Raw genomic sequence first — 56,211 nt, forward strand, 5'->3', positions numbered from 1 at the left:
TCCTTGTCGATCGCAAAGACGATGTCGAGGAAGTCCAGGCTGTCGATGCCCAGATCGTCGATCGTGTGGCTTTCCGGCGTGATCGTCTCGCGATCGATCTCGCTCGTTTCCGCGATGATGTCGGCAACCTTGTCGAATGTAGCAGTCACGCGCATACCTCTTTATTATTTTATTCCGAGTCTCGGCGATCCTATAGGTAAATGCGCCGCAAAAGCCAATGGCCTTGATAACAAGCACTGCGATTTGAAATGCGGTGTTGCTAAACGGCGACCGAATGGCGCCCGCGCCCTGACTGAAGATGAGCGTCGAAAACCGCCGCCACTGAGCGGGCAAATGGCCGGCCGCGCTCGGTCAGTCGGAAGATGCCATCCTCGATCGCCGTCAGCCCGTCCACATCCCTTGCGCGAAACAGCTTCGCCTCTTCGACGACGACACCGGCAAGGCCGGGGAACTCCGCTTTGAGCTGTGCAAAGGAAAAGGAAAAGTCGCACATGATCGCGGCGATCACCCGCGCTCGCAGTCGGTCATCCGATGTCAGCAGGTAGCCGCGCACCGCCGCCAGACCCGATTGTTCCACCTGGCGCAGATATTCGCCGGTCGCCGGCATGTTCTGGACATAACCTTGACGGAATTGACCGATCGAAGAGGCGCCGAGACCGATCAGGGTTTCGGCGCTGTCGGTGGTGTAGCCCTGGAAATTCCGGCGCAGACGCCCTTCCCGGCTGGCGACCGCCAGACTGTCACCGGGCTTGGCGAAATGGTCTATGCCAACAGCCTCGTATCCGGCGGCGACAAGCATTTCGGCTGCCCGGCGCATCTGGGCAAAGCGCTCGACGATACCGGGCAGGCTTTCGTCCGGGATCATCGACTGGTGCTTCTTCATCCACGGCACGTGGGCATAGCCGAAGAGCGCGACACGGTCGGGCGACAGCGACAGCACGGCGTCGATCGTGGCTTCGAGCGAAGACAGGCTCTGATAGGGCAAACCGTAGAGCACATCGCAATTGACCGAACGCACGCCCCGCGCCCGCGATGCCTCGATCGCGTCGCGCGTCTGCTCATAGGTCTGGATGCGATTGATCGCCTTCTGCACCACGGGGTCGAAGTCCTGGACGCCGAAGCTCGCCCTGGTCATGCCGATTGTCGCCAGCGCATCGTGGCGCGCCTCGTCGAGGTCGTTCGGGTCCATCTCGACGCTGATCTCGCAATCGCCGGAAAACTGAAAGTGACGGCTGAAAGCCTGCTTGAGCGCGATCAGATCGTCCGGCCGCAGCAACGTTGGCGATCCGCCGCCCAGATGCAGTGCCGTGACCTTCGCTTGGCCACTCACCCGCCCGCCGATTGCCGCAATCTCACGGTGCAGACCGTTCAGATAGGTCGTCACCGGGTCGTATCGCAGCGTCTGCTTGGTGTGACAGGCACAGAACCAGCACAGCCGGTCGCAATAGGGCACATGGGCATAAAGTGACAGCGCCTCACCCGGTTCAATCGCCTCGAGCCAGGATTGGTACTCAGCCTGACCGACCGCTTCGGAAAAATGTGGCGCGGTGGGGTAGCTGGTATAGCGGGGCACGGGGCTCGCATATTTCAGGATCAGAGCGTCGTCCATCGGTCTCTCCGTCAAGTTGACAAAGGCATAGGACGGATGAGAAGGCACGCCTTTGATTTTGATCAAGTTGCCGAATTAACACGTTAAATTTGACAATTCGCAATTTCGCATGAGACATTGTTTCGCGCTTCCGGAATTAGCACCTGTCAACTCTTGATTTAACCGCCCGCATCCTCTTTGGTCCCCAGAACAAACCCGATGCAGGGAAGAAAGATTTGCAGACCGTGACCGAACATCGCCGCAAGGATATCCACAATTCGGACATTCCAGCTGTCTGCTCTGCCTGCGAGGCACGCCACGGCGGCGTCTGCGGCACGCTGACCCCGGACCAACTTCTCGACCTGAGCCGGCATTCGACCCGCAGGCGTGTCGAGCCCGGTCGCGAGGTCGTCGGCCAGGGCGAGATGACCGACAGCTACGCCAACATCATCAGCGGCGTCGTCAAGCTCAGCAAGGTTCTGTCCGATGGCCGCCAGCAGATCGTCGGCCTGCAGTTCGCACCCGATTTCATGGGGCGCCCGTTCACGCGCGAAAGCGCGTTGACCGCAGAAGCGGCGATCGACACGGACATCTGTTCCTTCCCGCGCAATGTCATCGAGCGGCTCGTCTCCGAAGCGCCGGGGCTTGAACACCGCCTGCACGAACAAGCGCTGAAGGAGTTGGACGAGGCGCGCGACTGGATGCTTACGCTCGGTCGCAAGACTGCGCAGGAGAAGGTGGCAAGCTTCCTCTACATCATCGCCACCCACATCGATCCGGAAAACGGCACGGCAACGGAGTTCGACCTGCCATTGTCGCGCGCCGATATTGCCGACTATCTCGGCCTGACGATCGAGACCGTCAGCCGGCAAGTCACCAAGCTGCGCAAGGACAATGTCATTCGCATCGAAAACAGCCGCCGCGTCACCGTGCCCAGCATGGACAGGCTGATGCACGTCGCCGGCATCGACTGAACCCCGCCATCCCGCACGTCAGCGGGTGATGACGATCCGCGTGTTGCCAAGCCCGTGTTCACGCGCCAGCGCGAAGAATTCCGCCGCATTGTCGGGGTGCAGCCGCACGCAACCGTGTGAGGCGGGGCGGCCGAGCCGCTTCAGGTCATAGGTCGCGTGCACGGCATAGCCGCCGTTGAAGAATACCGCGTAAGGCATTGGCGCATTGTCATATTTCCGCGACCTATGATTTCGTGAGAGCCACTTTGCCTTCCAGCTCCCCTTGGGGGTGACATAGCCTTTGCGTGCCGTGGAAACTTTCCAGCGGTACATCACGACGCCGTCCTGCTTCACGACCATCGTCTGGGAGGAAAGACTGATCTTGGCAACGAGATTGGCAGCGCTCAGCGGCTGAGCGGGAAACTGCATCAAGGCGGCAATCAGCACAGTCAGGAATGTGTGTCGCATGCTTCGCTCTCCGCGTGCGAAACCTCAACTGCAAGATCCCAAGCTATCGGCAAGATCATGCAGCAGGCCTCAGGCGCTGCAGCGTCTCCCACGCGTCACCGGGCGCGTGTGCGCTGCAATCGGTGGAACCAAACGTTCGCAGAGAATAACTGGCTCGTCATGATACGAGTTTAATACATATGGAAAGTAAAGTCTTAACTCCAAGATCGACTTGGGGTGAATACAGGGCGATCACCAATCAAATCATGGCGATCAGAAGAACAGCCAAGGTCATCACCGAACAGGCGCCGTAGAATACGGCAATGCCTGCGTCGATATCTTCGCTTTCGGCAATCGCGCGGCCTGGACCATTGATCATCGGCTCGCTGACCCTGACACCACCATAGATCCTCGGCCCGGCAAGCTGCAGGTCCAGCGCGCCGGCCATCGCCGCCTCCGGCCAGCCGGAGTTGGGAGAGCGGTGCAGGCCGTGGTCACGCAGCGCCACGCCGATCGCATCGGCCGCGGCGACGCGACCACGGCGCAACAAGGCGCCAGCGGCAATCAAAAGGATGGACAGCCTTGCGGCCGGCAGGTTGGCGACGTCGTCGAGCCGGGCGGACGCCCAGCCGAAATGGAGATACTTCGGCGACTTGTGGCCGACCATCGAATCGGCCGTGTTCAGCATCTTGTAGGCGAGCAGACCGGGAAGGCCGGCAACCGCATACCAGAAGGCGGGAGCGACGACACCGTCGGAAAAATTCTCGGCAAGGCTTTCGATCGCGGCCCGGCAGACGCCGGGCGCATCGAGCGTCTTCGGATCGCGCCCGACGATCATCGAAACGGCGGCACGCCCACCTTCAAGGCCACCGTGCCGCAAGCCTTCGGCAACGCGCCCGACGTGGTCACCAAGGCTCTTTTGTGCGAGAAGGACTGCAACGACGACGGCTTCGAGCAGAAAACCGAGCAGTCCCATCGCGCCGAACAATGTGTGCAGGACCGCCCCGACGACTGCGCTTGCAAGCAGCAGCAGGCCGATTGCGACGACACCACGCAGCCTCAAGGCTGCGGGTTCAAGCGCATCATGCCTGTTCAGCGCACCATCCAAGACGGCAATCGCCTTGCCGAAGAAGACGACGGGATGCGGCAGACGCGACCAGAGCCAGTCGGGATCGCCGACGACACGATCGAGCAGCAGCGCGACCACCAGAATGACAAGGATCTCGCTCGACACTCAGCACTCCCCTGGGCGTGCTACGTCCCCGGGGCGTGCTACGTCCCCTTCACGCAGGGCGTTCCAGCGGCCCAAAACGTCCGCCAGCCGCTGATCACTTTCTGCGTCCGGCGCAAGCCCGATCCTGAGCCAGCGGGCATCGTAGTCGAATTTGCGTGTCAGGATCTGTGCCTCGCAGAGATGCCGGTGCAAGGCACCGGCATCAGCATGCTCCACCAGAACGAACAGGCCGGTGCCACCGATGCATTTGAGCCCGGCGCCATCAAGCACCGCATCGAGGCCGGCGCGACGCTCGAGAATACCCGCGGCGATCGTTTCCGTTTCACCGGACATCAGTGCCCTCGAGATGACCAGCGCCGGTCCGGACACCGCCCAGGGGCCGAGCCACTCGCGAAAGGCGTCGAGCACGGCATCGTTTGCCACGACGAAGCCGAGGCGCAGACCGGCGAGACCGAAGAATTTCCCGAAGGAGCGGAAGACGACGAGGTTGTCGTTGGCGCCCACATGGCCGGCGACGCTCAAATCTGGCTGAAGATCGCCAAAAGCCTCGTCAACGACCAGCACGCCGCCGTTCGCCTTCATCACCGCCGCCATTGCCAGGATGTCTTCCGGCTGAAAGGTGCGTCCGGTCGGGTTGTTGGGGTTGACCACCACCGCAAGCCCGTGGTCGGGTCCCAGTTCCTCGGCACGCTCAACCCGATCGACCGCAAAACCGGCTGCCATGAGCACACGCGTATATTCGCCATAGGTGGGGCCGAAAACGGCAACCCGGCGGCCCGCCGGAACGAGGCGCGGCAACAGCTGGATCACCGCCTGGGTGCCGGGCACCGGCAAGGGCTGGACGCCGTTGGTGCTGTAATAGCTGGCGGCAGCCGCGCGGGCGCTGTCGATCGTCAGCTTGTCAGGCAGCCTGTGCCAGGCCTGCTGCGGCACCGACGGCAGCGCCACCGGCCGCGGATTGATGCCGGTCGACAGGTCGAGCCAATCCTCGAAGCGACCACCGAAGCGGGCGGCGGCTTCCGTGATGCCGCCGCCATGCACGATCGGCGCGCTCATGGCCGATCCGCGATGTCGATGAGGTGCATGAAGGAACCGGCGACGTTGTCGCGCTTCAGGCCTGCCTGCCCGAGATCGACGCTGGCGGCATCGCTGACGGAAAACAACCGGTCGGCGTCACCTTCAGAGACGATGGTCGCGTAGTGGAATTCGTGCGCCGTCATGGGTCCATCGAAGAACGTGGTGTCGAGAGGCACGACACGGCGGTAGCCGAGGTGCCGCCTGCGCTCGGCAAAACTGGTGACGAGCGGCAGCAGGCCGAGCATCTGGTAGCGCGCGCCATCGGCGGCGACAAGCCCCTCGCCCAGCACCATGTAGCCGCCGCACTCGCCGAAGATCCGCGCGCCCCGCCTGGCAGCCGCAGCCATGCCGGATCGGAACGCTGTCGCCGCCTGCAGCCGGCCCGCATGAAGCTCCGGATAACCACCCGGCAGATAGACTGCGTCCGCCGCCGCGTCGGGGCTCTCGTCGGCAAGCGGCGAGAAGAAGGAGATGTCCGCCCCGGCGCTGCGCCAGCCGAACAGGAGGTGCTCGTAACTAAAGGCAAACGCCACATCCCGCGCCACCGCGATATGCTGCCCGAACGGCTTGAACCTGACGACTTCGGTCTGCGCCCGTTCGGAGGGCGAGAGGGCGGAGGCCGCACGGATCGCATCGAGATCGCAGGTTGCCTCGATCCGATCCGCCGCATAGTCGATAAATGTCTCGAGCGCGCCATGTTCGCCCGCTTGCACCAGGCCAAGATGCCGCTCGGGCAGCTTCAGGGCGCCATCCTGCCTGAGCACGCCGAAGACAGGCATGCCGACGCGCGTCAGCGCATCGCGCAGCATCATTTCATGCCGGTCGCTTCCGACCTTGTTGAGGATGACGCCGGCAACCCGGATATCTCCGCGGTAATCGGCATAACCGCGCACGAGTGCCGCGACCGAATGCGACATGCGGGCACAATCGACCACCAGGATGACAGCAAGATCGAGCGCTGATGCAAGATCTGCCGGCGTGCCGCTGCCGTCAGCCGCGCCGTCATGCAGGCCCATCATCGCCTCGACAACCAGCGTGCGCCCGTCGCTTGCGGCGTGCGCAGCGTTTGCTGCCAGAAGGTCGGGGCGCATGGCCCACGGGTCGTAGTTGAGGCACGGCTCGCCGCTGGCGAAGGTGTGGAACGCGGGATCGATATAGTCGGGGCCCGCCTTGCCGGGCGCGATCACCATGCCCCGCCGCCGCATGGCGCGCATCAGGCCGAGTGTCACCGTGGTCTTGCCGGAGCCCGAACAGGGTGCGGCGATCAGCAATCCGCTCATGCGGGATCCCTGAGCTCGCGGCTTGCGAAGGGGTCGGCAACAAGCTGTCGCCCGCCAAGTGCGCCGATCCAATCTAGCGATGCCCTGAGGCGCACGACCTCGCCGACGACAACAATTGCCGGCGGCTGCAGACCGGAAGCGGTGACATCGGCCTCGGCGCGCGCCAGCGTCGTTTCAAGCACCGTCTGTTGCAGTGTGGCCGCGTTGCAGACGAAGGCGACCGGCTCGTCCGGCAAACGTCCGCCGGCAATGAGATTGGCGGCAATCGTGCCGATATGCTTCATCGCCATATACATGACGATCACGGGCGAGCCCGAGGCGATGCCCTGCCAGTTGATCCTGTCCGGCACCAGGCCGGAAGAATCGTGACCGGTGAGGAAGGTGACAGCGTGGTTGACCTCGCGGTGCGTGACGGGAATGCCGGCATAGGCAAGCCCGCCGATCCCCGCGGTAATGCCCGGCACGATGCGGAACGGAATGCGGTTTTCAACAAGCGTAAGGGCCTCCTCGCCACCTCGCCCGAAGACGAAGGGATCGCCGCCCTTCAGCCGCAGCACGCGCTGGCCCGCGCGCGCCAGCTCGACAAGCCGCAACGAGATATCGCGCTGCTTCGGCGACGGCTTGCCGCCGCGCTTGCCGGCAAATTCGAGTACGGCGCCCGGCCGGGCGAGCTTCAGGCAATCCTCGTTGACCAGCGCATCGTGCACGATGACATCGGCTTGCCGCAGCGCATTGGCGGCATGAAGCGTCAAAAGGCCGGGGTCGCCGGGACCGGCACCGACGAGCCAGACACTACCGGCCTCAAGCTCAGGCAGGCCGGAAAAGATCGTATCGCTCATGCCGCTACTCCTGCCATTCGCTTGTACGCTGCCGTTGACTTGCCTTGGCAAGAAGCAGATTCAGACCGGCAAGAAATCCGCATAGCATTTTGAAATCGTTCGTACATTTCATGCAAGGCATACCCAGGAAGACAGCTCATGGCGCCACCGTTGTCGTCGCACTCACCGGCAGGCGCTCGACAGGTCCGGCGATTGCAGCCGTCGCATGCGATGCGGTGAGTTTGCCAACGAGCAGCACACTTTTCGGCCCCGCGCCGACGAGTGCCGCGCCTTCGGCAACGCCGTGGCAACCGGTGTGGGCAAAGACGATTGCCGAGGGGTTCTGCAGCCGGGGCGCCTCGGCCTCCAGCGTCGCCGCATCGAAGAACCGCGCCTCTACGGCAAAGTGTTCTGCGGCAGCATGAATTGCGGGCTCACCGCGCCTCACGTCGAGCGAGGCGACGAAGCCGATATCGGCTTTCGCGGCACCCACCTTCGCCAACGCCTTTTCGGCAAGGGCAATCACCTCATCTGCCGGCGTGCCGCGCTCGCAGCCAAGCCCAAGCACGAGTGGTCCTGGCGGTGGCGGCGCTGTGCTGGATGATATCATGCTCGACCTCGGCCCCCTCGCGGCAATCCACACGAAGCGCCGCCCGGCTCAAGTCCGGGTCGGTCTGGACAGCACCGGTTCAAGCCCCCTGCCTGGGTCGGCCGCACCGGACGCTCTTTCAGTCCGCCTGAAGCGGACGCCGTCGCACATCCCTCATTTTTACCGGAGGCAATCGCACGGGTCAAACCGGATTGCGCCATCGCCATGTCGCGTTTGGGGAAACCTGCAACCCACTTGCGGCGAGCGCAAAGCGCCAGAACCGGCAATCGACCGGAGACGGCAGAAGCCCACAAAGGCACGCAGAATACCAGAATAAGACACTGCTTTTATGTGATAATCCACCTGTCTGGGCCGGCACAAAAGATGCGCCATGACAGAAGGCTTTGCATTTCGCCGCGGCCTCTGACACAAGGCGAGAAAAGCCAGCATACTCCTCCCTCCCCAGAGTCCCTCCCGTGCAAGATCTCGCTTTCCACCTGCTCGTGTTCCTTTTCGTTGCCGCCTTCGTTGCCGGCTTTATCGATTCGATCGCCGGCGGTGGCGGCATGATCACCATTCCCGCCATGCTGATTGCCGGTATCCCGCCGCTCCAGACGCTGGGCACCAACAAGCTGCAGGGACTTTTCGGCTCCGGCTCGGCAACGCTTTCCTATGCGCGCAAGGGCCACGTGAACCTGAGAGAGCAATTGCCGATGGCGCTGATGTCGCTGTTGGGCTCGGTTTTGGGCGCGCTGCTCGCGACCATCGTTCCCGGCGACGTTCTGAAGGCGATCCTGCCCTTCCTGCTGATTGCCATCGCCCTCTATTTCGGCCTCAAGCCGAACATGGGCGATGTCGATCAGCACCGGCGCATCACGCCCTTCCTCTTCACGCTGACGCTGGTGCCGCTGATCGGCTTCTACGACGGAGTTTTCGGCCCCGGCACCGGTTCGTTCTTCATGCTCGGCTTCGTCACGCTTGCCGGCTTCGGCGTGCTCAAGGCGACGGCCCATACGAAGTTCCTGAACTTCGGCTCCAACGTCGGCGCCTTCGGTGTCTTCCTGTTCTTCGGCGCCATTCTGTGGAAAGTCGGCCTGATGATGGGCGTCGGCCAGTTCCTGGGCGCCCAGGTCGGCTCGCGCTATGCGATGGCCAAGGGCGCCAAGATCATCAAGCCGCTGCTCGTCGTGGTGTCGATCGCACTTGCGATCCGGCTGCTCGCCGACCCGACGCATCCGCTGCGGCTCTGGCTGGGGCTCTGAGCCGGAGCGGCTTTGGCGTGGTTTGACAGAGCGCGGAGACCGGTCTTGCTGTCGCTGACGATGGTCAAGCGGCAGCCAGCGAAGACGTCGCAGCCTCGCGCCTCACCTCAGGGCACTCATGGAGATTTCGTGTAACCGGGCCGATGTCCGGCTTCTTCCTTCTGGCATCGTGGGACGCCAGCGCCCGGTGTTCGCCGCGTCCGCCGATCTGATGGGCTTGCCGGTTGAGATCATCGTCAGGCAATCTTCGATTGCTAAGGGTGAAGTCTCGCACGACGATGTAACGCGACCGGGAAGCCAGGATGACCGCCGTGACGGAAGATCAGGTTCGGGCCGCTGGCCAGTCCGCAAAGTCCGCCAGCCGCCCCTTTTCCGCCTTCGAGCGCATGGTCGCCTGGCGCTATCTGCGCTCGCGGCGCAAGGAAGCCTTCATTTCGGTGATCGCCGGCTTCTCCTTCATCGGCATCATGCTCGGCGTTGCGACGCTGATCATCGTCATGGCGGTGATGAACGGCTTTCGCACCGAACTCATCTCGCGCATCCTCGGCATCAACGGTCACATGATCATTCAGCCGATCGATGGTCCGCTCAACAACTATGCCGATCTTGCCACGCGTTTTTCCGGCGTGAAGGGCGTGACGATGGCGATCCCGCTCATCGAGGGGCAGGTGCTGGCGCAGGGTGTGGGCGACAGCTCGACCGGCGCTCTCGTGCGCGGCATCCGCGCCGATGACCTCGGCAAGATGAAGTCGGTCTCCGAGCAGATCAAGTCCGGCGACCTCGTCGGCTTTGCCTCAGGCACCGGTGTCGCGATCGGTTCGCGCATGGCAGAAAAACTCGGCATCCAGGTGGGCGGCTCCATTACACTCACTTCGGCCACCGGCGACGTGACGCTGCCGCTCGTGAAAGCCTATACCGTTTCGGCGATCTACGAGATCGGCATGTGGGAATACGATTCGACCATCATCTTCATGCCGCTTGAAGAGGCGCAGCTGGTCTTCAACGCAGAAGGGCTTGCGCAATCCATCGAGATCTTCGTCGAGCACCCCGACGCCGTCGACGAAATGCGCCAGCCGGTCGAGGATGCCGCCGGGCGGCAGATCTTCATCAGCGACTGGCGCGACCGCAACCAGACCTTCTTCGCGACGATCGAGGTCCAGCGCAACGTGATGTTCATGATCCTGACGCTGATCGTGCTGGTCGCGGCGCTGAACATCATTTCCGGCCTGATCATGCTGGTGAAGGACAAGGGAAGCGATATCGCCATCCTTCGCACGATGGGGGCGACATCCGGGTCGGTCATGCGCATCTTCTTCATGACCGGGGCTGCGATCGGTGCTGCGGGAACCGTTGCCGGCGTGCTGCTTGGCGTCGTCGTCTGCCTCAACATCGAGTCCATCCGCCAGTTCTTCTCCTGGATTTCAGGGACAACGCTGTTTAGCCCGGAACTCTATTTCCTGAGCCAGCTTCCGGCGGACATGAATGCTGATGAGACGATCCTCGTCATTGTCATGGCGCTGAGCCTTTCCTTCCTCGCCACGATCGTCCCGGCCTGGCGCGCCTCGCGCCTCGATCCGGTTGAGGCCCTGCGGTACGAGTGACAAACCGAGCCAAAGCGCCCGCATTCGGTCGGCGTGATGACCGAGGCCGTGTGTCTCGCAGCTCTCGCGATATATCGGTTTGAGCGAACCTTCTGTCCGATACGTGGCAGCGCTGGAGCTCAGCAGCAAATGCCACGTGACGCTGGCGCCCCCGCGGACAGGCGGCTCGCGAGAGGTACACGACGACACCCGCCCGTGGCGATGATTTCAGCAAGAGGCAAAGCTGGGTCTGAAATGAAGGCGACTACCCTGCGCATAGGCGATGGTCATTGGGTGATCGCGATTGATTTCACACGAGGTTCGGGAGACAGAATGCGGCAGCAATCAGCCCGGCAACAGTCGCATGGAAATCAACAGCATTAGAGACCGAGCCCAGGGCGTTACGGATGGACCGGTTTCTGAAGCCGAGGTTGAATTCGCGCGGGAGATCCTACGATCCCAAACGGGCAACATCGGAGACGCCCTTTATATCGTTGGCTACTGCGGCGCCCCTACTGATGCTCCGTTGATCGAAACCTAACTCCGCAACGAGGAGAAGGATGTCTACGGTGATCTCGCGCTCAAAGCACTTTGCCGCTATCTAGGCCTTGTTGTCTGGTACCGGGACCTGATCGTTAAGTTTGTTTTCGCCGATGATGATACTGACTTCTACGGAAGCAGGCTTGCCGGCATACAAGTGGCATCCGATTACCTGAAGAAAAGACGCGATAGCCTGATCGCAGGCAAGCTTGTCTCCATTTTCCGCGATCTGCAGGATAAGGAGCGCAACGCGGCGCGTTATGCCCTTGTCGAGACACTTGGTCTGCGCAGTGTAATTGCCGATCCGTTCCGGCTTTCCGACAATGTTCCAGACGAAGACGCGCCTCGAATAGTCGAGGAAGCGTGCCGTCAGTTCGGACTCAGCCTTGGCGACCACGCAGCAGTCTCGGCCTGAAAGCCTGGCCACCTCTCGCGGCCGCTGTCGAAATACGACACCTGCCGTATGTCGCCGGCTCGACAAGCGTCCTAGGCCAGATCTCCCGCACACAGGCGGGAGGTACGCATCCAGGAGATAAACAATGAAGATCATGATCGCCGTAGTGGCATCCCTCGCGATGGCGAGTTCCGCCTTTGCCGCCGTCTCGTCGACGTCCGTCGAGAAGCGGGCATCGGTGAAGGCCAAGCAAGTTGAGTTGGCATTGGGCAAAAACCGTTCGGGCCAGACGACGCCTTCGAGCGGCAGGACCTTTCGTTAGTCCGGCGCCATGCAGAAGGGCGGCCGAGGTCGCCCTGAATGTCTGCACTTTACCGCCGGGCGGGAGGCGGTGATGTCATCGCCAAGGCCGCGCGGGTGTCGCCTTTCACCGGCAATTCGCCGGTGAAAATCTGGTAACCAAGATGAAAATCGAGTGAGCCAGCCCCTTGAACCTCTAGTCACTAGAGATTGCAACCTGCGAGAAATGCGCCGCGGAGAGTGGGTGGAGATCAGACAGGCCGCCTGACCACAAGCGCCGCATTGTCATTTCGCGCGCTCAGAGGTTCCGATGTTCACCACCCTTCCCGCCATCCTGATGCTCGTCGTCGGTCTTTTCACGCTGGCGCTGGCGGTCCTTCGCCGTCGACAATCCGGCCGCTCGCCCGTGGTCTTGACCTACGGCGACGACGCGGAAGGCTTTGCCGGGAAGCTCTTTCGCGTGATCGTGGCAGTGCTGGTGGTTCACCTGCTGGCAATTGCCGCCTTTCCCGAAGCAGTCAACGCCGCGCTCGGCCGGATCCCGCTGCTCGACACCCCGTCCATCTCCGCAATCGGTCTTGCCCTCATGGCGCTTGGCGGCGGGCTGACGATGCTGTCGCAATGGGCGATGCGGCATTCCTGGAAGATCGGCATCCCCGAAAAACAGGACGCGCCGCTCGTCACCTCCGGCCTCTACGCGTTCTCGCGCAACCCGATCTATGTCGGCATGGTGACGGCGCTGATCGGCACGGTGCTGGCCGTTCCCAACGTCATCTCGGTCGCGCTGGCGCTTTCCGCCTGGATCTCGATCTCCTACCAGATCCGCATGGAGGAGACGCACCTCTCCCGCGCCTTCGGCGAGGCGTATGGCGTCTATTGCCGGCGGGTCCGGCGCTGGGCCTGACGGATATCCCGCCCTCAGTCGGCGATGCCTTCAGCGTCGGCCGAACGGAACGATTGGCCCCGGCGGATCAGGAAAACGGCCGAAAGACCGGCAACAACGCTGGACACGTCAAGCACGAGGAATGAGGTCACCGAAATCGGCACGACCTTCCACAGGATGCCTTGATTCAGGCTATGAGCGATCCCACCTCCGACGAGAAAGGCCGAGAGTGAGAGGGTGACCACTGCAACACTCGACCGGACGGCTCTGTTCTTGAGAAAGTGATGGAGCAGCATTGTCATCAATGCCACGACCGCCCAGACCCGGTAATTCAAGAGCCATGTCTCGGCGGCGCCGACCTGCATAGCGCTGTCGAGGAACCACTGCGGCGCGATGCCAAGCATCGGTGCGGCGGCGGCGAAAAGACTGTAAAAGACCGCCGCTGCCGCCGGCGCAGCAAAGCCGGCGATCAGCAAGGCGCGCATCAATCCGCGCACCGAAGTGGCCTGTAGCGTACCCTGCTCGCCGATGCCGCGGCGCCCGGGAAACCAGATCGCGGTGCAGATGGCAGCTGACAGGGCACCGACAAGGCCACCGAAAGGCAATAGAAACGCCTGATTGCTGGCGGTGTCATCTGCGTAGTCAAACAGAAGCGTAAATATCGCGCCGACGTGCAAGCCGACGAAAAAGGCGAAAAGCCAGGCCGAACGGCGTGAGCGATTGGGTGTGAGCGCAAGAACCAGCGTGGCGCTGATTGCCGCCGCGTAAGCGCCACCGTAGTAGTATCGCAGCACTGCCCACAGCAGTTTCGATGCACCGAGGGCGCTTTCCGGACTGAAGAGCATCTCAAGAAACATCAGCGGGACGATAACGATCACGGGCCCAGCGAGAACGGAGAACCAGAAATAGCGCTCCTCCGCCCGCAGCTGGCGATTGCAAACGAGGGCGCGCTCGCCAGGCGAAACTGGAGTGAGCCTCGAAGCGGTCGTTGCCCCCGGTTCGCCAACGGCTCTATTGCGTTTTTGGTCCAGCCCCTCGCGCAGGAGCCATAGCGCCAAGCTCGCAGCAGCCATGAGCGCACCCACTCCAGCGATCACCTGGAAGCGGGACTCCAAAAAAATGTCAGTGAGCACCGGATAAGGTACGGCAAATCCACCCGGGTCCCAGCTCGCGAAACACATGGTCAGAACGTAGACCCCGATCAGGCCGGCAACAGCGGTGAAACCACACGCTAACGAAAGCGCCAGCAGCTGCCACGCGCTGCGGACATATCGACTGAGCGCGATCGTCAGCCGCGCCGCAATCATCGCCGGGAAAGTACTCAGCAAAGGAGCAAGAAACTCCGTAGGGTAGCGCGCGGTCGATATCGCGACGTAGTAGACAGCAGCACAGAATGCCACCAGCGCTGCCGTCGTCCAGGCTGCAAAGGTAAGATAGTCCCTTTCAAGGCGCCTGCGCCAATCGTCATCAACCTGCATGTCGCCCCCGCTTGCCGCAACCATTTCGTGTATCAGGATTACGGCTTGACTGAGGCGAACATTCAGGGAACAAATTTGCGAGCGGCGCGTGGTACCAAGCTCAAAACACCGCCAGCAACAGCGCCCCCGCAGCGATGAAGGCGACGCCGAGCCAGTTGATCAGGTTGAGCTTCTCGCCGAGAAACAAGACGCCGAAGATGGCGACCATGACGATCGAGAGCTTGTCGATCGGCGCCACCCGCGCGGCATCGCCGAGCTTGAGCGCCCGGAAATAGGCGAGCCACGAGGCGCCGGTGGCAAGGCCCGACAACGCCAGGAACAGCCAGGTGCGCCCCGGGATTTCCGAGGGCTTCTGCCATTGCCCTGTTGCAGCAACGATGCCGGCGAGCACGAAAAGGATGATGACCGTTCTGATGAGCGTGGCGAAGTCGGAGTTGATCTGCGCAACCCCGACCTTGGCAAACACTGCCGTCAGCGCCGCAAAGGCCGCCGACAGCAGCGCCCAGAACTGCCAGCTCTGGCTCATCAGAATTCGACGCCCTTCTGGGCCTTGATGCCGGAGCGGAAGGGATGCTTGATCAGCTCCATTTCCGTCACCAGATCGGCCGCCTCGATCAGATCTTCCTTGGCGTTGCGGCCGGTCAGGACCACGTGGGTCATGTGCGGCTTTTCTTCCTTCAGGAAGCGCACGACTTCGGCCACGTCGATGTAATCGTAGCGCAGTGCGATGTTGATTTCGTCGAGCAGCACCATCGAGTTGCGCTCGTCGCGGATCAGTTCCTTGGCCTTCTCCCAGGCCTTTTCCGCCATCGCCACGTCGCGGGCGCGGTCCTGTGTTTCCCAGGTAAAGCCTTCGCCGAGCGTGTAGAACTGGCAGACATCGCCGAAATGTTTCTCGATCAGGTCGCGCTCGCCGGTCTCCCAGGCACCCTTGATGAACTGCACGACGGCGCAGGGCATGCCATGGGCGATGTGGCGGAAGATCATGCCGAAGCCGGCGGTAGACTTGCCCTTGCCCTTGCCGGTGTTGACGATGATGAGACCCTTCTCGTCGGTCTTCGTCGCCATGATCTTTTCGCGGGCGGTCTTCTTCTTTGCCATCTTCATCGCGTGACGCGCGTCGTCCTTCTCGGCGACGCCCTCACCCGTGCTCACCACATCTTCGCTCATGACGTTCTCCTGGATCACTCAGCTTCTACAGAGGATGCGGGCGTAACGCCGTCCGCGATCCTATTCCTTGCACTTGCGCAACTCCGCACGGAAAACCGCTTCGCGGCTCCCTGAGTTTGCTCATTCGTTTCCGGCGCGAAGCCGCACGGCAGCCGTCGTCCGGCCGCTCAATTCAAACCGCGCCGAATTCGAGCGGGGGGTCCAAAGGTTGCGGTCGATTGCCTCCAGCAGCCGCTCGGAAAGCTCGGCGAGTGCCGCCGGGTTCTTGTCGCGCAGGAAGTTTGACACCCGCTCATCGACGATGAACGCCTGGTAGGCCGCCTCAAAATGATGGTCGCGCACCGCCCCCGTCGTCGCGGCGAAGGCGAACATGTAGTCGACCGTTGCGGCGATCTCGAAGGCGCCCTTGTAGCCGTGGCGCATGACGCCATCGATCCATTTGGGATTGACGACGCGGGCCCTGACCACGCGGCCGATCTCTTCTTCCAGCGAACGGATCACCGGCTTTTCCGGCCGGGAATGGTCGTTGTGGTAGATCGCCGGCTTCGTACCGCTCAGATGCTCGGCGGCAAGGCTCATGCCGCCTTCGAACTGATAGTAGTCGTCACTGTCGAGCAGATCATGCTCGCGGTTGTCCTGGTTCTGGACCACCGCCTCGATCGTGCGCAGCCGCTCCTCGAAGAGATCGCGTTCCGCCTTGCCCTCCTCGCCGGCGCCATAGGCATAGGCGCCCCAGGTGAGATAGGCACCGGCGAGATCGGCCCGTTTGTCCCAGCCCCTTTCGTCGATCAGCGCCTGCAGGCCGGCGCCGTAAGCTCCGGGCTTGGCACCGAAGATCCGATAGGAGGCGCGGCGCGCAGCCTCCGCCGCCTCGACGCCCGATGCCTCCAGCCGCTGCGTCTCGGCGCGCATGCGCGCGGCGATCATGTTGTCGGCATCGTCCTCCTCCAGCGCACCGACGGCGCGGATCGCCTTGTCGAACAGCGCGATCTGGTCCGGGAAGGCATCGCGGAAGAAGCCGGAAATCCTGAGCGTCACGTCGACGCGCGGCCGCCCGAGCACCGCAAGCGGCACGATCTCGTAGCCCATCACCCGGCGCGAGATCATGTCCCAGGTGGGCTTGGTGCCGATCAGCGCTAAGGCCTGGGCGATGTCGTCGCCGCCGGTGCGCATGTTGGCCGTGCCCCAGGCCGTCAGGCCGAAGGAGGACGGCCATTCGCCATGATCCTGCAGGTAGCGCCGGATGAGCAGTTCGGCGGATTTCTTGCCGAGTTCGTAAGCCGCCGGCGTCGGCACCGAGCGGCTGTCGACGGAGTAAAAATTGCGCCCGGTCGGCAGAACGTCGGGCCGCCCTCGCGTCGGCGCGCCGGATGGTCCGGGCGCCACAAAGCGTCCATCGAGGCCGGTCAGGAAACCGGCCATCTCGGCAGCGCCGGAATTGACGATCGACGGTTTCAGCCGCGCCTCGATCTCGCCGAGTACGGCGCTGGTGGCGGACCACTCCTCTGGCGCCCGCGTCTCGCCGCAGACGAACGCCGCCGCCAACAGCTCGATGCGTTCGACCGTATCGCCGGCCGTGCGCCAGGGCTGGTCGGAAACCTCGGCAAGGATATCCGGCCGCAATCCGTCCCAAGGTTCAGACATCACGCAATCGAGCGGGTCGAAGCCGAGGCCTGCATCCGCCGCGATCGCGCGCTGCAGGCTCTGGTCGGGGCCTTCGCCGAGGCCGCGCGGCACGCGGGCCAGCGCCACTGTCAGATCGGTCAGGAGCCTCCCCTCCGGCGCCACGCCAAAAATGTGCAGGCCGTCGCGGATCTGCATCTCCTTGAGGTCGCAGAGATAGGCGTCGAGCTTTTCCAGCGCCTTGTCGTCGCTGTCGCCCTTGTCGATGCCGGCGTCGTGGTCGAGGCCGATATCGCGCACGAGGTCGAGGATCTGACGGCTCAAAAGCCTCAGCCGTCGCGGATCGCCGCCGGCTGCGTCATAGTATTCGTCGACAAGCGCCTCGAGGTCCTTGAGCGGCCCGTAGGATTCCGCCCGCGTCAAAGGCGGCGTCAGATGATCGATAATGACGGCGCTGGTGCGGCGCTTGGCCTGGGTACCCTCGCCGGGGTCGTTGACGATGAAGGGGTAGACATGCGGCAGCGGCCCGAAGATCGCCTCGGGATAACAGGTCTCCGACAGCGCCAAGGCCTTGCCCGGCAGCCATTCGAGATTGCCGTGTTTGCCCATGTGGACGATCGCCTGCGCTCCGAACTGGTTGCGCAGGTGGGCATAGAAGGCGAGATAGCCATGCGGCGGCACCAGGTCCGGCGAGTGGTAGCTTTCCTTCGGATCGATGTTGTAGCCGCGCGCCGGCTGGATGCCGACGACAACGTCACCGAAGCGGGCGAGCGGCAGCGCGAAGGCGCCATCGAGGAAGAAGGGATCGTTTTCCGGCGCGCCCCAGCGACCGCAGACTTCATCCTGAATCTGTTTCGGAAGCGAATCAAAGAACGCGTTGTAATCCCTCAGTGAAATGACTTCACGGATTTCGCGGTCGCGGCTCGCCGCATTGGTCGGCCCGGCCATGAGATAGCGGATCAGCGCGTCGCCATCCTCCGGCACGCCGGACACGGGATAGCCCTCGCTCGCCATGGCGCGCAGCACTTCGACGGTGCCGGCCGGCGTATCGAGCCCGACGCCGTTACCGAGCCTGCCGTCGCGGTTGGGGTAGTTGGCCATGATGATGGCGATGCGGCGTTCAGCCGGCTTGGCGCGGCGAAGCCTTGCCCAGTTGACCGCGAGCCGTGCGGCAAACCGCACCCGGTCGGCAAGCGGCTCATGCCCCACGATATTGGCTTCCACCTTGGGATCATAGATCGAGGCCGCCTTGAAGGAGACGGCGCGCGCGAGGATGCGGCCATCGACCTCGGGCAAGGCGACGTTCATGGCAAGATCGCGCGCCATCAGCCCCTGCGGCGAGGTTGCCCATTGCGCCCGCGACGACCCCGAGAAGATCACCTGCAGCACCGGCGCGCCGGTCGATTCCAGCACGGTCGGCTGCCGGTCGGCGCCAGGGGACGAGACGGCAAAGCCGGTGGCGTTCATCACCACGTCAGGAGCGGCCTCGGAAAAAATCGATTGCAGCGTGCCGACCGAAACGGCATCCTTGAGACTGGAGACGAACAGCGGCAGCACGCGCATGCCCTCAGCGGCAAGCGCCTCGATCAGCGCTTCAACGGGCCGCGTCTCGCCGCTCTGCACCAGGGCGCGATAGAAGCAGATCCCGATGGTCGGGGGTTCGAATCCCTCCCCGGCGACCGTCCTTTCCCGGACACGGGTCTGCCATTCGCTGACGCCGATGACGCCCGCCCCCGGCCACCAGATACCAGCCTTCAAGAGCGGCTTTGCCGGCTGCGGCTTCTCGGCGCCAGAGATCAGCGCCTCGGCATAATCGAGAAACAGACCTGCATTGTCGGCGCCGCCCTCGGTGAAATAGGCCCAGAGACGCTGACGGTCGTCGGCTGCAACGGTCGAAAACGGCTCGAGCCCCGGATCCGGCTTGTCGTCGCCGGGCAGCACCGCGATCTGGAAGCGGTGGGTGACGGCGGCGGCATGCAATGCTTCCAGCACGTAACGGAAGTAGCTGGCGCCACCGAGCGGCCGGACCACGATGAGCCTGGCATGCCGCGCCGTGCGCTCGACGTAAGTGTCGACCGACATCGGGTGCATCAGGTTCATCAGGCTGGCGATGCGCAGGCTCGCTCCCTCGCCGCGCCGGCCATGGGCTGCGGCGATTGAGGAAAGCTCGGTGTCGGCGGCCGACAGGAAAAGCACGTCGGCCGGCGTTTGCCCCAGATCGATCGCTTCGTTGCCGTCGGCGATCGTTCCTTTCTGGGCGAGAAGCAGATGCATTGTTCTATCCGTTCAAGCCGTTCCAGGAAGGTTCGAAACGATCTTCCTGGAACGGCGTTGCTTCAAGGCGTCAGGCGAGCGCGGTGATGGCAGCGCGCACGGCTGCTTCGTCCATGTCGTGCAGGCCGATGACGACGAGGCGCGTTCCGCGCTTCTCGCCGGCAGCCCAGGCGCGGTCGTAATACTGGTCGATGCGGGCGCCGACAGCCTGGATCAAGAGGCGCATCGGCTTGCCGGGCACATCGGCAAAGCCCTTGAGGCGCAGCACGTCGTGCTCTGCGATCACGCCCTTGAGGCTGTCGATGAAGGCGGCCGGATCGGCAATTGCGCCAAGCTCGACGACGAAGCTGTCGAACTCGTCGTGAGAGTGCTCCTCGCCGGCTTCATGCTCCATCTCGTGGTGAGACTTGCGGTTGGCGATATCGCTTTCCGTGCCGACGCCGAGGCCGAGCAGGATGGCTGCCGCCACTTCGCCGTTCTTGGCTTCGATCATCGTTGGCTTGCGGCTGGTGCGCGAAGCCACCTCGTCGCGCACGGCCTTCAGGCCGGACGCGTCGATCAGGTCTGTCTTGTTGAGCACGATCAGGTCGGCAGCCGTCAATTGGTCCTCGAACAGTTCCTCGATCGGGCTTTCGTGGTCGAGATTGTCGTCCTCGACGCGCAGCGCATCGACCTTGTCGTGGTCGTCGGCAAAACGGCCAGCGGCAACGGCAGCGCTATCGACCACAGTGACGACGCCGTCGACAGTCACTTCGCTGCGGATATCCGGCCAGTTGAAGGCGGCGATCAGCGGCTGCGGCAGCGCCAGACCCGACGTTTCGATGATGATGTGGTCAGGACGGTTTTCGCGCTCGAGCAGCTTTGTCATGGTCGGGATGAAATCATCGGCAACCGTGCAGCAGATGCAGCCATTGGTGAGCTCGATGATGTCGTCTTCCGAGCAGGCTTCCGCGCCGCAGCCCTTCAGGACGTCGCCGTCGACGCCGAGATCGCCGAACTCGTTGATGATCAGCGCGATGCGCTTGCCGTCGGCATTCTGCAGCAGGTTGCGGATCATCGTCGTCTTGCCGGCACCGAGGAAGCCGGTGATGACGGTCGCCGGGATCTTGCCCTGGTTGGCTCTCGCAGTGGTCATGGATCAACCCTTCATTTTCAGCGGCAATCCGGCCGCGACAAAGTAAACTTCCGCGGATTTCTCCGCAACGATCTGGTGAAGCCGGCCGGCATGGTCGCGGAAGTCGCGGGCCATGCGGTTCTCGGGCACGATGCCGAGGCCGACTTCGTTGGACACAAGGATCAGGCGCGCCCGCGCCTCGGGCAGAAAGGCGGCAAGGGCAGCGAACTCCGCCGCCATGTCGCGTCCTTCCATCATCAGGTTGGTGACCCACAGCGTCAGGCAGTCGACGAGCACCACGCGCTTTTCGTCGTCGATGCGTGTCAGCAGCGAGACGAGATCGAGCGGCTCCTCATGCGTCGTCCAGCCTTCGCCGCGCCTTTCTTTGTGATGGTCGATGCGCTCGCGCATCTCGTCGTCCCAGGCCCGGCCGGTTGCGACATAGTGCATGGAGAGCCCGGAGGCTTCGACGAGCCTTTCGGAAAAGCCGGATTTGCCGGAACGGGCACCGCCGAGGACCAGAACCGGCCCGGCATGGGAATAGCTCATGTGCGTTGCGGCCTCACGTGCTCGGTCGCGAGTTCGAGCGGCAACAGCATCTCACCGCGCCAAAGGCGCGTTCGGAAAATGGTCGATAAGCCAAGACAACCTCCGTGATGGCGTGGGAAGCGGGCTTCCCTTCGGGCGGAATGCCCCTGTCGGACGGCAGGTCTCCTGGCTCACGGCGTCACGAGCCCAAAACATCGCTTCGCGTGGTGACACGAAAAACAACGCAAGGGCCCGAACGGCCCGCCTCACCTTCCCGGCGTTTTTATGTTTCGTGAAAGGCGGACGATTCGTAGAAGAAGAGGCGTCCAACCCGGCTGATCACGAAGCCACGCCAGTGGCTTTTCCGGCTGAACTCCGAACCGCCTTCGATTGCCCATGCAATCCAGAGGTAGCCGGTCTTCAGCCCGATGGCGAACCCTGACCGTTCTACAGTCGCGGGGTCGGCTGCGATAAGGATGCCCGATTTGGGTCCATCCGTCACATTCCCAATTATTCCCCCGCATCGCCACGATCCGGGGAAACCATCCAACGTCAGATGATTAGGAAGCGGGCGGTGCAAAGTCAATCGACGCGTGCGACACCTCCCCGGCCGAATTGCGTCGCGCGACGATTTGCCGAACGCGAAGTACCCCGGGGCCGCAAGTCGTCGTCACACGGCATAAGCGCTGCACCACGGCGGCGAACTTCATTTTAGCGATTGCAGATAATGCGATAAACTAGCCCAACAAGAGGCTTCGTTGATCCGGTAGGCAAATGGAACGCAGGCTCGCCGCCGTGATGATTGCCGACGTTTCCGGCTATGGACTGCTCACCCAAGCCGACGAGGAGGGTACATGCGCGCGATTTCAGGCCGATCTGCACGACCTGTTCGAACAACGGATCGCCGCGCACCGTGGACGGCTGATCAAGACCATGGGCGACGGGTTGCTGGTCGAGTTCCACAGTGTCGTCGAAGCGGTCCGTTGCGCGGTGGAGGTTCAGCGCGCGAAATCCGATAGCCGCGGCTCCGAAGAGGGGCGGCTGGAATTTCGCATCGGCATCAATCTTGGCGATGTCATCGTTGAAGGCGACGACATTCAAGGCGATGGCGTGATCATTGCCGAGCGCCTGCAGAGCCTCGCTGAACCGGGTGGGATCGTCATTTCCGGCACCGCCTACGATCAGGTCGAGAAACACCTCGATGTCCGTTTCGTCTCTATCGGCGAACAACGCCTGAAGCATATCGAAAAGCCGGTTCGGGCTTATCGCCTGGCGCTGAACGAAGCCCACGCGGGCAGCGCGAAAGCCGCAACGCGCCGCATGACGCGCTGGCCGGCACTTGCTACATCCGCGGTCGTGCTTGTGGCGGCGAGCGGCGTCGCCTGGTGGCAGCCGTGGGAGCCACCCGTGGAAACGCCCCAAGTCCGACTATCGAACCTGAGTGTTCCAGACAAACCGTCGATCGCGGTGCTTCCGTTTGCCAATGTGAGCGACGATCCGAGGCAGGAGTATTTCGCCGATGGCATGACCGATGGGCTCGTCACCGAGCTCGCCCAGGTCTCCGGCCTGTTCGTGATCGCGCGCAACTCGACCTTCACCTACAAGAACAAGGCGGTGACACCCAGGCAGGTGTCCAAAGAACTCGGCGTCAGATACGTGCTTGAAGGCAGTGTGCAGCGTGCCGGAGAGCAACTGCGGATCAATGCCCAGCTCGTCGATAGTCTCAGCGGCGGCCACGTCTGGGCCGGAAAGTTCGACGGTTCACTGTCCGATGTCTTTGCGCTGCAGGACGAAGTGATGCGGGGCATTGCCGACGCGCTGGCACTTCGGCTGGACCCGGACCAGCAGATGGCCTCCGGGCGCAAGGAAACGATGGTGCCCGCGGCCTTCGACGCGTTCCTGCGCGGCTGGGAGCATCACCGACGCACCACCCCGGAGGACTTTGCAAAGGCAGTGCCCTATTTCGAGCAGGCGATTGCGCTCGATCCCGCCTATGGGCGCGCCTACGCCGCCGCGGCCATGGTCTACGCGCGCATCTGCATGTGGCGCTGGCATTATCAGCTGGGCATCTCGCGGACCGAAGCGAGAGCCAAGGCGACGCAATATCTGCGGATCGCCCAGAAGCACAAGACAGCGCTCGCCTATCAGGCGTCCGCTCTCCTGTCCGAAGCGGACTGGCAATATGCCGACGCGCTGGCCGCACTCAAGGAAGCGATCGCGCTTGAACCGGGCGACTCCTGGAGCTACGCGCTGACGGCCCTCGTGCTGACCTCCGTCGGCCGTCCGGCGGAGGCCCTGCCCTACATCCGCACGGCCATGCGCCTCGATCCGCATTCTCCGTCCTTCTTCATCTACGTCCTTGGACTGACGCAATTCGGCCTCGAGGATTTCGAGGCGGCAGCGGCAGCAACGAAGCGCAGCATCGAACTCAACCCTCAGGATGACGGCTCATTCCTTCTTCTTGCCTCCGCTTCCGGGCACCTCGGTCGCCGCGCGGAAGCGGAGGCGGCCATAACCCGTTTCAACGGGCTTCGCCTTGCACGCGGCGGCACTGCGGCCAGCATCGCAACCAGCCCGCCGCTGGACCTGGCAACGCAGGAGGACAGCGCGCGCTTCTATCGGGGACTGCGGCTGGCGGGCCTGCCCGAGACCTTGATGAACACCGACTTCATCGCCGCCAACAGACTGGAAGCCGACGAAGCCCGCTCACTTCTCCTCGGGCATCGGCTGCATGGACGCATGCTGGATTCGGGCGAGGAACACGAGGCTGTGATTTCGATCGCGGGCATGGCCACTCTGACGGGAGACTGGGCCTCCATCGGCGCCGGTCGCATGACGAACGTCGAGGTCAAATTTGACCGGGACGAGGTTTGCTTCCTGTGGCTCAAGACAACGAACCTGTGCGGGACAGTGCTGCGAAATCCCGGAGGACTTCGCGCCAAGGAAAACGAGTTCATATGGTATCACGGCGACAGGGCCTTCACGTTCTCGCAGGTCCCCTAGCAGCTCAATATCGACACAAGTGCCCCTTGTGGCATCCCTGCGCATTTGCCGGCGTGCCAAACTTCAGGACACGCACTGCCATCGCCCGTTGACCGAAGCCAGATCGATCGCAAGCGCCTGCGGATGATTGTTGGCGGCCATATCGGGCCCCAAACGGCGCAGTCCATCTGTCGAAACGCAGCGATCAAGCAGGAATATATGTCAACCTCATCACGTCTTCGCCAACGTGATCGGTGGAAACGAGGCGCAGAGGCGGCCGCGGGCCCGCGAAGAATGGCGTGCCGCTGCCAAGCACGACCGGGTGGAAGTAGAGCCGATACTCATCGATAAGGCCGAGTTCGGTCAGGCTTCGCGCCAGATCCGGTCCGGAGACGGCAATCTCTCCAGTGAGCCGGGCTTTCAGGCCACCGATCACCGCCTCAATGTCACCTTCGACAAGCGTGGCGTTGGGGCCGACAGACTTCAGTGAGCGCGACACGACCCACTTCGGCTGGCGCCGCCACGCCGCCGCGAATGCCTGCCGCTCCGTGTCCCACTCAGGATGGTCTTCGTCCCAGTAGCGCATGATCTCGTACATGCGGCGACCGTAAACGCTGCCGGTCAGGCCACGCACGTGGTCTATCCAGTGCCGAAAGAGCACGGGGCCAGGCGCGAACCCCTGGTAATCGACATAGCCGTCCAGGGACTGGTTCATTCCAAACACAAGCTTCGCCATGCTGTAAACCTCCCGCGGGGTGGTCAGAATAGCGTGAGGCGACAGGACGCAAAAGTGAGGTTGGGCATAAACGGTGCGCCGCCTTGTCGGAGCGACGAACGAAGAAACAACCGCTACCGCCCCAGAAGCCCATCCAGCCAACGCCCGTCGAGCACGGCTTCAAGCTCGCCGGCGACATCGTCGAGCGCCGCATCGACCGACTGGCGATAGTTGGTCGCTCCACCTTCGATGCCGAAACTCTTCAGAAGCGCCGCGCGATAGGCGTCGCTCGCAAACAGGCCGTGCAGGTAGGTGCCCATCACCCGGCCGTCGGCAGACAGCGCACCGTCCGGGCGGCTGTCGATGCGCACCGATGGGCGGTCGCAGTCTGCGCCTGTCGTCCGGCCGAGATGGATCTCGTAGCCTTCCAGCGCAACGTCGTGTTCCAGCGACCAGGCGCGGCTGTTGCGGAGCGTCTTTTCCGGCGCCATCTCAGTTTCGACGTCGAGCAGCCCGAGCCCGGCGACCTCGCGGTCGCTGCCCTCTATGCCGAGCGGATCGGTGACGCGCGCACCCAGCATCTGGTAGCCGCCACAGATGCCGATCACGCGGCCGCCGCGTCGCACGTGGCGCTTGAGATCCTGGTCCCACCCCTCGGCCCTGAAATCCTTGAGGTCGCTGATCGTCGATTTCGAGCCGGGAATAACGACCAGCCCGGCATCGGCCGGAATGGGGCTTCCCGGCCTGACGAACACGAGATCGACCTCCGGCTCGGCAGCGAGCGGATCGAGATCGTCGAAGTTGGCAATCCGCGACAACACAGGAACGGCGATCTTGAGCGCCCGCCCCCCGCCACGTGCCAGCCTTTCAAGAACCACCGAATCCTCGGCGGGCAGCCGCCCGGCCGCCTTCAGCCACGGCACGACGCCGAAACAGGGCCAGCCGGTGTAGCGGCCGACAGCGGCGATGCCATCGTCGAACAGCGTGACGTCGCCGCGAAACTTGTTGATCAGATAACCGCTCACCATGCGCCGGTCCTCGTCAGGCAGGATCGCATGGGTGCCGACCAACGAGGCGATGACGCCGCCACGGTCGATATCCCCGACCAGCACGACCGGCACGTCGGCGCGCGTCGCAAATCCCATATTGGCGATGTCGCCGGCCCTCAGATTGATTTCGGCAGGCGAGCCCGCTCCCTCGACCACGACGAGATCGGCGCCGGCTGAAATCTGCTCGAAGCTTTCCATCACCGCGCCAAGCAACTTCGGCTTCAGCGCCTGATACTCCCGGCCCTTCGCCTGCCCCGCGACCTTGCCCTGCACGACGATCTGGCTGCCGACATCCGACTGCGGCTTCAACAGCACCGGGTTCATGTGCACCGACGAAGGCACGCGCGCCGCCAGCGCCTGCAGCCATTGCGCCCGGCCGATTTCGCCGCCGTCATCGGACACTGCTGCATTGTTCGACATATTCTGCGGTTTGAACGGCATGACCTTCAACCCGCGATTGGAGGCGAGCCTGCAGAGGCCCGCCACCAATACCGATTTTCCGACATCCGAGCCGGTTCCCTGAAGCATGATCTTGCGTGTCATGGCGCCACCGGTAACACCGAATTGACCATCGGCAAAGGCCTGCTTTGACACGATTTCGCCGCATTTGCGGCGCGTCGATAACAGTCTGTTTCGGTCGCTTATCAAGCTTGTCGAGTTTCTCTCCGAAACTAGCGTAAATGCGACATCCTGTGACGAGTTTGGTATTCAATTTCGCGCGGCGCGAGCCTATATCAGCGCCACCGAAACACACCCGGATAACAACACGTCCGGCCTCTCAAGGTCCATGTCCATGCTGTACATCTTCAGCAAACCGAATTTCGTTCAGATTGCCTGGAACTCCAAGGCACCCGTCAGCCAGTCGCGCGTTCGCAACGTCGTGCTCGATGCTCCCTTTGGACCACTTGGGTTTATCCGCACGTCCAACGTCGGTTGACTTTGCGGCCCGTTGATCGGGCGCGCTTTTGGCAATGGCTTTGCACTCCAGCAGCTAACGCCTTCTCCTCCAGCCGTCTCCCCTGTGGAGACGGTTTTTTTTGGCCGAATGACCGGGAAACCCGAGGCTCCCGGTTTGTGCATGTCGATCTCACAAAACCGCGACGCACTTTTGCGCGACATGCCCGAAAACGCGAAAACCGCATCAACCTCCTTCGAGGGATGCGGCTTCCAAAAAACGCTGGTCACTCCGGCAATACACACCGAAGGCTCGCTTCACACCCGGGACGCACTACCTTGATCCGGGCCGGCGGCCGTTTCCCGCCGCGCAACAACAATTAGCCGGACATCGTTACCGGATGGTTATTGAGGATTTAACGAAAGATGAATCGCGGCCTTTTTTGAACTTTTTTCGCGACATCGGCAGAAAATACCGGTGACGCATTCGCGACAGGAAAAGTCCTGATTGCAACAGATCAAAAATGGGCATCGCGGCGACCGCTATATTTTGCGGCACTAATTGTCGCAAATGCTTAAATTTGGGCGCCCTGAAGCCAAAAAATTCCTCTTCGATCATGTCGCAGACAGACGCCGCGGGCACGCGGACCCGGCCGTTTTCCGATTCAAGAGGTTGATTTCCCAACGAGAATACTTAGGCTTGCAGATCGGTATAGAGGAAATCCGGCCGGCGACAGGGTTCCGCGGCAAGGACACAAAAATTCCCATGACCGTCGCAGCGGGGGCTACCCTTGGCTTGTCTTTTGCCGAACCCCAGGCTGCTCATTTGGTTCGGGTGAACGGGATGCGAGGGCGTCCCCACGATGCCCGTTTGATCGTTGGCTGCAGTTAAAGACTGGGAGGTCTTGCAACATGAAGAAACTCCTCGCTTCCACCATCCTCGCCGCCGGCCTGTATGCCTTGGCGGGTTCCGCGCAAGCCGCGGAATGCGGAGAAGTCAGCATTGCCGAGATGAACTGGGCGTCTGCGGGCGTCGCCGCTCACGTGGACAAGTTCATCCTCGAAAACGGCTACGGTTGCACCGTAACGCTGGTCACCGGCGACACGATGCCGACCTTCGCCTCCATGAACGAAAAGGCCCAGCCGGATATGGCGCCGGAACTGTGGGTCAACGCCGTTCGCACGCCGCTCGACGCGGCGATCAAGGAAGGCCGGCTGATCGAAGCTGCCAAGATCCTGAGCGAAGGCGGCGTCGAAGGCTGGTGGATCCCGAAATTCCTCGCCGATGCCAACCCCGACATCAAGACCGTGCAGGACGCACTGAAACATCCCGAGCTTTTCCCGGCGCCGGAAGACGCCTCGAAGGCCGCCGTGCACAATTGCCCGTCGGGCTGGAACTGCCAGGTCTCGACCGCCAACCTCTTTAAGGCAATCGATGCTGAAAAGCTCGGGTTCCAGCTGGTCGACACCGGCTCGGCCGCCGGTCTCGACGGTTCGATCGCCAACGCCTTCGCCAAGAAGACCGGCTGGCTCGGATATTACTGGGCACCGACCGCCATTCTCGGCAAGTACGAGATGACCCGCCTCTCCTTCGGCGTCGATCACGACAAGAAGGAATGGGACGCCTGCTCGGCCGTTCCAGATTGCCCGAGCCCGAAGGTCAATTCCTACCCGGTCTCCGACGTCTTCACGGTCGTGACCAAGTCCTTCGCCGACAAGGCGGGCGTTGCCATGGATTACGTCAAGGCACGCAAGTGGGACAACGGCACGGTCAACAAGGTTCTTGCCTGGATGGACGAGAACCAGGGCACGAACGAGGATGCTGCAAAGCACTTCCTCGAAGAGTTCCCTGATATGTGGACCCAGTGGGTCGCACCCGACGTTGCCGAAAAGGTAAAGGCTGCGCTCTGATTTCAGCTGATGTTGCAGGCGCCCGCGTGAAATGCGGTCGCCTGTATCTGCGCCTTCGCCTTCGGGAAAGGCAGACTGCATGGCGCTCGATGCTCCCGACGACGAACGGGAGCCGTTCGCGTCGCATTCAGGTAAGCGGGCGTCACGTTCCGCTGTCACATTCCTCACGCCGGGACCCGAAGAGGTCACCCGTTAAGTCTGCGCAAGGATCGGCAACGACCGGTCCACTGACGCAGTCGGCGTCATAAGACTTCCGGCCAAGAAGGGGAAAAATATGGCATCCATCTGCAGTGTCTTGCCAGCGTTGCTTTGCAAGTTCCCTGCCATTGACGACGGAACGATCCGGCTCGCCCGCAAAACCATCGACGATGGTTTCAAAGGGTTCGTTCGCTCCTATGGCGACGCCATCGATACGGTCGTGCAGCCGCTACAATGGTTTTTGAACTACCTCGAAGGCGCGTTCGTGGCGTCGCCCTGGATCCTCGTGCTGATCGTCATGGTAGCTGTGGTCTATTACGGCAGCCGCAACATCAACATCACCATCGGAACGGCGCTGTCGATGATCGCTATCGGCCTGGTCGGCCTGTGGAACGACACGATGATCACGCTGGCGATGGTCACCGTCTGTACGCTGATCTCGATCCTGATCGGCATTCCGATCGGCATTCTGATGGCCCGCTCCGACCGGGTGCAGGCGATCGTCAATCCTGTGCTCGACGTGATGCAGACGATGCCGAGCTTCGTCTACCTCATCCCGGTTGTGATGATTTTCGGCATCGGCAAGGTTCCGGGCCTGATCGCCGTCGTCATCTACGCTGTACCGCCGATGATCCGGCTCACCAATCTCGGCATTCGTCTTGTCGACCAGGAAGTGCTGGAAGCCGCCGACGCCTTCGGCTCGTCCGCCTGGCAGAAGCTGAAGAACGTGCAGATGCCGCTGGCGCTGCCCACGATCATGGCCGGCATCAACCAGACCATCATGATGTCGCTGGCGATGGTCGTCGTCGCGTCGATGATCGGCGTCGGTGGCCTCGGCAAGAACGTGCTGCAGGCGATCGCCAACCAGTTTTTCACCGTCGGTTTCCTCAACGGCTTCGCCCTTGTCGGTATCGCCATCATTTTCGACCGTACCAGCCAGGCCTTCGGCAGGCGGCTGCAGAAGCATTCGGAGGTTATCCATGGCTAGTCACGCGATCGAGGTGAAGAACCTCTACAAGATCTTCGGCCCCAATGGCGGCGACTATGTCGATGCGGTCAAGCGGGGCCTGGGCAAGGCGGAACTCAACGAGAAACACGGCCACGTTCTCGGCCTGCAGGACATCAACATCTCGATGCCGGCCGGCGGCGTGATGGTGGTCATGGGGCTTTCGGGCTCCGGCAAGTCGACGCTGATCCGCCACATCAACCGGCTGATCGACCCGACTGCGGGCGAAGTGCTCTATGACGGCGTCGACGTCTGCAAGATGAGCGACAACGACCTGCGCGAATTCCGCCGCCACAAGACGGCGATGGTGTTCCAGAAGTTCGCGCTGCTGCCGCACCGCACCGTTCTCGACAACACCGTCTATGGTCTCGAGATCCAGGGCGTCGGCAAGGCGGAAAGCGAAAAGCGCGCGCGCGGCTGGATCGAGCGCGTCGGTCTCCAGGGCTTCGAAAACCATTATCCGAACCAGCTGTCCGGTGGCATGCAGCAGCGCGTGGGCCTCGCCCGGGCGCTGACCAACGACGCCGACATTCTCCTGATGGACGAAGCCTATTCGGCGCTCGATCCGCTCATCCGCGTCGACATGCAGACGGTGCTTCTCGACCTGCAGAAGGAGCTTAAGAAAACGGTCGTCTTCATCACCCACGACCTCGACGAGGCGCTCCGGCTCGGCGACAAGATCGCCATCCTGCGCGACGGCCGCGTGGTGCAGCAGGGAACCGGCCAGCAGATCGTGCTCTCACCCGCCGACGACTACATCACCGCCTTCGTCAAGGAAGTGAACCGCGGACGCGTCATCAATGTCGAGACGATCATGCGGCCGCTTACGGGCAATCCGGAGGGCCTGCCGCTGGCAATGGGCATGGTGCTGGAATCGGCAGCGCGCGCCATGACCGGTGCCCACGTCAACGCAGCCCATGTCGTCGACGAGAACGGCCGCCCGGTCGGCGCACTCGACCTGCCGACGATCATTTCGGCGATGGTGACGCCCACCAGCCACGAGGACAAGAGAGCCGCTTGAGGCACACCCGCGGTTGAAAAGAACGGGCGCCGGCACCACCCTCTACGGGAATAGGCTGCGGCGCCCCTTCGATCTTCCGGTCAGCAGTCGTCACACGTCCGTGTCTGCTAAAACCGATCCTTCGCGCACGGAGATGTAGCCGGGTTTGGGCCGCTCTATGGAATTGTCAAAAATGGTCCAGGCGGGCTGACCGTCTGCCGTCATGAAGGAAGCAACGTAATACCCACCTGCAAGTGCAATCGAGAGCTCCGGAAGTCGCCCGAAAATTGTGATGTCGCGCACCTCTCGACCAATCAGAGCCGTAAAGACGTCGCCCCAATTTTCTTCGTCGCTCCAACTTCCGCACAGGATGGACCCTTCGTCTTCAATCCGCCAACTCCACTCGATCATGACGGTGTAGGCGCCCTGCGGATTTCCCGGGGTTCCATCATGTCTTGTTCGGGGGATGAGACGTCCAAACTCCAGGAATATTGCCGAGCCATGCCCGCGCCAGACGGCCGACAAGGGCTGGGACAGAAGGGCCGATCGATACGTTGCGAAGATGGCTGAAGACAAATTACGACGCACTCTTCCGAAGACTTGAGAAAGCGAAATGTCGCGACCCCGGCAGGCTTTGTCAAACCGGGACGAAATCGACGGAACGCTCACGCGCTATGCGGTTTATAGCGCCCTACCGGCAAGCTGGTCACAAGCGGTGGCGATCGCAGCAAATGAACCGATAACATGGATTGCGTCCTCCGCGGGCGGGCACGCTGCGATCCAAACGCCATGCGGCAGCCACCGATACCGGCGGCGCAACTGTCACCGGCAAACAGCAATCCAAGTTCAAATCAAGCCCTGAGGAGCGCTGAACGCGATGCCGCGCTCAGCCGGTGAAGCGAGCGGCATCCCTCCGCCTTCAGTTGGTCTTCGTCGTTTCGGCTGCAGCCGGCTCGACGGTGCTTGCGGAGGAGAGCGAATCGGTCGTGGCAGGAAAATACTTGTCGAGCAGGCCGATCATCTGGTTGTCGCGCTTCTCAGCGGTTTCGCCGCCCATGACGACGCCGACGAGGCGCTTGCCGTCGCGGGTTGCCGAGGTCACCAGGTTATAGCCTGATGCCTTGGTGTAACCGGTCTTGATGCCGTCGGCACCCTCATAGCGGTTCATCACGCCGTTGTGGCCGCGAAGCTTCATGCCCCTGAACTCGATCCTGCGGTTCGAAAACAGCGCAAACTCTTCCGGGAAATCACGCATCAGGGCGATGCCGAGCGTCGCCATGTCACGCGCGGTCGTCACCTGCTCCGGATCAGGCAGACCATTGGCGTTCTTGAACACGGTGCGAGCCATGCCGAGCTGGTGTGCCTTCTCGGTCATCACCTTGGCGAACGCCGTTTCCGTACCGGCCAGCTGCTCGCCGATGGCAATGGATGCATCATTGGCCGACAGCACGATCATGCCCATCACGGCTTCGCGCACGGACACGGTGCGTCCGACGCCGACGGCGAGCTTGAAGGGCTCCTTGCTGTTGGCATTTTCCGACATGGTCAACCGCTGGTCCCAGGTCAGCCTGCCGTCACGAAGGGCTTCGAATGCCAGATAGATCGTCATCATCTTGGTCAAGGACGCGGGGTAATTCAGCTCGTCGGCATTTTCGGCCTCAAGGACCGTGCCCGTCTGCGCGTCGAGAACGAAATGGGCCTTTCCGGCAAAAGCGGAGGACGCACCGCCAAGCAGCAGACCGAGTGAAACCGCGGCCGACGCGAGTGTCCGGAGTGTAAAATGCATGATGTTCTTCTCGTTTGAGGCTATCGATCAGCGCGCGAGATCCGCGGGCAGGCTGGCGACTACATAAGTGCGCCCTTTTACAGCGATCGCCAGCAGGCCGCAATCGCCTATGGGCTGCGGCCTTTCGTCGTGAGCACCCGCCCGGATTTGGCCACAATGGCTCCATTCGACGGCAGGCTTCCGCCCGAGATCGACCCCTTCTAACCGTTGCGCGACGCGACCGCCCTCGCCCCGAAAGGCCAGCCGGACAGAAACGGTTTCTCGATGAAACGATAGGTCAGATACGAGGCGACGAGCACGGCGGCCGTTGCTGCAAGCGTGACCAAAGTCGCGAAACCCTGGCCGAGCGCCAGCACCGTGTCGCCATCGGCGGCGACATGGGTCGGCACCTTCAGGCCGAAGCGCAGAACCTGGGTCACCACCCAACCGACGATGGAATGGGTCAGGTAGACGCTGTAGCTGACGGTGCCCAGCCACACGAAGAACGGCCACTCGAGAAAGCGTCGCAGGGACGTATCCGCCTCAAGGCTCGCAACGGCCACGATCGTCAGCGCGAAAAGCGGAGGCAGGAGGATCTCCGCACGGGTGCCACCAAGACCCCAGATTGCCAGAATTACGAGCGCCAGCGCGCCGGCTGCCATCGGCGTGGCCGCCTTTCGGGGAACCCGGACGTGGAGCGAGGCGGCCCATGCCCCCAGGAAAAAGGAAAATACGCAGCGGATGATCGCAAAGATCGGATCTGTCTCAAGCCGCCCGCCTTCCAGGGCCAGCAGGACGATGGCCGCCCCACCCGCCAGAACAAGGCACCAGCGCATTTCCAGCCGCAACAGCCCCATGGTCAGGGCGAAGATCAGATAGGTCCAGAATTCGACCGAGATGGACCAGCTCGGAATGTTGAACCCGAGTTCGTTCAGGACCACGCCCTGCAGCAGAAAAAGATTGGCAAGGAAGGCGCTCGCGTCGGAGACGACGAAGGCGGGGTTGTTGGAAACGATCCCGGTTCTCTGTTCAAAAACGTATTTGAGGCACTCGATGCCGAGGAAGATCAGCAGCGTGAACAGGTGAAGCGGATAGAGCCGCCAGAACCGCCGGCGCTGAAAGCTTGCAACCTCGGCGGGGGTCGACAGTCGGTTGGCATAGTTGAGCGCAATAACGAAACCACTGAGCACGAAGAAGAAGTCCACCATCAGGTAGCCATGCCGGATGAAGGCGTTTTCGCTGAGCATGCTGCCATAGCGGAAATGGTGCACGGCAACGGCAAGGGCCGCGAATCCGCGCAGGGATTCAAGTGCCAGAAGCTTGGATTTCTTCGCCATTGGGGAGAATGCTCCATCCCTGACGGCTTGCGCCGCCATTTCATCTCGTTGCGCCGCAAGCTTGGATTTTCTGCTTCGAAGGATGCAGGCTCCGCAAGGACAGTCCTGCCGCAGTTTCGCCCGGGAAGGCTTAAAATCCGGTAATGAGCGTTGGGCGCAACGCGGAAGCCTGACGGGTCCGGGCGAGGCAAAAAGAGGTCGGCCCTGAGGATACGGTCCCGGAATGAGCCGATGCGTCGTTTCACCCGACCTTAACCCAATTGCGCCATGCTTGATGGCAAGTCTTGGGCCCGCTCGGCGCGGCTGCAGACGTAGACTGCAAAACAGAAGGTGGCGCCCTGTTGGCGGCGTCCTTGCCCCAGTAATCCCGGCGCCCCCATGCAAGCGACCCCAGCCACGGCAAACTCTCCTTCACGACGGCACCTTGTGCCGGCGGGGTTGAGCGACGACGCGGGGCTTGCACTGCTGACACGGCATCTGGCGTCGCTCCTGTCCGGTTTCGGGCTCTTTCTCATGGTCTTCACGCTCATGCCCTTTCAGGGCGCGATGGAGACGGACCCGAACGCCGCCAACGACGGCAACATCATCAACCAGGTCGGCTACATCGTGCTCGGCGCGGTCTATCTCTTTGCGATGTTGCTCGTGGTCGACAAGCGGGTGCTGGCGCGGCTCGTCTCGCCGGCCTGGGTGGCAATCTTCGCTATCGCCTACTTCTCATGTCTGCAGTCCTACGATCCGGCAGCATCTGCCCGTGGCCTGACGCTCAGCCTCGTGGCGATGATCATGGTGGCGGGTGTGCTGGTATTGCCGCGCAGCGAAGAGGATTTCGTTCACGCCGGCGCAAATGCGATCCTGCTGCTCATCCTGATCGACTATGCGGCACTCGTCGTGGCGCCGGACCTCGCCGTTCACTCGGCCGCCGGCGGCGAACCCTGGCATGCGGGCTTCTGGCGCGGCCATCTCTTGCACAAGAACGTTTCGGCGCCGGTCTTTTCCATCCTGTGCATGTTCGGCATCTATTGCCTGCGCGCCGGCGCCCCGCTTCGCGGCTGGGCGATCACGCTCCTTTCGGTCAACTTCGTGCTGCATACCGGCTCGAAAACCACCATCGGCTTCCTGCCGATCGCCATCGCGCTGGTGCTTGCCGGACGCGCCGTTCGCAGCCCGGGCCTGATGATCTTTGCCCATCTCGTCATGTCGGTCGTGATCTTCGGCCTGACGCTCGGCACGATCTATTCCGACACCCTGCTCGCAGCCACCAAGGCCATCATCGACGACCCCACCTTCACCGGCCGCGACGATATCTGGAAGTTCGCCAGCGACAGCATCGCCGGGCACCCCTGGTTCGGCCAAGGCTACTCCAGCTTCTGGCTCTCGCCCGTCATCATGGGGCTCGAGGCGAATTTCGAAGCGAATTGGGACGTGCGCGGCATTGTCGCCGGCCACAACAGCTATCTCGACGCGGCACTGACATTCGGCCTGCCGGGCGGCATCGCGATCAGCCTGCTACTCTTCGTCAAACCGCTTTTCGATTATATCCGCGCCTCGCGCCGCCCGGAGGGACGCGCCTTTGCCGACTTCTGCGTGATGGTCGTGATCTTCATGACTTACAACGCCATGCTCGAAAGCTTCTTCCTCAACCGCGCCGACCCGATGTGGCTGCTGACCGCGCTCGCGATCTTCGGCCTGGGCCTTGCCGGGCGCATGGGCCTGCGCCGCCAACAATAGTCGCCGGCCGACCGCAGGATGCTTGCAAAGACATAAAGATATCTTTATATCTCATTGCATTCATTCTAGCCGGGAAAAGCCGATGACCCTTGCCGCCAATGTTCTGTCCGATCTCATCGCCGAAAAGGGCGTCCTTCTTGCCGATGGCGCCACCGGGACCTCGCTGTTTGCGATGGGCCTCGAAGCCGGCGAAGCGCCCGAGATCTGGAACGAGACCCGGCCGGAGAACATCACCAAGCTGCACCAGGATTTCGTCGACGCCGGCGCCGACATCATCCTCACCAATTCCTTCGGCGGCACCCGCCACCGTCTGAAGTTGCACCACGCCCAGGATCGGGTTCACGATCTCAACAGGCGCGCAGCCGAGATCGCCCGCGCCGTCGCCGACAAGGCGCCGCGCAAGGTCATTACCGCCGGCTCGGTCGGCCCGACCGGCGAACTGCTGATCCCGCTCGGCGCGCTGTCCTACGAGGATGCGGTCGCTGCCTTTGTCGAGCAGATCGAAGGCCTGAAGGCCGGTGGCGCCGAAGTCGCCTGGATCGAGACCATGTCCTCCCCGGACGAGATCCGCGCCGCCGCCGAAGCCGCCGCCAAGGTCGGCCTGCCCTATGTCTATACCGGTTCGTTCGACACCGCCGGCAAGACCATGATGGGCCTGCACCCCAAGGACATCCATGATGTCGCCAAGGATTTGGGCAATGGCCCGGTCGCCGTCGGTGCCAACTGCGGCGTCGGCGCGTCGGACATCCTCTCTTCGCTGCTCGACATGACCGAGGCAAATCCTGAGGCAACCGTCATCGTCAAGGGCAATTGCGGCATTCCGGAGTTCCGCGGCTCCGAGATCCACTATTCCGGCACACCGCCGCTGATGGCCGAATATGCACGGCTGGCAGCCGACGCCGGCGCCAAAATCATCGGCGGCTGCTGCGGCACCACCTGCGGCCACCTCGCCGCCATGCGCGTGGCGCTTGACGAACATTCGCAGCGCGAACGCCCGACGCTCGATATCATCATCGAAAGGATCGGCCCGTTGCGCAACAAGACCGCCAACGAAGGCCCATCGGCGCCCGCCCGCGAACGGCGCAGCCGCCGCGGCTGAGAAGGCCTCCGCTCAGACAAGAAAACGCTCCGGCATCATCCGATCCGGAGCGTTTTCATTTTCGGTGCTCTGACCCAACACGCGCAGGCGCTTGCTCCAAAGCAAGGTCGATCGACGCCATCACAGGAGTGACGGCGCCGGCGAAAATCAGGCGCTTCTCTTCATTGCACCGCCGCTCTGCAGATGCTGGCGCCATGCCGCGAGCCCGACCTCGATATCCTTGCGGCCGAAACCGACACGAAAGCGATCCTGGGCAACCGGCAGCAGATCAGAGACGAACAGGCTCGAAGGCAACAGCAAGACGCCCGCCTCCTCTACCAGGCGACGGCAATGGTTCTCGACGCCATCGGGTCCGAGATAGCGGGCAAAGCCGACGCAGCCGCCATCCGGCTCCCGCCATTCGTAGAGATTGGGGAACTCGGCAAAGAAGGCGCCGAGCTTTTGAAGGTTTTCGGCGCAAAGCGCGCGATTGCGATCAAGCAAATGCTCGCGCGCCTTGAGCGCGATGGTCGCCAGCACTTCCGAAGGTCGCGAATTGCAGATCGACAGATAGTGCTTCATCTTCTCCATGCGCTCGAGCAGATGATGATCGCGGCAGGCGATCCAGCCGATGCGCAGGCCCGGCAGGCCATAGGCCTTGGACATGACGTTGAGCGATATACCGCGCTCGAACAGTTCTGCCGCCTGCGGCAATCGCAGCGCCGGGTCGCGCTCAAGCCCGCGATAGACCTCATCGCTGAAAAGGTGGATGCCACGTTCGGCGCAGAGTTCTGCGAGCGCCTTGAATGTCTGTTGATCGGCGATCGAGCCGGTCGGGTTGTTGGGGAAGTTGACGGCAATCAGCTTTGTGTTCGGCTTCAGCGCCGCATGAACGTCCGCAAGGTCCAGGCGCCAGTTGTTTTCCGGGCGCAGCGGCACGCCGGTGACCGAGGCCGCTATCGTGACCGGCAGCGTTTCCATCGATTGGTAGTTGGGCACGGTGACAATGGCATGGTCCTCAGGACCGAGCAGCGCAAGCATGGCGCAGTAAAGCCCCTCCTCCGCCCCGGCAAAGCAGAGGATATCCGCAGCCGAAAGCCCCTGATAGGTCGATGCAATCGCTAAGCGCAACGCCGGCGCACCATAGGTTTCGGTATAGCCGAGCGTCAGCTTGTCCCAGGCTTCCCGGTCCGTATCGTCGGCGAGCGCCAGCAATTCGCCCATGCCGATGGTTTCGGCGTCGCTGGCGGTCATATGATGGCGCGCCTTGAACTCCCAACGGGAGAAATGCGTTTCGAGGCGGAAGTCTGGCAAGGTAGTCATATCGTGTCCTCCGGTCGCCGCGCCGCGCGGGCGAGCGACATGATTGTCTTCGTCGTGATCAGGAAGGGTCGCTGCGGGCGGCAGTGAGATAATTATAGATCGAGGCGCGCGAGGTGCCGATCAGGCTGGCGAGGTGGTCTACGGCGTTGCGGGTCTTGAACAGGCCGCGCTCTTCGAGTGCGGCCACAAGTGCTACGCGATCCGACCGCTTCAGCGCAGAGAGTGCGAGCCCCTGCTCCTTCAGCCAGTCGTGCAGCGAGGCATTGATCTCCTCGCGCCAGTCGCGCGAAAACAGCGCCTGCGGCCGCGGCTGCTCGGCGCCGGCAAAGGCGGAAAGCAGCTTCACGGCACTGTCGATCATCGAAACGTCGAGATTGATGCAAAGCAGGCCCGCCGCGTCACCCTTGGCATCTCGCAGCACCGCCGAGACCGACTTGATGCGCCGGCCATCGGCGCCGGTCTTCTCATAGGGCCCAAGCACGCTCTCCGTACCGGAAACTGTGCCGAACTCCTCCTCGATCAGCGAGTCCTCGCCGACGGCACGCCCCGACGAAGCGTTCCAGATGGCAGCGACGGTGCCGCTCTTGAGGTCATGCAGCACGACCTCGGCATGCGGATAAAGCAAGGCGCTGATGGCCGCGCCAGAAGGCGCGTGCATGGCAATGTTGAAGGCGATGGCGGGCTCTATGTTCATGCGACAGGCATGATCGATTCTAGACTTTTTGTCAATTCTAGACAGTACGTTTAATTCAAATATTCACCAATGCTTGCGCACGCGGCCGGCCTGTCCTATCCCGAGGGAGACGAGATTCGCCTGGAGAGACTGACATGAATGCCGGACCCGCTTCCTTTCCCGACAGGGACACCGTTGCCGACAAACTCTCGGTATTTGGCGAGGCAGATCAGGCCTTTATCAGATTGTTGATGGAAAACCTCGAGCAGGACGAGCGGATGATGGAAGGCCTCTATCGCTGCCTCGACATCGCATCCGAAGCCCGCTTTCTCAACTCGCTGAAGCTCGAAAAACTCGGGCATTGGCTCGGCAGCGAGGCGCCGGCTCGGCTGCAGATGCGCCTCATGGAAGCCGCCCGCTCCAGCCAGCACCCGGCCTACCAGGCATTCAGAACCGGATTGACGAAATCCGGCGGCTTGGAGCGCGCGTTTCCCAAAGCGTGAGCATACGCCTCACATAGGTGGGCAGGCCGCGCCTTGCAGTTCGTGCCGCACCTTTCAATTCTCGAAAGAGCTCGAGCTGGCTGAGATTGCACCACCGGACAACAAATTCCTCCGATCGCAATGTTGAACCGAAACTCGCCCTCGGCATCGTAAAGGGCGTCAAGCATTGATCTTGCCGCAACTGTATGCGCAACTTTGGATCGTTGCGCCGCCTCGATCCAGAAGGAAGATCCGATGCCTTTCGTTCGTGAGCTCTTTGAGAAAGCCCGTGCCCGCCTCATCCTCGTGCCCGAAGATACGACAATTCTCGACGTCGCACGCCTTTTGCACGCGGGGACGGACATCGTCGTGCTGCGAGACAGCTCCGGAAGCCTCGCCGGTGTGCTGACGAAGACGGATATTGTTGAGCTTCTCGTTTTGTCGGAACGGCTGGAGGGTTCCGCGACTGCCGCTTCCGTGATGAAGCAAGACGTGTTGGAGTGTCGGATGGGAGATGACATCCATGGACTCTGGCTTCAGATGCACGCGTCCGGCATCAAGAACGTTCCGATCGTAGACGAAGGCAGGCAACCCATCGGCATTCTTAACGCACGAGACGCCCTCGAAAACCTCCTGGAGGATACGGAGAAAGAGGAAACATTGCTGCGCCACTATGTGATGGGGCTCGGCTACCGCTAGGCAGCGGATGCCCGCCTGATGCAGACATCTTGGCGTTGAGTCCAGCATTGCCGGCTTTGCCGCGTCGACTTTCATCGTGGCGGCAAAGCTACATATCGCTGTCGAGCAGCGAAGCACCAAACTCCTTTTCCCCGGTTTTCGGGGAGAAAGTTCCGGACGGCGGACAGGCGGCGCCGTACGTTCAGATCGATACCCCTCTACCGGGCATGGCACTCCCTAGCCCTCAATTGGCCGAGCTGCCACCGCCGGAAAGCCCCTTGGCGAGCCGAACCAGATTGACGAACTCGCCGCGATAGCCGAACGGATCCGCCCCCTTCGATGCTGCCGCCAGCTCGATGACTGCGTCATAGGAATAATCCTCAACCGCCGTCACGCCCGAAAGCTTCTGCCCGAAGGCGGCCACCGCCACCGAGAAGCGCACATCGTTCGGTGCCTCGCCGAGCGAAGGCACGGCATTCGCCTCGGTCACCGGTGTGGTGATCAGTTCGCTACGGTCGCTATCCGGCTTCTTGTAGCGGATATTCAGGAAAGCCAGTTCGCCGGCATTGGCCGAGGCATCCGCCGCGGGCTTCTCGGCCGCCTTGTAGCGCAGGTCGTCGTTCAGCACCGCCGGGCTGCCCTTCGGCGTCACCTCGTAGATCGCCGTAACGCTGTGACCCGAGCCGATGTCGCCCGCATCGACCTTGTCGTTGTTGAAATCCTCGCGCTTCAGCGCGCGGGTCTCGTAGCCGATCAGCCGGTATTCGGCGATTGCCGCCGGGTTGAACTCCACCTGCAGCTTGACGTCCTTGGCGATCGGGAAGAGCGACGAGCCCGCCTCCTCCACCAGCGTCTTCTGCGCTTCGGCGAGCGTATCGATATAGGCGGCCGTGCCGTTGCCGTTCTGCGCGATCGTCTGCATCAGCGCATCGTTGTAGTTGCCGCGGCCGAAGCCAAGCACCGAGAGGAAGATGCCGCTCTTGCGTTTCGCCTCGATCATCGCCTTGAGTTCGTCGTCGCTGGCCGGGCCGACATTGAAGTCGCCGTCGGTCGCCAGCATCACCCGGTTGACGCCGCCCTTGACGAAGGCGTTTTCCGCCAGCCTGTAAGCCGCATCGATGCCCTCGGCCCCGGCTGTCGAGCCCCCCGGCTGCAGCGTGTCGATTGCCTGGAGTATCCTAGCCTTGTCCTTGACCGTGGTCGGCTCCAGCACCGTGCCGGCATTGCCGGCATAGGTGACGATCGACACCGTATCCTGCGGCTTCAGCCTCTCGACGAGCAGCCGGAAGGCGGCCTTTAACAGCGGCAGCTTGTCCGGCTCGTCCATCGAGCCGGAAACGTCGATCAGGAACACCAGGTTCGCCTTCGGCGCATCTGATGGCACCACGTCGTAGCCCTTGACCGCTACATGCATCAGCCGGGTGCCGCCGTTCCAGGGTGTCGGCATGACCGTCACCGTCGCCTTGAACGGCTCGGCGGCAGATGTCGGACGCGGCCAGTCATAGGGGAAGTAGTTGACCATCTCCTCGACGCGCACGGCATCGCGATCCGGCATCTGGCCTTCCATCAGCGAACGACGAGCGAAGGCGTAAGACGCCGTGTCGACATCGACCGAAAAGGTCGAGACCGGATCGGTGGCAACGCTCTTCACCGGATTGCTGTCAGCCTTGGCGAAGCGCTCGCGGTTTTCCGGCTGTACCGGCTGCATCTCAGGCGAAACGACCGGCGCCGGCAGATAGGTCAGCCGGCCCTGCGCGCCGCCTTCCGCCGAAAGCTGTGCGGCGCTGTCGCTCATCGTCTGGTTGGCCATGGCATCTGCCTCGGCCGCAGCAGTGGGCGCCGGGCTGCTTTGGACGACGGTGCGTTTGGCACCTCCGCCTGTCTCTGGGCGGTTCAACAGCGAAGCGATTTCGTCGGCATCAAACGCGGGGGATTGCTCGCCGGAGGTGGCAGCGGACTGTCGTTCCTCGACCTTCGCTTCCTGCTGGCCCGCGGACAGCGCATCCGGCGCGAACTGCGATGGCGCCGGCTTCTTCGTGTCCACTAGCGCCTCTGGGAAAGCGGGCTTGGGCGTCGGCGCCGGCACCACTTCGCGCTTGCGCGCAGCCCCCTCGGAATCGACCCGCGCAGCCGATGCTTCAGGCTGCGCCTGGCGCTTGCCCTCATCCTTGAGTGCGATCTCCTGCACGCTCTCGCCGATGGCCGCACCGTTGCGCGTTAGTTCCAGCGTCAGAAAGGCGGCGGCGGGCACGACGAGCAGCGTGGCGAGTGCCGATCCGGCAAGCAGTTTCCTGTTCATGATGGGGCTCCATATCCGATTGAAGATGGAGCTTTGACGAACCGGCGGCACCGATCCTTGGGTGGCGGTCGAATTTTCTTGCGTCTCGTCGAATGCCTGCATGGCGGCGGCAAGCGCGCGGGCGCGTGCCTCGTTCGAAGCCTTTGGCGGGGTCAGCCCGGAGAGCTTGTCGAATTCGTCGGTCATGATCACACGGCCTCCTTGCCAAGCACTGTCTTCAGCCGCTTGCGCGCCTCATGCACATGCCAGGACACGGTCGCTTCCGAGCATCCGAGCACGTCGGCGGCAGCGGCATGGCTCATCCCCTCGGCATAGACGAGCAGCACCGCGTCGCATTGTTTTTCCGGCAGCGCCCTTACCGCCGTCCACAGCGCCTCCTGGCGCTCGTCCTCGTCCGTTTCGCCGCCGCCAAGAACCGCCTGCTCGCTGGCATAGGACTGCATCCTGTTGCTGTCACGCATCTGGCGTCGCTTATGGTCGCGCGCCGCGTTGATCGTCAGCGTGTAGAGCCAGGTGCGAAAGCGGCTGGTGCCGCGAAAGCCGCGAATGGCAGAGCCGAGCCGCACACAGACATCCTGGGCGATATCTTCCGCATCCGCCGCATTGCCCGACCAGCGCCAGGCGACGGCATGGACAAAATCATAGTTCCGCTCGACCAGCTGGCCGAACGCCCGTCTGTCTCCAGACACTGCTTTTTCGACGAGTTCAGCGTCCAATGGCGTGCCCGCTCCCACCTGTTTCAGACCTTAGACGTTGCACGGCGACAATTCCTTGGGCCGCCGACGAAAAAAATCGTCGCGGACCCGTGGAAAAAGCTAGCGCGGGAATTTTCCGACGACGGCAATCATCGGCCCCATCGGGAACAGCCGGTCGTGCCGGTTGATATCGGGCGCATAGAGGCTCGAGATCGTGCCGTCGAGAAAGAGCGCGTTGGGGCAATCGAGCGCGTCGCGGAAGAGCGTGGCGAAGTCGTGAAACCGCACCGGCCGCTTCGACACGGCGAACACCACCTCGCCCGTTGCCGTCACGCCGACACCGTTGCGGGTTTTCAGGCTGGTGCTATCGGGCAGGAAGCGCGGATGCAGCGCCCCGTCGATCACCAGCATCGGGCCGGACTGGGTGGCAAACCGCGGGGTAATCCTGGCATCGCGATAGGCGTCTGCCGCCATCACGCCGGCCTTGCCGTCATCGACATAGAAGACGCCGTTCGGCAGAAGATGGAAATTGCCCCAACCGGTGTTGGTGTTGAGCGGCGCCTGCTCGCGCCCCTCCTCGATATGGAGGCCCACCGGCGACAGGTCGTCGTGATACATGCCGCCGTTCATGGCAAACAGCATGTATTCTTCGCGATGGCGCAGCTCCAGCGACAACGCCCGGAACGAGCGGAAGGGAACGCCCGCCTGATCCTTGTTGTAGAGGCGAATGTCATTTTCCGCCGGGTCGACGGTGCAGGCGATATAGTCCTGCCCGAGATGGCTGACATCACGGCAGGCGCCGAGCGCCGGGCCGGCAAGGCCGGCGGAAAGAACGGCGCCGACGAGAAAAGGTTTTGGGAAAAGCGGCATGACAAAAGGTCCAATCGAATCAGACGTCAAGCATCACCGAGATTGCGGCGGTTCTGGCGCAGGATCATGGAAGGGGTCCCGCAACCTATTCTGAGGACATCTCACTTCGAATCGTGTCAACTGAACACCGCTCAACCTCAGACTGTAGGGCCACGATGAAGTTCACCAGCATCGCACGCGCAGCGCTCTGCGCCATTGCTGTAGGTTCAGCCGCCACCTCGGCGGCCAAAGAGGTGAGCACCGCTGCAACTGAAGAAGTGAGCATCCCGGCGAGATGCCTGCTGCAGGTCAAAGGCGTCAAATATATTGCAGGGACCTGCGAGTTCCGCCCGATCGGCGGGGGTGATTTCGTACTGCATGGCGGGGATTATTTCACCTATGTCTTCATGTCGAGCGAGGACGGCACCAACGTGGCCGAGGCCCATTGGAATGCGCGCCCAAGCTCCACGCGCGCCCACAACCCGCTCGGCAAATTGGTGCGCGACGGGGCATGCTGGACAAGCGAAACGGTCAGGATATGCGCCTGGAAGCTAGACAAGTAATTTAACCGCCCCACCTGCACGACATGGTCTGAAGAAATCAGAGTTAGCGTCAACCGCCGGCAAGCAGCCCCATTGCAATGACAAGTCCATAACACCCGGCCGCCGCCGCAAGACCACAGATCATGGAGAGGCAGGCAAATCCGCCGACGCCCGCAAGCAGATAGGATTTCGGATCGCGGTTCAGCACATCCTGCGACAGCGAGACGAGTTGCCGCTTTTCCCGCAGGGTCGTCGCAAGCTTGACCGCATGGCGCTTTGCTTCCTTCTGCACCTCGCCGAAATTGTTGCCGATTGCCCAGATGGTGAGGAACAGGCCGAGGGCGCTGACGGCGAGAGCGAATTTCCTGAGAATGTCGATCGCGTTGGGAAGCATGTCGCCGCCGAACAACGAGCGATCCACCAGCGCATCGAAACCCGCAATGCAGGCGACGATCACAGCCGCGTGGCCGGCACCAATTGCCAGCAGGCGCTTAAAGGCGTCCTCCAAGATCTGGCTGTTGGCGGCGTGAATGCTGTTAAGTCGTGAGATCTGCGCTTCCACTTCCTCGCGCGACAGCTGCGGGGGATAGTTGCTCACGGATACGACTGGGCTGCCTCTCATACGATGAACTCCAACGCCACGCCGTCCAGATCGGTATAAATTCGATAATATTATCTTTCCACGACAACTCCAATTTTAGTCATTTTGGAGATTTGCACCATCTTTGCGCGTTTGGAGCAAGATGCGGAAAACTGTCTGCGGTTTTTGACCGCATCATGCAAGGCGGCGCAATCCGGTCGCTCAGAGGCCGAGTGCGGCCATGTGAAAGTGTAGCTGATCGGGCGGATAGCGATAGTCCCGCCCAACGGGACAAGCATCACGGGAAAGACATCCGTGCACAAGACAGCCCTCCCTGCCCGCCTCTGTCCGGAGATAGCTGCGACAGCGGCCGACATCGAACTGCAGGCCTTCGAGCGCGCCGGCGGGACAGGCGGGAACGCACGGCTTTTCCACGCAGCTGTCGCAAGGATGCCCCGCGGACCAATCGCCGCCGGCGGGTAGAGACCTGTCGAAGGCCAATGCTCCGCGATAGCCGTGCCAGAGCCCGTAGCGCGGGTGGATGAGAATGCCTGATGGAGACGCCTTCAGCCCTTCCGCGCGCATCGCCCATTGCTGGAACGGTTGCCAGGGCGGATCCGACGGGAAATAGGCGGTCGCCCCGTAGACCCCGGCGATCTCGCCGATCACCGTCTTCGACCAAGTGTCGAGCGGATCGGTCCCGCCACGATCAGGCGCCTCCTCGCGCCAGCGCACGAACGGCGCCCACAGCGAGCCGCCGATATTGCCGATCAGCGCCACGCTTGCCGCCGGGCGGCCATCCGCCAGCAATGGTGCTGCATCGCCGGGCACAAAGTTCAGCGTACCGCGCAAAAAAAGTCCGTGCGGCCGGAGAGCCGCACGGACGGTTTCAAGATGAGTGTCCGCGGATGCGGAAGGCGCCGTCATTTCGGTTTCGGCCCCTGTAGATCGTAATGCGGGCGCCAGACCTCCTTCTGGATCATGTCAGCCACCTGCGCCGCGCCGCCTTGCTCCCTGGCTCGCTCGGGACCCTTTCAGGTGAAAGCGTCGGGCATCGAATCCTTGCGCTGATCGATGAAAGCCTTGAGCGCATCGTCGATCGCGGGATCGAGGTACGGCGCCTCATAGTGTTCGAGCCAGCTGCGGCAAAGCGCATTGGCGCGCTGCTCGATGCGCTTTTCGCCTTCCACTTCCCACTGTTCGTAGGAGTTGTTGTCGGCAAGCGGCGACCGGTAGAAGGCCGTCTGGAAGTTGGCCTGGGTGTGGGCGCAGCCGAGATAGTGGCTGCCGGGGCCGACTTCGCGGATGGCGTCCAGTGCCTGGGCGTTTTCCGAGAGATCCACGCCTTCGGCCATCTTCTGCATCATGCCAAGCTGGTCCTGGTCGATCATGAACTTCTCGTAGGACGAGACCAGACCGCCTTCCAGCCAACCGGCCGCATGCAGCACGAAGTTGGTGCCGGCAAGCAGTGTCATGTTCAGCGTGTTGGCCGATTCGTGCGCTGCCTGAGCGTCCGGCACCTTTGAGCCGCAGAGCGAACCACCGGTGCGGAAAGGCAGCTTCAGGCGACGGGCGAGCTGTGCCGCGCCATAGGAGACCAGCGATGGCTCCGGCGTGCCGAAGGTCGGCGCGCCCGACTGCATCGAGATCGAAGCGGCAAAGGTGCCAAACAGCACCGGCGCGCCCTTGCGGATCAGCTGGGTGAACGAGGCGCCGGCCAGAACTTCGGCCAGGATCTGCGTCAGCGTGCCGGCAACCGTGACCGGGCTCATGGCGCCCGACAGGATGAACGGCGAAAGCACGCAGGCCTGGTTGTGACGGGCGTAGACCTTGAGCGCCCCCACCATGGTCTCGTCAAAGACCATCGGCGAGTTGGCATTGATCAGGTTCAGGGTGACGCAATTGTTTTCGACGAACTCGTCGCCGAAGACGATTTTCGCCATGGCGATCGTGTCCTCGGCCCGCTCGGGCGCCGTCACCGAGCCCATGAACGGCTTGTCGGAATACTTGATGTGGCTGTAGACCATGTCGAGGTGACGCTTGTTCACCGGAATGTCGACCGGTTCGCAAACCGTGCCGCCAGACGAATGTATCGACGGCGCCATGTAGGCGAGCTTCACGAAATTGCGGAAGTCCTCGATGGTCGCGTAACGCCTGACGCCTTCGAGGTCGCGCACGAAGGGCGGGCCATAGACCGGCGCGAAGATCGTCGCCTTGCCGCCAACCTGGGCGCTGCGGGCCGGGTTGCGGGCGTGCCAGGTAAATTCCGACGGTGCCGTTTTCAGAAGCTCGCGGCAAAGACCCTTCGGAAAGTGAACGCGCTGGCCGCGCACGTCGGCGCCCGCCTGCTTCCAAAGCTCGAGCGCCTCGGCGTCGTCACGGAACTCGATGCCGATTTCCTCGAGAATCGTATCGGCATTGCGCTCGATAAGCTGGAGGCCTTCCTCGTCCAGGACCTCGTATTCGCGAATCTTGCGCTGGATATAGGGCAGCGACGGCCCTGCGCCGCCGCCGGTGCGCGAGGCACGCCGTGCCGCCGCTCCCCGCCCCTCGCCTCGCGAGCGGCGACCGCCACCCTCAACCGCGTCCTGATCTGTCACGTCGCTCATTTACTCATTCCTCTCCCGCGCATTTCGATATCTTGCGCCTTCAAGCACCGATTGGCCCTAATGCTACCAAGCCGCAGTTACTGTACGGGTCTCAATGCGCCAACGAGTGGCGCAACTCGAACACTGCGATCTGCGTCATGGCCGACCAAAAACCGCATGGCGCGAATATATTGTTTTTGTTAAGAATATACAGGCCTCGAAAGAAGCTGCCCTGCCGTCGCTTTTTGTCATATGCGACGTCGCTTTCGAAAACAGATTTTTACACGTCGACCGCTATTGATTGATGAACGTGTCCGGATTTTAGCCCGGCCGTGCCAGGAACCGAGGAACCCTACTATGGCAGACGATGAAATCATTCTCGAGGACCTTTCCGACGAGGAACTTGTGCAGCAGATGCATGACGACCTCTATGACGGCCTCAAGGAGGAGATCGAGGACGCAACCAACATCCTGCTCAAGCGTGGTTGGACGCCCTACGACGTCCTGACGCAGGCACTGGTCGAAGGCATGCGCATCGTCGGCGTCGACTTCCGCGACGGCATCCTGTTCGTGCCGGAAGTTCTGCTGTCGGCCAATGCGATGAAAGCCGGCATGTTCATCCTGCGGCCGCTTCTCGCCGAAACCGGCGCGCCGAAGCTCGGCAAGATGGTGATCGGCACCGTCAAGGGCGACATTCACGACATCGGCAAGAACCTCGTCGGCATGATGATGGAAGGCGCCGGCTTCGACGTCGTCGACCTCGGCATCAACAACCCGGTCGAAAACTACCTGGAAGCGATCGAGCGCGAGCAGCCCGACATCCTCGGCATGTCCGCGCTCCTGACCACGACCATGCCCTACATGAAGGTCGTGATCGATACGCTGAAGGAAAAGGGACTGCGTGACGACTACGTCGTTCTCGTCGGCGGCGCGCCGCTCAACGAGGAATTCGGCAAGGCTGTCGGCGCCGACGCCTATTGCCGCGACGCGGCCGTGGCGGTCGAGACCGCCAAGGACTTCATGAAGCGCAAGCACAACCTGCTCGCTGCCGGCTGAGGCCTCTTCACGAACACGAAAGCCGGCCGCAGCAGTGACGCTTGCGGCCGGCTTTTTCATTGACGGTCATGAAAACGGTAGGCCTTTGCGACGGGGGCATCCGCCGCGGGGCGACCGGCGCGATCTGAACATCGGCGGCCGTTCCACGTCAAAGAGGACGCGGAGCACCGGGAATCAAAGCGCTGGCAAGATCGCCGCGCGGCAGGCTACGGACATCAGTTGGCGGCGTTGGCCACCTTCTTGCCGGCCGACTGTGTCGCGTTGACGGTGTTTGCGGTATCCTGACCGATGCCACGGATTGTGTTGCCGCAGGCGCTGAGCGTCGCCAGAGCGATCAGGATGACACTGACGGTCGCAACAGTTTGTTTTTTCATGACAAGCTTCCTTCATAATGGTGGGCAAGTGGAATCGAGATGGAAAAAGTATCGCGCACAATAGAACGCACACAACCGGAAAAAGTTCACGTCATCGGTTGCGGCGCAATCGCGCGCGAAATTCTCGCCATCTGTCAGGCAAACCAGCTCGACCATGTCGACCTCGCCTGTCTTCCCGCCATCTGGCACAACACACCCGACAAGATCACCCCGGGCGTCAGGGAGGCGATCGTCAGGGCGCGGCAGGAGGGCTTTCAGCGCATCTTCGTCGCCTATGCCGATTGCGGCACCGGCGGCCACCTCGACCGGCTCTGCGAGGAGGAAGGCGTCGAACGCATCCCCGGCCCGCACTGCTATTCCTTCTTTGCCGGCAACGATGACTTTGCCAGCCGCTGGGACGATGATCTGACGGCGTTCTTCCTCACCGACTTCCTCGCCCGCCAGTTCGAGGCCTTCGTCGTCGAGCCGCTCGGGCTCAAACGGCACCCGGAACTCAGGGACATGTATTTCGGCCACTACCGCAAGCTCGTCTACCTCTCGCAGCAGGAGGACGAAGCGCTGCAGGCAAAGGCGAAGGAGGCAGCCGACTATCTTGGCCTCGAATACGAATACCGCTTTACCGGCTACGGCGATCTGACGGCATCGCTCCGGAGCGCGTGATCCGGCAACCGACCAACGCCGCGATGTGGCCGAGACACAAAGAGCTGGCGTCAGCTCGCGAGCAGGATCGAAGCCTGCACCGTGTCGTCCGCAGAGCCTGATCCGGTCGGCCCGCGCCACGTGCCGTCAAAGATCGAGACGGTGTTGCGCCCACCCCGCTTGGCTTCATAGAGCGCGGCGTCCGCCGCGCGAAGCAGGTCTTCCAGAGAGGCTTCAATCGGCTTGCCCAAGGCAACACCAAGGCTCGCAGTGACGACCTGCCCATCGGCAAAGCCACGGTTGCGGATCCCAAGCGCCTCGATCGCCGCCCTGATCCTCTCGGCCACGTCGCTTGCCTGCTCCCGTTCGACATCGGTCATCAGCACCAGGATCTCTTCGCCGCCAAAGCGGAAGGTTTCGCCCGCGCCAGCAACCTCGCGCAGGATGCAGCGGCAGACGGCACGCAGGCAATCGTCGCCTTCGATATGGCCGTGAACATCGTTGAACAGTTTGAAGCGATCGATATCCAGCATGATGACGGCGATCGTGGCCGCGGCATCTTCCCCGCTCCAGATCGTCTGGCGAACCCGCGCCAGCGAATGGCGGTTGAAGAGACCGGTCAGCTCGTCGCGCTCGGATTTGCGCTCCAGTTCAGCGTGCAGCAGGCTACCGCGCAGCTGATGGAGGAAATTCAGCCGGTCCTTGTGCTCCATGAAGTAGGCGCTCATCGCCAGAAAGATCGTCAGCGTCACGTAGAAGGTGATGATGCCGGTATAGGTCACGTCGTCGAAGGAGCCGTTCAACTTGGTGGTCGTGAATTGTACGGCGCACATGAGCGCCAGACCGAGCACGATGGTGGCAAACCTTGGACGTAGAGCAATGACGAAGAACAGGAATGCGGCGACATTGCCGTTCTGATAGACGAACAGGTAGGGACTGCTGCTGAAGACCGCGACCGACATCGGCAGGGAAACCCCGAGCACGGCGACGGAGATGGACAACAGATCGTAGTTGCGGGCACTCGGCCAGCGCCTGAGCGCCAGTACGCTGATCAGGGCGAAGGGCGTGAAGATGCCGAACCGAACAAGCACGAGCTGCCAGAACACATCCGGCATCATCGTCGCGTCGCCGAAATACACGCTGTCGTAGATCAATGTCCCGATAACCGCCCAGACAACGGCGAGCCTGCCCCGGCTTGCGGCGTAGTCACGAAGGAAGGCCGCCTCGATAGCGGGCGCAAAACGCAGGAGTTTAAATCCGCGGCCGATCTGGCGGTCAACGTCTCCTAGCGTCACGACGCTCATCATCGGTTCTCCGGCCTTTTGAAACGGGCAACCGACTGGTGACACAAATAACTGAAGATGCCCTAAAGAGACGCCACCCTGGTTGATACCTGCTCAAGCTCAAGCACGTTTCCCTCGGGGTCCCGTGCATAAGCGATCAGAAATGGCTTTTCCGGCGTCCCGAAGTCGGTGATTTCACCGATCTGCACTCCGCCGGCTTGGATGATGTCCGAGAGCGCGGCGCTGATATCATCCATCTGAAATGACAGGTGCCCAAAACCAGGTTCGTTCACCCTTGGCTGATCCCGGTCATGCGTGACCTTGTGCTCATGTATCTCCAGGAAAGGGCGTTCGAGTTCGGGGAATTTGAGCCATATCGCGTATATCTCGCAGTTCGAAAGGCCATTGCCTCGAGAGACTTTTTCACCTGACAGCATCCTGGGTTCACGCAGGGGTTCGCACTTCAGGACATCGATGTAGAATCCCGCGAGCGCGCCCGCATCTCGGGCGACCAGGTTGATGTGAGCAAGTCTCATGACGGTTGATATCCTCGGCTATGAGGCAACCATATCCATTGGTGAAGGATGGCGAAAGACGTCGGTTCGGCGCGGACTGCGGTCAACGGCGCCATTTCATCCCGCCGAAGAGAGGGCTCGAAAAGAGCTTGATCGCGAGATGCCGATCGGAGATGCGCCAGTGGCGGGCCAACAGCATCGTGGCGACGTCGACCGCGAGGGAACTCTCCATCGCGGTCGAAGAACTGCGGACAGCATTGTGTTTACGGGCGGCTATCCGGCCTTCTTGACCGCCGGGATGACCCAGGAACCATCCAGGATGGATGGCGGACTGTCGTCGGGCCAGTAGAGCCGCATCATCAGGATGAATTTGTCCTTCGGCGCAGGCAGCCAGTTGGCTTCCTTGTCCGCACCGGGGGTTTCGTGCTGGATGTAGATATCCGTCGATCCGTCCGGATTTACCTTGGGGTTCTGCCGCGCGCTGATCGAGTAGCGGTTGATCGGGTTTTCCACGAAGAAATACTGATCGTTGTACATCGTAATCGACCAGAACCCTCGTACAGGCGGCAACTGCCCCTTGGGAAAGTTGACGACGTAGTTGTTCGACCCGTGATAGCTGCGAGCGATGAGGCCATCCTTCGACTTCAGTGACGTCGGATAGACCGCGTCTTGCGGACGATTGGCGCCAAGGCCGATGGCGGTTATCAGCGCGCGCTGGAGATAGTTGGTCCCGTAAATGCCGGTCGCGGTCGTGTAGCCCCAACCGTTGATGTCCTTGATATCGCCATCGCTGAACTTGAAGTGCAGCATGATGCGGTGGAAAGCGAACTCGGGAATGCGCTTGACGAATGCCGCATCCAGCTTGTCCTTGTCGAAGGCTTGGCCCGGAACGATACCGATCTGCGCGAACTTCGCGACCGTCCCGGCGTCCGCGGCTGTCGGCGGATTGGCCTTCATCAGTTCGCTCAGAAGGGTGAAATACTCGACCGCATCCATACCGTTGACCTGCTCGCGCACGGCGGTCTTCATGTCGATACCGGGGTCGACCTTGCCGGGCGGTGGCGTCCAGTCCTTGCCGTAAGCGCTGAGCGGCACGAGCTTGCACTGGTCCTGCAATGCGTGAACGGCCTTGTAGTCTTCCGGTGTACCGTCGCAATAGATGCGGCCGAGAATCCAGATCAGGTTCGTTGCCGACCTGTACTCGGTGACGCCGTCGGGCAGTTGACCCTGCCAGCCGGGGCCGGTGATGGCGTAGGATTGCGCGTCGCCGCCTGTCGTTCGTTTTCCCGGCACCTGGAACACCGTCGTCCATCCGTCGAGCATCGGAAACAGAAAGTAACGATCCTTCATGTCCGGGATCGAGAGTACCCACGGCTCCTCTTCGACATTGACGAACGCGGTCGTATAGAGCGTGTCGGCATTCGGCGCGGTGACGTCCTTGAAGGACGCGTTCGGATATTCGCGAAGCTTGATGATGTGGCCCATCGGGCCTTTGCTACCCACGGGCTTTTCGACATTGGTGACGACGCGGCGTGTTATTTCCATCGTCACCAGGGGGTATCCATAGATGTAGGCTTCGACCGCGAGCCAGAATTCGTCGGCAGCTTCGATCGGATCGATAAGCGGTGATTCAAAGGCATTCGCTGGTGAAAATGAAGCGCTGGCAAGTAAACCCATTGCTCCCATCGCGACGGCGCGTCGTGTCAGATCCATGTTCGCCTCCTATTTGCCCTCATGGCGCCAGGACGTTAGCACATGCTAATCAATACCACTAGGCATTGTGCACCGCGAAATCACATCCTGAAAACGCAAGGGCCGAATTCGGCTTTGCACTGGCGGACATCATAGCAAGCGTGCCGGTGCATCCGATCACTGAAAGCCAAATGGTTCAACGCGCATACGACGCCGACGGTCTGGAGCCCACGACAGCAGACCACGACCGGAAACGGCGCAAAACACCGATGCCGAAAGAAAAGAGCGTCATGATAACGCAATGAATGAACATATTTTTATGTAATTTCGAGCACCATCCCCCGAATGAACAATACGGATAAAGATCATTCCCGATATTACGCAACGCTGAATATCAACTTCAGAACAAAATTTACGACAACATTCCCAAGACAATAAGAATTTTTGGAGAATTGAACTTCGCGTCCATGAGTTTCACCATTCGATATTTTTTGGGAACCAAGTTCTGCCCAGTCCGTTTAGAAAGGACATATACCTTTCTGACGCTTCCTCTGCCGCCTGACAAATGGCCGTCTTTGCGCCGAGATTCGACACGCGGGAGCGTTCAATGACCAGACATATCAAGTATGAAAAAGAGGCACTGCTGCGCGGCTGGGATGCCGTCTACGATCTGGAAGAGTTCATTCTGGCCTACAGCCTGGCGCCGCTCGCGGCGCGTGAAATCTTCGCGAAAGCCGGCCCCCGCAGGCTCGATCTCGCTAACGCTATGGACGCCCGAAAGCTGGTAACGGCACGACACTCGATGATAACGCGCTTATGATCCGCGCTTGACTGATGTCGGTTGCCTCCGTGCGATATTGCGCGCAGGGTATTTGGTCGACAGCGATTGAAGCGGGCGCTGTCGCGAACGGGTCTATGTGCCTGTGCCCCAACAAAAGGAGGACGTCATGTCTTCCAGCCATCCCAAATATTATCTTGATGCAGACGACCTCAACCTGTTGGTCGAGGTGCTCACGGCCGCCGGCTTCTATGGAACCACGGCCAAGGCAGATCCAAGCGGAAGGAACGCCGCGACGCGCTTCCTGATGGCAGCGCTCGAAAACGGCATCAATAGCCGCGAAATGCTCGCTGCAGCGCTTGTCGAGCGTGGCAGCGCCTCGAACGGAGAGCATCAGACGCCGGCGCAGACGAAAGCCGAAGCGATCGATCGATGGGATGATGAAGGCGGCGCAGTCTCAAGCGTCCCCGAGATCTCCCGCCGGACCGCCCCTTGAACGTCAACGGGGCGGCCATCAGCCTCCTATGTTCCAAACGGGAGAATGCGATGCACACACTACCCAGCCTGACGGGCCACCATCTCAGCCCCAGCGAACTTTCAGTGGTGCGGCGGGTTTTCGAAGCGACCTGTTTGAAGACACGACTCCAGGAACGCGGCATACGGGCCGATCGCCTGGCGAGGTTCATCATGGATGAACTCCGGTTCGGCAACACCGATGAATCGTCTCTTCTCGAATGTGCCCTTTGGCACGAGACGCGGCGCATTCCATCCGCAGCCAAGAGCCATTCGATCGTCGACATCCGTACAGCAAGAACCCGCGAGGGCCGCGATCCCGGCCAAACGGTAAAAACGGGTGCTCCTCATCATCGAGACACTCGCTAGCCGTCTAGCCCCACGCAGCTAGCGCCGTCCTCCAACCATCTGACCTCAAATTACCTGGCCGCCCCTCACGGGCAGCCAGCACGACCAGGCACGTCGCCTGGAGCATGGCAGAGAACCCTCTAACCACAGGAGCCATCATGGCCAAGGAAATCAAAACACTGGACGTGCTTTTTCACAACACATTGAAGGACGTCTACTTCGCCGAGAGCAAGATCATCGACACGCTGCCGAAGATGCGGGATGCCGCCAAGAGCAAGCCGCTCAAGGATGCATTCATCAAACATCTCACAGAGACCAAGGTTCACGTCGAGCGGCTGGAAGAGGTCTTCAAGATCATCGGCAAGAAGCCAGAAAAGAAGACATGTGACGCCATCATGGGCATCACCAAGGAAGGCGCCTCGGTCATGGACGAGTACGAAGGCTCGCCCGCGCTCGACGCCGGATTGCTTGCTGCCGCACAGGCTGTCGAGCATTACGAAATGTCACGCTATGGCACATTGCGCACCTGGGCGCTGGAACTGGGCATGAAAGATGCCGCCAAGCTTCTTCAGACGACGCTCGACGAAGAACAGGCAACGGACATTGCTCTGACCGCGATCGCCACCAAGGTCGTCAACCAGAATGCAGAAAAAGCGGCTTAGCCCAAAAAGCTGGCTTGACCCTATAGAGCCGGCCAAAGCCTGAATCTCAAGCAGGCATCAAGCAACGAAGGGCGGCCCTGTGGCCGCCCTTCGTCAATCGGGCTTTAAGTGTCGGCAATTTACTTAGCGCGGCGCCAGACACCGTTGACGCCGTCACCCTTGACGTCTCCGGCCTTCTTATCTTCGGCATACGTATAAAGCGGCTTGCCGTCGTAGGCCCACATCTCCTTGCCGGCCGCGTCCTTGACCAGCGACCACTCGCCTTCAGCCTTCGATTTCGCGGCGGCATGGAACGCCGGCCACATCTTCAGGCAATCGGTGTCGCAGTTCGACTTGCCCTTGGTGTCCTTGTCGAACGTGTAGAGGGTCATGCCGTTTCCCGTGGTCATGACCTTGCCCACCTTCGTGTCGACCATCTTGGCCGGTTCGGCGGCATAAGCCGACCATGACGTAGCAGCGGCTACGCCCAATGCGATTAGAAGCGTTTTCATGATTTTTTCCCATCGGGGATGCCAGCGGAATGCCGGTAGTGCCCGAAGTCTAACGCACAGGAACGCGTAGCTTCAGTGGCGGTTCCATGACGGCACCAACTTGACGGGCTGAAAGCAAGCCCGCACCTGTGCAGAGACGGGCAGAACCAGACGAGCCCGCAGGTCGGCAACGTTCTATGATGTTCACTGGGTCAGGCTGTCAGACTGCGTTGTCGGCGCGGCCCCTGTGAACATGATCGTCGCAGGCCTGAATGCCCAGACCAGTAGGATAGTCATGGTGACGATGAGCAGAGAGAAAACGAGACGAGTTGACATGGCGCCTTCCTCCATATTCGGAGCACTGTGAATGCAGGTTG

At 61.9% G+C, this 56,211-nt stretch carries 54 protein-coding genes and 1 riboswitch (1 of these 55 cut by a window edge); of the genes, 21 read left to right on the forward strand and 33 right to left on the reverse strand.

Features of this window, described 5'->3' with window-relative positions; all coding sequences use genetic code 11:
* Both AC07UR_RS10390 and hemN read right to left on the reverse strand, forming a co-directional pair.
* Positions 1–155, reverse strand: the 5' portion of a protein-coding gene (locus AC07UR_RS10390) for an acyl carrier protein (protein WP_115420040.1). It extends 130 nt beyond the left edge of the window; 155 of the gene's 285 nt are visible here — the first part of the coding sequence; it begins with the start codon at positions 153–155; its stop codon lies beyond the left edge, outside the window.
* A gap of 104 nt (positions 156–259) precedes the next feature.
* Entirely contained in the window at positions 260–1,609 is a 1,350-nt protein-coding gene (gene hemN / locus AC07UR_RS10395; RefSeq protein WP_209791371.1) for an oxygen-independent coproporphyrinogen III oxidase, read from the reverse strand.
* A 215-nt stretch (positions 1,610–1,824) separates the two neighbouring features.
* Between hemN and AC07UR_RS10400 the strand changes: the two genes are divergently transcribed.
* Positions 1,825–2,562: a Crp/Fnr family transcriptional regulator gene (locus AC07UR_RS10400; protein ID WP_173420262.1), complete on the forward strand. Its 738-nt coding sequence runs from the start codon at positions 1,825–1,827 to the stop codon at positions 2,560–2,562.
* A gap of 18 nt (positions 2,563–2,580) precedes the next feature.
* On the opposite strand, the gene AC07UR_RS10405 is transcribed toward AC07UR_RS10400, so the two are convergent.
* The 6 genes from AC07UR_RS10405 to AC07UR_RS10430 all read right to left on the reverse strand — a co-directional run bounded on the left by AC07UR_RS10405 (position 2,581) and on the right by AC07UR_RS10430 (position 8,007).
* Entirely contained in the window at positions 2,581–2,970 is a 390-nt protein-coding gene (locus tag AC07UR_RS10405) for a L,D-transpeptidase (RefSeq protein WP_234902894.1), read from the reverse strand.
* A 277-nt stretch (positions 2,971–3,247) separates the two neighbouring features.
* Positions 3,248–4,222, reverse strand: coding sequence for an adenosylcobinamide-phosphate synthase CbiB (gene cbiB, locus AC07UR_RS10410; protein ID WP_209791372.1), 975 nt, complete (start codon positions 4,220–4,222; stop codon positions 3,248–3,250).
* Complete coding sequence (gene cobD / locus AC07UR_RS10415) at positions 4,223–5,278, reverse strand: threonine-phosphate decarboxylase CobD (RefSeq protein ID WP_209791373.1); 1,056 nt, start codon at positions 5,276–5,278, stop codon at positions 4,223–4,225.
* Positions 5,275–6,579, reverse strand: a complete 1,305-nt coding sequence (locus AC07UR_RS10420) for a cobyrinic acid a,c-diamide synthase CobB (RefSeq protein ID WP_209791374.1) — start codon at positions 6,577–6,579, stop codon at positions 5,275–5,277. Before AC07UR_RS10420 ends, cobD begins: the two co-directional genes overlap by 4 nt.
* Positions 6,576–7,418: a uroporphyrinogen-III C-methyltransferase gene (gene cobA, locus AC07UR_RS10425; protein ID WP_209791375.1), complete on the reverse strand. Its 843-nt coding sequence runs from the start codon at positions 7,416–7,418 to the stop codon at positions 6,576–6,578. The genes AC07UR_RS10420 and cobA overlap by 4 nt, the downstream gene beginning before the upstream one ends.
* Before the next feature lie 136 nt (positions 7,419–7,554).
* Complete coding sequence (locus AC07UR_RS10430) at positions 7,555–8,007, reverse strand: cobalamin biosynthesis protein (protein ID WP_209791376.1); 453 nt, start codon at positions 8,005–8,007, stop codon at positions 7,555–7,557.
* 455 nt (positions 8,008–8,462) lie between these two features.
* Between AC07UR_RS10430 and AC07UR_RS10435 the strand changes: the two genes are divergently transcribed.
* A complete protein-coding gene (locus AC07UR_RS10435) occupies positions 8,463–9,248 on the forward strand; it encodes a TSUP family transporter (RefSeq protein ID WP_209791377.1) in 786 nt (261 codons plus the stop codon).
* Between the two features lie 302 nt (positions 9,249–9,550).
* Positions 9,551–10,849, forward strand: a complete 1,299-nt coding sequence (locus AC07UR_RS10440) for a lipoprotein-releasing ABC transporter permease subunit (RefSeq protein WP_209791378.1) — start codon at positions 9,551–9,553, stop codon at positions 10,847–10,849.
* A 580-nt stretch (positions 10,850–11,429) separates the two neighbouring features.
* On the opposite strand, the gene AC07UR_RS10445 is transcribed toward AC07UR_RS10440, so the two are convergent.
* Positions 11,430–11,765 carry a hypothetical protein gene (locus tag AC07UR_RS10445; RefSeq protein ID WP_209791379.1) on the reverse strand — a complete coding sequence of 112 codons (336 nt, stop codon included), beginning with the start codon at positions 11,763–11,765 and terminating at the stop codon, positions 11,430–11,432.
* A gap of 142 nt (positions 11,766–11,907) precedes the next feature.
* Between AC07UR_RS10445 and AC07UR_RS10450 the strand changes: the two genes are divergently transcribed.
* Positions 11,908–12,084, forward strand: coding sequence for a hypothetical protein (locus AC07UR_RS10450; RefSeq protein ID WP_209791380.1), 177 nt, complete (start codon positions 11,908–11,910; stop codon positions 12,082–12,084).
* A gap of 288 nt (positions 12,085–12,372) precedes the next feature.
* A complete protein-coding gene (locus AC07UR_RS10455; protein WP_209791381.1) occupies positions 12,373–12,966 on the forward strand; it encodes a methyltransferase family protein in 594 nt (197 codons plus the stop codon).
* 14 nt (positions 12,967–12,980) lie between these two features.
* On the opposite strand, the gene AC07UR_RS10460 is transcribed toward AC07UR_RS10455, so the two are convergent.
* The 6 genes from AC07UR_RS10460 to cobU form a co-directional block, all read right to left on the reverse strand.
* Positions 12,981–14,423, reverse strand: coding sequence for a hypothetical protein (locus tag AC07UR_RS10460; protein ID WP_209791382.1), 1,443 nt, complete (start codon positions 14,421–14,423; stop codon positions 12,981–12,983).
* Positions 14,424–14,523: 100 nt separating this feature from the next.
* Positions 14,524–14,949, reverse strand: coding sequence for an EamA family transporter (locus AC07UR_RS10465; protein ID WP_173420275.1), 426 nt, complete (start codon positions 14,947–14,949; stop codon positions 14,524–14,526).
* Positions 14,949–15,593 carry a cob(I)yrinic acid a,c-diamide adenosyltransferase gene (gene cobO / locus AC07UR_RS10470; RefSeq protein WP_112815655.1) on the reverse strand — a complete coding sequence of 215 codons (645 nt, stop codon included), beginning with the start codon at positions 15,591–15,593 and terminating at the stop codon, positions 14,949–14,951. Before cobO ends, AC07UR_RS10465 begins: the two co-directional genes overlap by 1 nt.
* Before the next feature lie 120 nt (positions 15,594–15,713).
* Positions 15,714–19,490: a cobaltochelatase subunit CobN gene (cobN, locus tag AC07UR_RS10475; protein ID WP_209791383.1), complete on the reverse strand. Its 3,777-nt coding sequence runs from the start codon at positions 19,488–19,490 to the stop codon at positions 15,714–15,716.
* A 70-nt stretch (positions 19,491–19,560) separates the two neighbouring features.
* Positions 19,561–20,625, reverse strand: coding sequence for a cobalamin biosynthesis protein CobW (gene cobW, locus AC07UR_RS10480; protein ID WP_173420277.1), 1,065 nt, complete (start codon positions 20,623–20,625; stop codon positions 19,561–19,563).
* A 3-nt stretch (positions 20,626–20,628) separates the two neighbouring features.
* Positions 20,629–21,153, reverse strand: a complete 525-nt coding sequence (gene cobU / locus AC07UR_RS10485) for a bifunctional adenosylcobinamide kinase/adenosylcobinamide-phosphate guanylyltransferase (RefSeq protein WP_209791384.1) — start codon at positions 21,151–21,153, stop codon at positions 20,629–20,631.
* Positions 21,154–21,526: 373 nt separating this feature from the next.
* A riboswitch (cobalamin riboswitch) is annotated at positions 21,527–21,694 on the reverse strand.
* Between the two features lie 212 nt (positions 21,695–21,906).
* Between cobU and AC07UR_RS10490 the strand changes: the two genes are divergently transcribed.
* Complete coding sequence (locus tag AC07UR_RS10490; RefSeq protein WP_209791385.1) at positions 21,907–24,135, forward strand: adenylate/guanylate cyclase domain-containing protein; 2,229 nt, start codon at positions 21,907–21,909, stop codon at positions 24,133–24,135.
* A gap of 184 nt (positions 24,136–24,319) precedes the next feature.
* Here the strand turns inward: AC07UR_RS10490 and AC07UR_RS10495 are convergent, their stop codons facing one another.
* Both AC07UR_RS10495 and AC07UR_RS10500 read right to left on the reverse strand, forming a co-directional pair.
* The gene (locus AC07UR_RS10495) at positions 24,320–24,850 is read right to left on the reverse strand and encodes a dihydrofolate reductase family protein (protein ID WP_209791386.1); all 531 of its coding nucleotides are present in this window, start codon (positions 24,848–24,850) and stop codon (positions 24,320–24,322) included.
* Between the two features lie 113 nt (positions 24,851–24,963).
* Complete coding sequence (locus AC07UR_RS10500; RefSeq protein WP_173421032.1) at positions 24,964–26,421, reverse strand: cobyric acid synthase; 1,458 nt, start codon at positions 26,419–26,421, stop codon at positions 24,964–24,966.
* A gap of 250 nt (positions 26,422–26,671) precedes the next feature.
* On the opposite strand from AC07UR_RS10500, the gene AC07UR_RS10505 reads away from it, so the two are divergent.
* The 4 genes from AC07UR_RS10505 to AC07UR_RS10520 all read left to right on the forward strand — a co-directional run bounded on the left by AC07UR_RS10505 (position 26,672) and on the right by AC07UR_RS10520 (position 30,908).
* Entirely contained in the window at positions 26,672–26,815 is a 144-nt protein-coding gene (locus tag AC07UR_RS10505; RefSeq protein WP_107027614.1) for a hypothetical protein, read from the forward strand.
* An 869-nt stretch (positions 26,816–27,684) separates the two neighbouring features.
* Positions 27,685–28,683 (forward strand): ABC transporter substrate-binding protein, encoded by a 999-nt coding sequence (locus tag AC07UR_RS10510; RefSeq protein WP_173420281.1) that lies wholly within the window; start codon positions 27,685–27,687, stop codon positions 28,681–28,683.
* 274 nt (positions 28,684–28,957) lie between these two features.
* Positions 28,958–29,869 (forward strand): ABC transporter permease, encoded by a 912-nt coding sequence (locus tag AC07UR_RS10515; RefSeq protein ID WP_173420282.1) that lies wholly within the window; start codon positions 28,958–28,960, stop codon positions 29,867–29,869.
* The gene (locus tag AC07UR_RS10520) at positions 29,862–30,908 is read left to right on the forward strand and encodes a quaternary amine ABC transporter ATP-binding protein (RefSeq protein WP_209791387.1); all 1,047 of its coding nucleotides are present in this window, start codon (positions 29,862–29,864) and stop codon (positions 30,906–30,908) included. The genes AC07UR_RS10515 and AC07UR_RS10520 overlap by 8 nt, the downstream gene beginning before the upstream one ends.
* A gap of 90 nt (positions 30,909–30,998) precedes the next feature.
* Here AC07UR_RS10520 and AC07UR_RS10525 read toward each other — a convergent pair whose 3' ends face one another.
* From AC07UR_RS10525 to AC07UR_RS10535, 3 genes are all read right to left on the reverse strand, one after another.
* On the reverse strand, positions 30,999–31,463 hold the full coding sequence (locus tag AC07UR_RS10525; protein WP_234941946.1) for a hypothetical protein: 465 nt from the start codon (positions 31,461–31,463) through the stop codon (positions 30,999–31,001).
* A gap of 343 nt (positions 31,464–31,806) precedes the next feature.
* Entirely contained in the window at positions 31,807–32,673 is an 867-nt protein-coding gene (locus AC07UR_RS10530; protein ID WP_209791388.1) for a D-alanyl-D-alanine carboxypeptidase family protein, read from the reverse strand.
* Positions 32,674–32,873: 200 nt separating this feature from the next.
* Positions 32,874–33,989, reverse strand: a complete 1,116-nt coding sequence (locus AC07UR_RS10535; protein ID WP_209791389.1) for an acyltransferase family protein — start codon at positions 33,987–33,989, stop codon at positions 32,874–32,876.
* Positions 33,990–34,427: 438 nt separating this feature from the next.
* Between AC07UR_RS10535 and AC07UR_RS10540 the strand changes: the two genes are divergently transcribed.
* On the forward strand, positions 34,428–35,717 hold the full coding sequence (locus tag AC07UR_RS10540) for an O-antigen ligase family protein (RefSeq protein ID WP_209791390.1): 1,290 nt from the start codon (positions 34,428–34,430) through the stop codon (positions 35,715–35,717).
* A gap of 82 nt (positions 35,718–35,799) precedes the next feature.
* Complete coding sequence (gene bmt / locus AC07UR_RS10545) at positions 35,800–36,816, forward strand: betaine--homocysteine S-methyltransferase (protein WP_209791391.1); 1,017 nt, start codon at positions 35,800–35,802, stop codon at positions 36,814–36,816.
* A gap of 147 nt (positions 36,817–36,963) precedes the next feature.
* Here the strand turns inward: bmt and AC07UR_RS10550 are convergent, their stop codons facing one another.
* Both AC07UR_RS10550 and AC07UR_RS10555 read right to left on the reverse strand, forming a co-directional pair.
* Complete coding sequence (locus AC07UR_RS10550) at positions 36,964–38,118, reverse strand: aminotransferase class I/II-fold pyridoxal phosphate-dependent enzyme (protein WP_209791392.1); 1,155 nt, start codon at positions 38,116–38,118, stop codon at positions 36,964–36,966.
* Positions 38,119–38,176: 58 nt separating this feature from the next.
* Entirely contained in the window at positions 38,177–38,812 is a 636-nt protein-coding gene (locus tag AC07UR_RS10555; protein ID WP_209791393.1) for a helix-turn-helix transcriptional regulator, read from the reverse strand.
* Positions 38,813–38,946: 134 nt separating this feature from the next.
* Here AC07UR_RS10555 and AC07UR_RS10560 point away from each other — a divergent pair, with 134 nt between their 5' ends.
* Positions 38,947–39,294, forward strand: coding sequence for a hypothetical protein (locus AC07UR_RS10560; RefSeq protein WP_209791394.1), 348 nt, complete (start codon positions 38,947–38,949; stop codon positions 39,292–39,294).
* Positions 39,295–39,528: 234 nt separating this feature from the next.
* A complete protein-coding gene (locus AC07UR_RS10565) occupies positions 39,529–39,972 on the forward strand; it encodes a CBS domain-containing protein (RefSeq protein WP_209791395.1) in 444 nt (147 codons plus the stop codon).
* Between the two features lie 223 nt (positions 39,973–40,195).
* Here AC07UR_RS10565 and AC07UR_RS10570 read toward each other — a convergent pair whose 3' ends face one another.
* From AC07UR_RS10570 to AC07UR_RS10580, 3 genes are all read right to left on the reverse strand, one after another.
* Positions 40,196–42,436 (reverse strand): vWA domain-containing protein, encoded by a 2,241-nt coding sequence (locus tag AC07UR_RS10570; RefSeq protein ID WP_234941947.1) that lies wholly within the window; start codon positions 42,434–42,436, stop codon positions 40,196–40,198.
* 2 nt (positions 42,437–42,438) lie between these two features.
* Positions 42,439–42,966: an RNA polymerase sigma factor gene (locus AC07UR_RS10575; protein ID WP_209791397.1), complete on the reverse strand. Its 528-nt coding sequence runs from the start codon at positions 42,964–42,966 to the stop codon at positions 42,439–42,441.
* Positions 42,967–43,065: 99 nt separating this feature from the next.
* A complete protein-coding gene (locus AC07UR_RS10580; protein WP_209791398.1) occupies positions 43,066–43,815 on the reverse strand; it encodes a phosphodiester glycosidase family protein in 750 nt (249 codons plus the stop codon).
* A gap of 155 nt (positions 43,816–43,970) precedes the next feature.
* Between AC07UR_RS10580 and AC07UR_RS10585 the strand changes: the two genes are divergently transcribed.
* A complete protein-coding gene (locus AC07UR_RS10585; protein ID WP_209791399.1) occupies positions 43,971–44,357 on the forward strand; it encodes a hypothetical protein in 387 nt (128 codons plus the stop codon).
* 49 nt (positions 44,358–44,406) lie between these two features.
* Here AC07UR_RS10585 and AC07UR_RS10590 read toward each other — a convergent pair whose 3' ends face one another.
* The 3 genes from AC07UR_RS10590 to AC07UR_RS10600 form a co-directional block, all read right to left on the reverse strand.
* Positions 44,407–44,958, reverse strand: coding sequence for a hypothetical protein (locus tag AC07UR_RS10590; protein WP_209791400.1), 552 nt, complete (start codon positions 44,956–44,958; stop codon positions 44,407–44,409).
* A gap of 180 nt (positions 44,959–45,138) precedes the next feature.
* A complete protein-coding gene (locus AC07UR_RS10595; RefSeq protein ID WP_209791401.1) occupies positions 45,139–45,843 on the reverse strand; it encodes a ferredoxin in 705 nt (234 codons plus the stop codon).
* 107 nt (positions 45,844–45,950) lie between these two features.
* Positions 45,951–47,525, reverse strand: a complete 1,575-nt coding sequence (locus AC07UR_RS10600) for a trimethylamine methyltransferase family protein (protein WP_209791402.1) — start codon at positions 47,523–47,525, stop codon at positions 45,951–45,953.
* Positions 47,526–47,861: 336 nt separating this feature from the next.
* On the opposite strand from AC07UR_RS10600, the gene AC07UR_RS10605 reads away from it, so the two are divergent.
* Positions 47,862–48,560, forward strand: a complete 699-nt coding sequence (locus AC07UR_RS10605) for a corrinoid protein (protein WP_077503856.1) — start codon at positions 47,862–47,864, stop codon at positions 48,558–48,560.
* A gap of 215 nt (positions 48,561–48,775) precedes the next feature.
* On the opposite strand, the gene AC07UR_RS10610 is transcribed toward AC07UR_RS10605, so the two are convergent.
* Positions 48,776–48,934, reverse strand: coding sequence for an entericidin domain-containing protein (locus AC07UR_RS10610; protein WP_173420298.1), 159 nt, complete (start codon positions 48,932–48,934; stop codon positions 48,776–48,778).
* A 39-nt stretch (positions 48,935–48,973) separates the two neighbouring features.
* On the opposite strand from AC07UR_RS10610, the gene AC07UR_RS10615 reads away from it, so the two are divergent.
* Positions 48,974–49,594, forward strand: a complete 621-nt coding sequence (locus tag AC07UR_RS10615) for a DUF1638 domain-containing protein (protein WP_209791403.1) — start codon at positions 48,974–48,976, stop codon at positions 49,592–49,594.
* A 50-nt stretch (positions 49,595–49,644) separates the two neighbouring features.
* On the opposite strand, the gene AC07UR_RS10620 is transcribed toward AC07UR_RS10615, so the two are convergent.
* From AC07UR_RS10620 to AC07UR_RS10630, 3 genes are all read right to left on the reverse strand, one after another.
* Positions 49,645–50,877 (reverse strand): GGDEF domain-containing protein, encoded by a 1,233-nt coding sequence (locus AC07UR_RS10620; RefSeq protein WP_209791404.1) that lies wholly within the window; start codon positions 50,875–50,877, stop codon positions 49,645–49,647.
* 62 nt (positions 50,878–50,939) lie between these two features.
* Entirely contained in the window at positions 50,940–51,392 is a 453-nt protein-coding gene (locus AC07UR_RS10625) for a VOC family protein (RefSeq protein ID WP_173420301.1), read from the reverse strand.
* A gap of 252 nt (positions 51,393–51,644) precedes the next feature.
* Positions 51,645–53,084 carry a DUF1254 domain-containing protein gene (locus AC07UR_RS10630; protein ID WP_209791405.1) on the reverse strand — a complete coding sequence of 480 codons (1,440 nt, stop codon included), beginning with the start codon at positions 53,082–53,084 and terminating at the stop codon, positions 51,645–51,647.
* Positions 53,085–53,670: 586 nt separating this feature from the next.
* Here AC07UR_RS10630 and AC07UR_RS10635 point away from each other — a divergent pair.
* The 4 genes from AC07UR_RS10635 to AC07UR_RS10650 all read left to right on the forward strand — a co-directional run bounded on the left by AC07UR_RS10635 (position 53,671) and on the right by AC07UR_RS10650 (position 55,364).
* Positions 53,671–53,883: a hypothetical protein gene (locus AC07UR_RS10635; protein ID WP_173420303.1), complete on the forward strand. Its 213-nt coding sequence runs from the start codon at positions 53,671–53,673 to the stop codon at positions 53,881–53,883.
* A gap of 127 nt (positions 53,884–54,010) precedes the next feature.
* Positions 54,011–54,337 carry a hypothetical protein gene (locus tag AC07UR_RS10640; RefSeq protein WP_209791406.1) on the forward strand — a complete coding sequence of 109 codons (327 nt, stop codon included), beginning with the start codon at positions 54,011–54,013 and terminating at the stop codon, positions 54,335–54,337.
* Between the two features lie 50 nt (positions 54,338–54,387).
* Positions 54,388–54,723 carry a hypothetical protein gene (locus AC07UR_RS10645; RefSeq protein WP_173420305.1) on the forward strand — a complete coding sequence of 112 codons (336 nt, stop codon included), beginning with the start codon at positions 54,388–54,390 and terminating at the stop codon, positions 54,721–54,723.
* Between the two features lie 137 nt (positions 54,724–54,860).
* Positions 54,861–55,364, forward strand: coding sequence for a YciE/YciF ferroxidase family protein (locus AC07UR_RS10650; protein ID WP_173420306.1), 504 nt, complete (start codon positions 54,861–54,863; stop codon positions 55,362–55,364).
* Between the two features lie 119 nt (positions 55,365–55,483).
* Here AC07UR_RS10650 and AC07UR_RS10655 read toward each other — a convergent pair whose 3' ends face one another.
* Complete coding sequence (locus AC07UR_RS10655; protein WP_209791407.1) at positions 55,484–55,855, reverse strand: COG4315 family predicted lipoprotein; 372 nt, start codon at positions 55,853–55,855, stop codon at positions 55,484–55,486.
* Positions 55,856–56,211: the final 356 nt, after the last annotated feature.

It is taken from the genome of Ensifer sp. GW821-FHT05G01, assembly GCF_059419585.1.

Coding starts and splice junctions, on each gene's coding strand:
- cobO (WP_112815655.1), bottom strand. CDS start 15,593: ATGAGCGAAGATGTGGTGAGCACGGGTGAGGGCGTCGCCGAGAAGGAC.
- AC07UR_RS10490 (WP_209791385.1), top strand. CDS start 21,907: ATGGAACGCAGGCTCGCCGCCGTGATGATTGCCGACGTTTCCGGCTAT.
- cobW (WP_173420277.1), bottom strand. CDS start 20,625: ATGACCACTGCGAGAGCCAACCAGGGCAAGATCCCGGCGACCGTCATC.
- AC07UR_RS10510 (WP_173420281.1), top strand. CDS start 27,685: ATGAAGAAACTCCTCGCTTCCACCATCCTCGCCGCCGGCCTGTATGCC.
- AC07UR_RS10495 (WP_209791386.1), bottom strand. CDS start 24,850: ATGGCGAAGCTTGTGTTTGGAATGAACCAGTCCCTGGACGGCTATGTC.
- AC07UR_RS10440 (WP_209791378.1), top strand. CDS start 9,551: ATGACCGCCGTGACGGAAGATCAGGTTCGGGCCGCTGGCCAGTCCGCA.
- AC07UR_RS10530 (WP_209791388.1), bottom strand. CDS start 32,673: ATGCATTTTACACTCCGGACACTCGCGTCGGCCGCGGTTTCACTCGGT.
- AC07UR_RS10460 (WP_209791382.1), bottom strand. CDS start 14,423: ATGCAGGTTGATGACGATTGGCGCAGGCGCCTTGAAAGGGACTATCTT.
- AC07UR_RS10600 (WP_209791402.1), bottom strand. CDS start 47,525: ATGAGCGACGTGACAGATCAGGACGCGGTTGAGGGTGGCGGTCGCCGC.
- AC07UR_RS10650 (WP_173420306.1), top strand. CDS start 54,861: ATGGCCAAGGAAATCAAAACACTGGACGTGCTTTTTCACAACACATTG.
- AC07UR_RS10535 (WP_209791389.1), bottom strand. CDS start 33,989: ATGGCGAAGAAATCCAAGCTTCTGGCACTTGAATCCCTGCGCGGATTC.
- AC07UR_RS10570 (WP_234941947.1), bottom strand. CDS start 42,436: ATGACCGACGAATTCGACAAGCTCTCCGGGCTGACCCCGCCAAAGGCT.
- AC07UR_RS10455 (WP_209791381.1), top strand. CDS start 12,373: ATGTTCACCACCCTTCCCGCCATCCTGATGCTCGTCGTCGGTCTTTTC.
- hemN (WP_209791371.1), bottom strand. CDS start 1,609: ATGGACGACGCTCTGATCCTGAAATATGCGAGCCCCGTGCCCCGCTAT.
- AC07UR_RS10500 (WP_173421032.1), bottom strand. CDS start 26,421: ATGACACGCAAGATCATGCTTCAGGGAACCGGCTCGGATGTCGGAAAA.
- cobN (WP_209791383.1), bottom strand. CDS start 19,490: ATGCATCTGCTTCTCGCCCAGAAAGGAACGATCGCCGACGGCAACGAA.
- AC07UR_RS10565 (WP_209791395.1), top strand. CDS start 39,529: ATGCCTTTCGTTCGTGAGCTCTTTGAGAAAGCCCGTGCCCGCCTCATC.
- AC07UR_RS10405 (WP_234902894.1), bottom strand. CDS start 2,970: ATGCAGTTTCCCGCTCAGCCGCTGAGCGCTGCCAATCTCGTTGCCAAG.
- AC07UR_RS10590 (WP_209791400.1), bottom strand. CDS start 44,958: ATGAGAGGCAGCCCAGTCGTATCCGTGAGCAACTATCCCCCGCAGCTG.
- AC07UR_RS10620 (WP_209791404.1), bottom strand. CDS start 50,877: ATGAGCGTCGTGACGCTAGGAGACGTTGACCGCCAGATCGGCCGCGGA.
- AC07UR_RS10630 (WP_209791405.1), bottom strand. CDS start 53,084: ATGGATCTGACACGACGCGCCGTCGCGATGGGAGCAATGGGTTTACTT.
- AC07UR_RS10515 (WP_173420282.1), top strand. CDS start 28,958: ATGGCATCCATCTGCAGTGTCTTGCCAGCGTTGCTTTGCAAGTTCCCT.
- cobD (WP_209791373.1), bottom strand. CDS start 5,278: ATGAGCGCGCCGATCGTGCATGGCGGCGGCATCACGGAAGCCGCCGCC.
- AC07UR_RS10560 (WP_209791394.1), top strand. CDS start 38,947: ATGAATGCCGGACCCGCTTCCTTTCCCGACAGGGACACCGTTGCCGAC.
- AC07UR_RS10520 (WP_209791387.1), top strand. CDS start 29,862: ATGGCTAGTCACGCGATCGAGGTGAAGAACCTCTACAAGATCTTCGGC.
- AC07UR_RS10640 (WP_209791406.1), top strand. CDS start 54,011: ATGTCTTCCAGCCATCCCAAATATTATCTTGATGCAGACGACCTCAAC.
- AC07UR_RS10615 (WP_209791403.1), top strand. CDS start 48,974: ATGGAAAAAGTATCGCGCACAATAGAACGCACACAACCGGAAAAAGTT.
- AC07UR_RS10625 (WP_173420301.1), bottom strand. CDS start 51,392: ATGAGACTTGCTCACATCAACCTGGTCGCCCGAGATGCGGGCGCGCTC.
- AC07UR_RS10635 (WP_173420303.1), top strand. CDS start 53,671: ATGACCAGACATATCAAGTATGAAAAAGAGGCACTGCTGCGCGGCTGG.
- AC07UR_RS10595 (WP_209791401.1), bottom strand. CDS start 45,843: ATGACGGCGCCTTCCGCATCCGCGGACACTCATCTTGAAACCGTCCGT.
- AC07UR_RS10505 (WP_107027614.1), top strand. CDS start 26,672: ATGCTGTACATCTTCAGCAAACCGAATTTCGTTCAGATTGCCTGGAAC.
- AC07UR_RS10610 (WP_173420298.1), bottom strand. CDS start 48,934: ATGAAAAAACAAACTGTTGCGACCGTCAGTGTCATCCTGATCGCTCTG.
- AC07UR_RS10585 (WP_209791399.1), top strand. CDS start 43,971: ATGAAGTTCACCAGCATCGCACGCGCAGCGCTCTGCGCCATTGCTGTA.
- AC07UR_RS10430 (WP_209791376.1), bottom strand. CDS start 8,007: ATGATATCATCCAGCACAGCGCCGCCACCGCCAGGACCACTCGTGCTT.
- cobU (WP_209791384.1), bottom strand. CDS start 21,153: ATGAGCTATTCCCATGCCGGGCCGGTTCTGGTCCTCGGCGGTGCCCGT.
- AC07UR_RS10555 (WP_209791393.1), bottom strand. CDS start 38,812: ATGAACATAGAGCCCGCCATCGCCTTCAACATTGCCATGCACGCGCCT.
- AC07UR_RS10420 (WP_209791374.1), bottom strand. CDS start 6,579: ATGAGCGGATTGCTGATCGCCGCACCCTGTTCGGGCTCCGGCAAGACC.
- AC07UR_RS10550 (WP_209791392.1), bottom strand. CDS start 38,118: ATGACTACCTTGCCAGACTTCCGCCTCGAAACGCATTTCTCCCGTTGG.
- AC07UR_RS10655 (WP_209791407.1), bottom strand. CDS start 55,855: ATGAAAACGCTTCTAATCGCATTGGGCGTAGCCGCTGCTACGTCATGG.
- AC07UR_RS10605 (WP_077503856.1), top strand. CDS start 47,862: ATGGCAGACGATGAAATCATTCTCGAGGACCTTTCCGACGAGGAACTT.
- AC07UR_RS10465 (WP_173420275.1), bottom strand. CDS start 14,949: ATGAGCCAGAGCTGGCAGTTCTGGGCGCTGCTGTCGGCGGCCTTTGCG.
- cobA (WP_209791375.1), bottom strand. CDS start 7,418: ATGAGCGATACGATCTTTTCCGGCCTGCCTGAGCTTGAGGCCGGTAGT.
- bmt (WP_209791391.1), top strand. CDS start 35,800: ATGACCCTTGCCGCCAATGTTCTGTCCGATCTCATCGCCGAAAAGGGC.
- AC07UR_RS10450 (WP_209791380.1), top strand. CDS start 11,908: ATGAAGATCATGATCGCCGTAGTGGCATCCCTCGCGATGGCGAGTTCC.
- AC07UR_RS10580 (WP_209791398.1), bottom strand. CDS start 43,815: ATGCCGCTTTTCCCAAAACCTTTTCTCGTCGGCGCCGTTCTTTCCGCC.
- AC07UR_RS10645 (WP_173420305.1), top strand. CDS start 54,388: ATGCACACACTACCCAGCCTGACGGGCCACCATCTCAGCCCCAGCGAA.